Below are 57,155 nucleotides of genomic sequence, written 5' to 3' on the forward strand. Positions count from 1 at the left end.
ATCGGGACTTATACAAAGCCCGTCATCTTATTGAAAACTTTTTTGCCAAACTCAAGCAGTACCGAGCGCTCGCAACACGCTACGACAAACGCGCTACAAACTTTTTAGGTGCAATTTATCTGGCTGCTTCTGTCATTTGGCTCAATTGATGACACGCCCTAGGTTTCGTTGCTCAACCCAACCTACGCAGATTAAGGCTTTAGAGGTTGTTTGAAAAGTCTAATTTATTACTAGCCCTGGCGACTAGAAGTCGCGGCTATACAAATAAAACCCACCGACCTGGGTTAAAAACCCTACTTTTTTGTTAGTCCACGGAGGAAGACGAAAGTTTGTGTAGTAGCGAATTTTATTCGCCCAATACTTTTCAAACATCCTCTTAGGCGCTAACCCAAGCGTATTGATCTATAAAGTCAGGGTTCTCAGGTTTGAATCACGAATGAACCTTATCCTGTCAATGTCATATATTGCAATACGCTTGGGTTAAGGAGAATCGTAGGTTGGGTTGAACATTCGTGTTACCCAACAAATAAAAATGGCTATGATGGCGATCAAATAAACCTCATAGCTGAATGGCACTAAGAAAAGCAAAAACGCTTAATCCTGATTGAAATCTGTCAAAACCTCGTTCTGAAATTAGCTGTGTTAGTGGATTTAGACTCATTCCTTATTTGAAAGCAGAAGTATTATTAATTCGCCTCAACTCGGCAAAAACAATTACCTCAAATGCAATGTCTACGACAGGCTGTTCGGTGATGTCTCAATTTGACTTATGCTCACGATTCATTCTTGTGGTTCAGTCTGGAAAAGCCAGACCAGTCATTGGGTCACGGATATATAACCCTAATGTGAGACTACGCATCACTTCATCCCAAATCGGTATTAACGGCTCTGCTTGATCTGCCCAATAATCGAATGTAATCAAGCACTGAACGTTTGACCCCAAACCAATGCAAGTCCGCGAAAAAGCTTCCCGTGGTTCTTCCTGAGTGTCAATGAACTTCATTTCTGTCCAGACAATCCTAGCGGTTTGGCGCTTGACGGTAAAAATTTCTCCCTTAGCAATGACGTTGCGGCTATCGTTTTCCATGACTTTCTTCAAGGTGGATTTTAGCGGAAACTGGCTCCAGTCATTGGGTGGCAGGCGATTGAAAGATACTTCTAGGCAGCAATCATCGTTGGGCGGTTTTCTATCGAGGAACTTGAAGGATTTTTCTTGTGGTTCAAAAACCCAATTCTGGGGAACATTGAAGCGAACAGCGCCTCGATCTGCTACAAAAATCTTATAGCCTGATGGAGATTCCCAGCGATGATCAGGTTTGAGTTCAAGCGTTTCCTTAATCCACTGGAGATTGCTTTTTTTACGCTTTGCCATATGTGTTTTTGTTCTCTCTGCTGAAGAGGGTGTACGCCGTCGTAGACATCACCCACTTTGTTAATGTTATCAAATTGCTTGAGATCATGGCGCTATGTAACGCGCAATTAACCTGTGCATACACACCTAAATATCTCTACAGTCCGCTCCAAAAAAGCGTTATGCTGCTGGGTTATTCTCCGTCAATTTTGACTCAGAACAACAACTTATCGTAAAAAGTTTAGTGCATCTGGTTGCTTTAGATGATCGACTTCCCCTATTCTCTGCATCCAGTCTCGTTTAAGTTGGGTACGTTCCATAGTTGTGCCAAACTCATCAATCCAAACATCTGAAGCAACTTCCTGTAAGAAAATCTGCCACTCAGTACGGACACCTTCAGCACGTAATACCCGATCAACAAATTCTTCGACAATAGCAAAGCCTGCTTGACTTGGTTCCTTTAAGAGAGTCTTAAGTTCTTTTTCACAGTTGTTAACTGCTTCAGCTTGAGCTTTAGAGAGATTATTTGCAATTTTCTCAGCCGGGGTAGATGTATGTATTCCTGCTGTTTTTATATCTATAGGACTCCTACTTGATTTTTGAACAAAATTAGGTATTGTAGGGTGTGTTAGAACGAAGTTCGTAACGCACCATTATCAAGGGTTTGGTGCGTTACGCTGTCGCTAACACACCCTACATATCTTTTCATAAATCAAACCGGATTCCTATATATACCATTTATCTAGCAAACTTCCTTCAAGTCTGTAGGTTGTTCTATTAGGAGTTAAAACATCTAGATGCCTTCTAATTCTATGTTGAACCAGTCCACGATATTGAAGATCGAAGGTTGCAAGCGTCTGAAAACCAAGTCTTAGTCCAGCTAAATTCTCTGGAATCTTCTCTGCTAACTGCTTTAAAAATTCACTACCATTACCTTCCCCAATGTTTTCCAATTTGCCATGCTTCTTCAGAACTACTACTACACCAGACTTTGCTTCTTCTAAAGATTCTTTTAATGCACTATCCAAAGAAAGAAACTGTTTTGAGAGATGAGTACGCACCTCATGCAAGCATATAGCATAAGCAGTCATGTATGCCCCAGCAGCATCTCCTTTTTGCTGAATCTCTTCCAATTCAGGAATTCCTGTTTTTGAGCGACAGGCTGCGATCGCAGAATCAACAGCTACCTTAAAGTTTTTATCGTCGGTATCTCGTTTAGAGATCATTGATGAAGTTAGACGTTCAAGTTCTCTGGTCAAATCATTCCAAAACTTCTCAAAAAGTTCAAGGAATTTTGGAAACCAATCATCTCTTGATGCTTGCCTCCAAGCATCCTTAGCTTTTTCTAACTCAACAGCAACAGTTCTTTGAAGCTGAATCAGCCTGTCTTGACATGCAGAAGCATATTGTCGATCTAATATTTCAACCTTCTGTCCTAGATAATGTAAGACTCGATCTAATATTTCAGTTTGTGCTTGTTCTGAGTCAGCACAGTCTGCAATTACAACATCTTGAACATCAATGTGTTTCTCAGAGATTGTCGCAGCTAAACTTTCACAATTTCTTCGATTATCGGAACTTACGTTGATATGGTTGAGTATCATGAAAGACCATTCTTTAATAGGAAGGTAAGTTAGGGCATCATTAGCCAGATCATAAAGTTCAACGTCCTCTATTACCCAGATATCACCAGTGGATTTGGGCATTCGGACAAATAAAACTAAGTCTATGTCCTGCCCTAATGTTTTTATCATTCGCTCTTCGTCACCAATCCCAGTGTCTCCTAAACCGGGCATATCAACTAAAGCGATTTGTCCGATATCTACATTTGGGAAAGAACAGACGATTTTTACCTCCCGAACTGCCAAATAATTGAAGTAGATACGTCGTCTGTCTAAGGTATCTTGAGCTACGTACTCTCGGATTTCATGTCGTGGGACGCGACGTGGAGAAGGTTCTGACAAAACATCACGATATTTGTGAAGATTTTGGTGATATCTACAAAGATGATCATACTTAACCGCCGCCGCCTGTCTTTTTTCAATTAACTCTCCAGGAAGTTCTGGTAGTGGAATATCACCAAATTCTTGAATGGTTAAGGGATGGGAACCCAGCTTAAGTTGCCAATAGTAAGGCGCAATCACTTCATCTAGGAAAGAACGCTCAGAATGAAACCGTACTTCAGCATAAGTTTCTCCTACTTCTGAGTTGTGGTGAATGTTACTACGAACTCCTGTACAGTGTTGATCATCACCATCTGGAATTTCCGCCGTTGATAACCCAGTCAAACTTTGCAGAAGTCGGCTTTTACCTTGTCTGGCTCGTCCTACCACCCCAATGTTAAGGGTATTACGGGAAAATCGAGACTTGAGACTGTTAAGAGCAGCTAACTCAGTATCAATACTTCTCTGAATGGCAAAACAATCAATTTCTCTGAGTTTTCCAATTGTGCTAGGATCACCAACCTTCTCAAGTAACTGGTCACGCTGCTTTTCAAGTTGACGTAAAGCAGCTGAAAGAGTTTTGAGGTTAATTTCTACGGTTTCAATTTTTAAAGCTAATGGACGGCGCTTTTGAATGATCTGAGCGATTTGGATAGCTCTCGGTGTTGCAGAACTGTCAATTTGCATAGTTGATGACATAGCTTATTGTCCTTTAGTAAACTTAATTCGAGAAGTATTGAGTACTTCTATAGGACTCATATTTGATTTTTGAACAAAATTAGGTATTGTAGGGTGTGTTAGAACGAAGTTCGTAACGCACCATTATCAAGGGTTTGGTGCCGTACTCTCCTTGCTAACACACCTACGTATCTTTTCAGAAATCAAACCGGATTCCTATATAACTGAGTATTCCCCAATAACACACATACTGTAACAGTCGCCCTACGAAGTATAGTCCTTGACTGTAACTAGTCATTACAGCACAGAAATATAGATAAAGTCGAATTTAGTTAGCAAAATGGCATTTGACTTACTCAAAATGAGCTTTTGCTTTCTCATTTGGGTGTTTTCCGCAAGTAAAATGAGCTTTTACTTTCTCAAACCCCAGTTTGCTTTCTCATTTCAGTAATTCGCGCATTTATGACAGCGATCGCGCTTATAGCAAAAACATTGCAGATTTGCCGGAATTCTCTCAGTCCGCTATATACGTAAATTTACTTATTTAAAATATTAAAAGTAGTGTATTACACCGTTAATCTTTGCTAGTGTGGAGGGCAAGAATGGAAATAGAATAGTAGCGACAAGTTAGGATGTGCGCTATTACTCAAAATTTTGTCAAGCTCAAATAATTGCGTAGATGCAAAGCAGCTTGTCATAGACATCGCCCAAAACATAGCGATCGCACCACCTCACACCCAAATCTGTGACAAAATAGTTTTGTTGCCCAACAACCAATGCGATGCCTCCGGCGGGCTGTTCGGCGTCGCCTACGAACTATAATTTATATCAATTATGCCTTATAGTCAGTTTACAACTATCAGTAAAGTTAAAGAAGCTTTCGGGTTAAAAACACAAGAAGGTGGACGATTTATTCCTGCCACTGAACCAATTGAAGCATCTGCTACACTGACGGCATATCTTGAAGAAAGTCTGCCGCTTGCTTCTTCAGCAAGTGAAAAAGCGCGTTCCGAAGGAATTATTTACCCAGTATTATTGGAAGTTAGACGGATATTAAATCGCCAAATTAGCTTATTTTCTGGGGAAGATTTTACAGTTGATGAGGCAGTTGGACTTAATGGAATGTGTGATTTCCTTTTGAGTCGTTCGCCGGAAGTACTAGAAATTGAAGCACCTGCAATTATAATTTTGGAAGCAAAAAAAGCTGATTTAAGAACAGGGTTTGGACAATGTATTGCAGAAATGGTTGCCGCCCAAAGATTCAACGCCGCCAAAAATCGTCCAGTTGCCGTAATATATGGTTCTATTAGCAGTGGTACACAATGGCGATTCTTGAAGCTAGAGGATAATATAGTCACCATCGACTTGATGGATTATCCTCTCCCACCCGTAGAACAAATTCTCGGATTTTTAGTTTGGATGGTTCAAAACAGTTGATAGATGCGTAGGCATTGGCGTAACCCGCCGGAGGCATCGCATCACAGTATGACATCACCTCACAGCCAAATCTGTGACAAAATAGTTTTGTTGCCCTACAGTCAATGCGATCGCCTACGACCTATGATTTCTACCATCAAGCGCCGCTACAGTTTGGATGAATATCGCGCGACCGCAGAAAAAGCCGAAGGACGCAGCGAATATCGAGATGGAGAAATCGTACCCATGTCCGGAGGAACGCTTAAACACAGCCGCATCGGTGGCAATATTTTTGCCTTTTTTAAGTTTTTGCTCCGCGATACTCAATTCGAGCCAATTAACAGCGATTTACGGCTGTGGGTTCCCGAATATCGACGTGGAGTATATCCAGATGTAATGATTTTTGACAGCGAACCGCAACTAAATGCTGAACGTTTAGATGAAGTCTTGAATCCCATTTTGATTGTTGAAGTTCTGTCTCCTTCCACCGCAGATTACGACCGACTCAGTAAATTTCGGATGTATCGATCAATTCCAAGTTTTAGCGAATATTTATTAGTTGAGCAGGATGAACCTTTTGTGGAACGCTACAGTAAACAAGCAGAAGGTTGGTTGCTCAGTGATTTTAGCGGCTTAGAAGTATCTATTTCTTTGGATTCAGTTGCGATCGCATTATCGATGGCGGAAATTTATCGCGGCGTTGTTTTTAAGTAAATCAGCTTTGTGACGATGTATGCTTTGGGATGGGTGCATAGGCGTAGACATCGCTAGTCCGATTCCAGTAGTTGAACAAGTTTATATGTGGCTGTGTGGGAATTAAGCAGCAATCAAATATGATATCTTTGATCTCAAAGATGCGATCATCATACTTATTAGCTCGTTTCATCTTCTAAAATATTTGATGGGATCATCCTCAATCCTATTACCTGATGAGTATATTGCTGTCCCCATTCAGGACGCTTTAATTTCGGAGGTTTTCCGGTTAGTGTTTCCTCTACTTTTGCAAATATACAAGCGAGAGTTGCAGGGTTCATTCGACCTTCACCAAAGTGAATAGTTGCATTTTCCATCTCCTTCCAAAGTAACTCATTTACTTGGTCTGCTTGTGATTCATCTAGTCCAATACCTATAAATGGTCGCCGTCCAAACATTTGCTCAAACTCAAAGTAGCCACGAATTGACCAATATGAGTCATAGAAGGGTACACAAGTTGCACGAAGCCATATCCACATAAAATGTGGGTCAGCAACATTAGGAGCTTCTCGGTGACAACGACGGCACAGTAAAACGAGATTGGATGGAGCATCCAAACCTCCAAGGGAATCAGGAACTATGTGACATCGCTCAAGGCGTGACTGATATCCACAACGCCAACACCGCTTATAAGCATCTGACCAATCAATAGCAAGACCACTCTCGTTTTCCTGCCTTGCCCAATAGCTGACAATATTTTGCTGGGAAGTTTCAATAGGTTTTCGTTTTTTCATCTAACTAAAATTTATTAAATTTAGCAATAGTATCAATAGTTATTTTGTACTATTTTAGATGAGATGGCAAATACCAATCTATATAATTAACATAATTAAATACTTTGGGTTCTATCGCGCCCCTTATGCTAAAGTGACTTACGCTATTATGAAACACCAACTTGGAAAACTGCAAAACCCTTTCTGCATAAGGATAACAGGTTTAAAAAAGCATGGATTTAATATTAGGAACCATAAAGGGAGCGATAGAGCCATACTTTCTGTGATTTAAACATTCTATTTTACTGCGGTGAGAATATAAGATAATATCTGAACTTACTTAAAATAGTCCTTATTTATATACATCTCCTCTCATGCCAATGGTGTAAACTTCAATTTCACCCAAATCAATATTAACTGTAAAAATAATTCTGGTTTTCCCAACACGCAGTCTATAAAATGCTTCCCAATCTCCCTTCATTTTTTATGTCAAGGTCTGTGAAGGGAATAATCCCCTGCTCCTCAACAAAAATCAGGAGTTTGTTGAGTTGCTCTTGACTTTTAGCAGTATCTTCAATATTTGCCTTTTCTAAAAACTTAGTAGCATTTTTACGGAATTTGATTGCCATATTTAACCCATTCTGTCATATCAACTGATTCCTCTTCTTCATAGTCTGATGGTGAACCAAAGATTTGATTCAGTTCTGCTTGTTCTTCATCACTCGCATAGGGGATAAGAACTTGACAGAGCAACATTGGCTCTTCTCGCAAAACTTCCCGTATGCTCTCTTTAATTAATGCTTTAAGTTCATGAATTTCCATTAGTCTTCTTCTTAAGAATACAAAAAATATATCATTTATAAGCTGCTAGAGTTGCTTGAAAACTGTGAATATTTTTGTATCACAGGTTGAAAGACAATTACTATATCTAATTCTTGGTCGGCAATTTCAGGCTGAAGCTGGATTTGCAGAATTCCATCATCACCAATATATGTTCTAATTTTAATACTTTCCATAACCTGACCTCCTAGCTTATATTGTCGCACCTGTAATGCTAATACTTTCAGTGTGCGATCGCCCGTGGTCGATTACCATTTAAGAATGCTTCTCTAACAACTTTTGAAACAAATTATTGTCTCGTTCCCAGTCTCCGACTGGGAATGCCTATATGATGCTCCGCCTCAAGACTTGCGGCAGAGCCGCAATTGAAGAGCATTTCCAGCCAGAGGCTGGAAACGAGATTTTAAAGGAGTTTGGGCTTAAGTTGGCACTAATGAGCATTGCTGTGCCCTTACGACAGATGTGGTTCAAATACATGAAAACTGCTGTAAACAAAGCGTATAAGCTACTTGGTTGAACCAAATCAATGTTTATTCAAACAATCACTCCACAAGCTTCACCATTTGGTTTACCACCAAGCGTGCTTTCCGTCGATAATCTGACTTGCGTGTTCCACCAGCCATCCCGTACTCATCACTATTTTTGCCATACCGAGATGCAACACTCAGCAGTATATGCTCAGAATAAGTATTCAACGCACGTTCTGTATCTTCTAATGTATTTTGCGTCTTATCCATCATTGTTCGTGCTTGATTATGAGCAGCTAACTTCTTACTTCTTCAACAAATTTATGAGAGTATCCTAGTTCTTCCGGCGTTTTGGTTGGAGACTGTGAGGATGTTTTTATCACAGGTTGAAAGACAATTATTACATCTAGTTCTTGGTTGGCAATTTCAGGCGGAAGCTGGATTTGCAAAATTCCATCATCACCAATATATGTTCTAATTTTAATACTTTCCATAATCTGACCTCCTAGCTTAGTATTGTCACATCTGTAATGCTAATATTCCCACCGCGCGATCACACTCATAATTATCTTAATTTTTTACTCCGACCAAATAATTGGAATCAAGTGTTGCTCAATTTCTTGGATGTAGGCTGTTAAACCTGTATAAATACCTCTTTCACACAGAAGTTTCAAACTTGTATCTTCCCAACACTGTCGTTCTCGTTCCATATCTTTGGCTGTTAGCTGCTCAACTACTACTTTTGGATTTCTAATTCGATCGGGTTCTTGGTATGAGGTAGAGCGTAGTCTGTGTGACTCTATGCAAGGGTCGAAATTCAATCGGGTCTTAATTTCTTCTAGAATTTGTTCTTCTTGATTAGACGGAATAAACCCGTTGAGAACCCATGCTTCACGTTTTGGGTTAGCTGTACCAATAACAATTTTTAGTTGGGGCTGTCGATTGATATGTTCTGAGCGTGCTTGCTCAATCCCTTCTCTACGCTCTGGTTGATTGTCTAAATCACGTATAAAGATAACGGCTTTAATCGGTCGTGTTTTTTGAAGAAAATCTACCAGCTTAAGAACCTTAGTAGATGCTGCTCCATCGGTTTTTAACGGTACACTCCTACTATCATGACCGAGATATCTTGGAGGTTTATATCTCAGTTGATCTTTTGCATCATCAATAATTTTTGTAACGTCGCTCCAACAGGAATATTCTGTTCCTGCCTGTAAGCCACTCCAGTTAAATATATGTCTTATTAGTCCAGGTTCTAACCAATCGATTTGCTCCGTCAAAATGCGCTCGGCTAATTTAGTAGCTGTTCGTGCATCTGCACCACTTTCCACTATTACAATGAACTCAATCACTGATTTCTCCTGCAACAACCCACTCTTCACCCTCAGCATCCCAAAACTCACCAGTTGTCAAAGTTTGTTTTGCCCATTCCACATCAGGATGTTCATCTAAACGCTTGGAGATTGTGAAGCCGGAATTACTGTTATTTAATATATGTACTTGAGAAGGAACAAGCTCATCAATAATATAAGGTGAGTGAGTAGAAAAAATAATTTGTAGATTTGGATTATATTGAATGATTTCCTTAAAAACAGTCATCAACTCACGTTGTGCTTTTGGATGAAGTCCCTGTTCTACATCATCTAGAAAAAATAAATTAGGTTGAGTGGGGTTCATTAACACAGTTAGTAAACCTAATGTTAGCATTGTCCCTTCACTAATTGCATGGGCTGGAATCCGCTTATCTGTATTCATATCTAATATCACTTCTTGCCCTGTCATGTCTTGATTTTCTTCATAGGAAATAGACTTACCATCAACTTCGATTAAACGTTTGCGAATAACTGGAACCTTTGCTCGCTTTATGCCAATTTTGCGAACATTTGGTACAATCCGACTCAACGTTTCCTCTATTAATTTAAATTTGTCTGGAGCCTCATTACGCAAAAAATCTAAAGTTGGTGCTAATCCAGAACCGTCGAACTCAACCCTCGGCGTAATTTTTTCGCTGTAAGCTGCTTTAGCAAGATTACTTGCAACTAACTTCAGGTAAACAGCATATTTCAGAGATTGAGGAATTGGATATGGAGAGTCACTTAAAGAACTTGACCATCCTTCCAAATCTCCTAGCTTTCCATCTATATTCCATGATGCTGTGGGATGCCAAGAATCATTGTTTTCCTGCTTCCAACTATAGGAAGCTTGCCAATTCTGCCGATTGTTATATCCCCAAAAACCACTTGCAGTAACAGAAAGATGTTTTTCCCCAATTGTTGTAATGAATTGAGGTGATCTTTCATACTGAAATATCTTTGCAAATGATGAATCTGCAAGCGTACTGAGATTATGTAGCGCTTGTAATACAGTTGTTTTCCCAGCGCTATTTTTTCCTACGAGTGCATGTAATCTAGAACCATCAAAATTAAGTTCCGTAGATTTATGACTTTTGAAATTATGAAGTATTACTTTTTCTAGCATTTGATTGCTAACATCCTTCCACAAATAATTGGATTGGACTCCTTAGTTAATTTTAATTTTTGTAGTAATCTGACGATAAAATTATAATTTCTGCATCACTTTAGTCACCAAAAATGATTTTTCTCCCCTAAATCATAGCAAATTATCTAAAATTAGTATGATTTATCAGTAAATTTAACTTTGTTTATAAACTATTTCCATTTTCAACTTCTCAATCTCCAACTTCAACTTATCATTCTCCATCCTCAACTTAGTATTCTCTTCCCTAATCAACTCAACTTCATTCCTCTTACTCAAAGCCTGATTAATTGCCAACTTCCGCATATCCAGTGAAAACCAACGCTGATAAGTTTGGGTATGAACTTGCACACTATGCCCCAAATTATCCGCTGCCGCTTTAATTGGGATTCCCAAAATATGGGCCCGAATTGCCCAAGCGTGACGTAAATCATACGGTTTAAAATCCAATCCTATCTTACGGAACCACCAACTAACTCGCTGTGTTAATGCCGTAATTTCCGCATGATTAGTGTTATCTTTTTTAGCGATCGCACTCCCCAACATCTCTAAATATTTAGGATTTTTCAAATCAAAATCATCAATCCATTGTCTATATAATGGTAATGCTTGTCTCTCACCAGTCTTAGAATCTTTATGGACTTTCCATGTCAAATCTAAATTTTCTTGACTCAACCACCAATCAATATCAGGATTAATAAAAAGTTCCCGTGGACGTAAACCAAAAACTGCTAACATTCCATACGTCCACCGCCAAAGCTGCCAGCTATCTTGAACATTTTGATTAACTTGATTACCTCTGCTATTCAGGTAATCTTCAAACTTAATAATTCCCTCATATATTTCCGTATCAGTCGGTATATTTCGGGAATTGTTCTCAGGCATTTTTGAATATTTAGATAAATCAATTTCGATATTGAATGTCAGGCAAAATGCAGATATAGCTCTGGCTGCATTATACTTAGCCCATTCTTTCTCGATTTGTTCAATTGAACTGATCAAATTTTCAGCGATCGCTAAATCTTTGGGATTCGTAAATCGTTTAGTTCGGGAAAAGTAATAAAAAAAAGTATGTTCGCTTTTGGTAGTTCTTTTGTGAGTTTTAAAATACTCTTCTTCAAATTGTTTGAGTAATTCTCCTATGGTTTGAAAATCTTTTTTAATTGCCTCGTTTCCTAAATATTTGTCATTCCATTCAAAGGTTTTACGCGCGATTAACTTCCCCAATTCATAAGCTTCTTCTTCAGCCGTCTTAAGTCCATCCAAGTTAGCAGGAATATTCAGACTCAGATTATATTGCTTTCTCCCAATACCATTGCGGTCTTTGTCTCCGGGTTTAATTGGTAACGTCGCCCGTAATTGCAGACTTCCATTCGATTCCCTAATTGTCACCTTTGCCTTTGCAGACTTCAAACGCAGATTAACTTTCTCTAATTCAAGTAGTACTTTCGTTCTCATGTGTTGTTTTTGCTGCTGTGCTTGCAGAGATGAGCAAAAAAACGGGCGATTTTTTAATCGCCTTGGCTCAGGACAACATTTAGATGATGCGTGATATTATGTCCGCTTGATTGCTTATAGCAGTTCCCGACCTGGTGAGGTATGTTTTCAAAGCTACTAACCTTGTTAAACAAGATTTGGGTATACCTCAGTTGCTTAGGAAACGCTATATTAAACCCGAAGAACCCCATCCGGTCAAAGCTATGCTTTGTCTCCCCTCTCCGCTTGCGGGGAGGGGTTGGGGGTAGGGTTCTTTTATTATCGGTAATCTGGCGGACATAATATGAGTCCTGAACCTAATTATGCTGTGTTTTTAGCCTATATTTAGTCTAAAAATAAATGTGCTATCAGCGAACAATGTTTATCGCTCACATTGCTTACTGCAAACATTAGGCTGTTGAAAAGAATTAAACCACAAAAAGGATTACTCCGGCCCTTATCACGGTTATGACGGCTTCGCCATCTTCGCACGCGACATGGACTTGGCACTCAACAGCCCAACCTGGGGATTAATTGGCGCTCCTTGGAATGAAAAAGCTAACGCTAAGAAGGCTGAAGCTGAAGCTAAGGCTAAGGCTAAGGCTGCCGTTTAGGGAAATGGGAGAGAGAGATAAGTAAGGATAACCTGGGGCTAAAACCCCAGGAGGGAGTTGTGAATCCAAAATTCAAAACTAAAAAATTAAAAATTTCTTTTGATTTTTGCATTTTGAATTTTGAATCATATTCCCACTTCCCATTCCCGCCTCAAATCCTCATTCCTCGATAAGTAAAGAATTCAGTAAGCTTGGAGATCCGGAAATGCCTCAGAATCCAGAAAAAATTCAAGACCACGTAGAGTTATTCCACCAACCGGAGTACAAACAGCTATTTCAAAACAAAAAGCAGTTTGAAAATGGTCACGAAGGCGAAGAAGTAGAACGGGTTGCAGAATGGACCAAAAGTTGGGATTATCGGGAAAAGAACTTCGCTCGTGAAGCTTTAACCGTTAACCCTGCTAAAGCTTGCCAACCATTGGGAGCAATCTTTGCTGCTGTTGGTTTTGAAGGCACTCTACCTTTTGTTCAAGGTTCTCAAGGTTGCGTTTCTTACTTCCGCAGCCACTTAACCCGTCACTACAAAGAACCATTCTCTGGTGTATCTTCTTCAATGACTGAAGATGCAGCCGTGTTTGGTGGTCTGCAAAACATGATTGACGGGTTGGCAAACTCTTACCAACTCTACAAGCCCAAGATGATTGCTGTCTGCACCACCTGTATGGCAGAAGTAATTGGTGATGACTTGCAGTCTTTCATCAACAATGCTAAGGAAGCTGGTTCAGTTCCTCAAGATTTCCCAGTACCCTACGCTCACACCCCTAGCTTTGTTGGCTCCCACATCACTGGTTACGACAACATGATGAAGGGAATTCTTTCTAACCTGACAGCAGGTCATAAGAAAGAAACCAGCAATGGTAAGATCAACTTCATCCCAGGTTTTGACACCTACGTAGGCAACAATCGCGAAATCAAGCGGATTGCTTCCTTGTTCGGTTTAGACTACACCCTTCTAGCTGACAACAGCGACTACCTGGATTCACCAAACACAGGTGAGTTCGATATGTATCCATCTGCTACAAAGCTAGAAGATGCAGCAGATTCAATTAATGCTATAGCTACAATTGCTCTGCAATCACACTCCACTCTCAAAACCCGCGAGTACATTGAAAAAGAGTGGAAGCAACCAACCGCAGTTTGCCGTCCTTGGGGTATTAAGGGTACTGATGAGTTATTGATGAAAATCAGCGAACTGAGTGGTTTACCCATTCCCGAAGAATTGGAAAATGAACGCGGTCGGGCAGTTGATGCCATGACTGACTCCCACTCATGGATTCACGGCAAGCGCTTCGCTATCTTCGGTGAACCAGATTTAGTATACTGCGTAGTTGGCTTTATGCTAGAAATGGGTGCTGAACCTGTGCATATCTTGGTTCACAACAGCAACGATGTATTTGAAGCAGAAATGAGAGAACTGCTTGCTTCTAGCCCCTTCGGTAGGAATGCAACTCTTTGGCCAGGTAAAGACTTGTGGCATATGCGTTCTCTAATGTTCACCGAACCTGTAGACTTCCTGGTCGGTAACAGCTACGGTAAGTACCTGTGGCGCGACACCAAGATTCCCCTTGTGAGAATCGGTTACCCGATCATGGATCGCCACCACTTACACCGCTACGCCACCATTGGTTACCAAGGTATAATCAACCTCCTCAACTGGACTGTAAATACCCTGTTTGAAGAAATCGATCGCAACACCAACATTCCTTCTAAGACAGATATTTCTTACGACTTGATTCGTTAGAAATTGCGTAGAAACACAACGTGTTAATTAAAGGGTAAAGAAGGGGAGTAGGGAGTAGGGAGTGGGTACAGACGCGATTAATCGCGTCTGTACGGGAATAGGGAAATATCCAAACCCAATGCCCCATGCCCAATCCCCAATGCCCAATCCCCAACTTCCCTTTTTCTTTCTAGCATTTACCTGAGGTATTAAATAGATGGAAACCATCAATCATACTCACGAACACACTCACGCTCACCCTAATTACCATCCACCTAACTATAAAAAACCAGGGAAGTTCAACAATCTTCTCAATCCGTTGCGCCGTCTAGTGGATGGGATTCAGGTTAAAAATAATCGCATCGCTCATCTAATTTGCCAAACAATTCCTTGTTGTTGTCCTTTTGAGCAACAAATTAAATTATTTGGGCGGTCTATTGATATCCCAGCATTGTGTAAACTCAATCCTTTATATGACGAATTTGTAGGATTGCGTTTTCGGGCTTTATCTTACCTCGCCGATGTATGTGGAGAGGATGTCACAAAATACATTTGTTAGTCATTGGTCATTAGTCATTAGTTGTTAGTTATTCAAAGGACAAATGATAAATGACAAAGGACAATTAACAATTCAGCACGAGAAGAGAGATGAAAATCACCCAAGGCAAAATCAACGAGCTGCTGACTGAGACAGGATGCGAGCATAATCAGCACAAACAAACGGAAAAGAAAAACAAGTCATGCGCTCAACAGGCACAACCTGGCGCGGCTCAAGGGGGCTGTGCCTTTGATGGTGCAATGATTGCTTTAGTGCCGATCGCAGATGCTGCTCATTTAGTCCACGGCCCGATAGCCTGTGCTGGTAATTCCTGGGGCAGTCGTGGTAGTCTTTCCTCTGGCCCTCAACTCTACAAAATGGGCTTTACCACTGACTTGGGTGAAAATGATGTCATCTTCGGTGGCGAAAAGAAACTCTACAAAGCGATTCTGGAACTCAAAGAGCGTTACCAACCCTCAGCAGTATTCGTCTACGCCACTTGTGTTACAGCCTTAATTGGCGATGATATCGATGCTGTCTGCAAAGCGGCATCTGAGAAAATTGGTACTCCTGTTATTCCCGTTATTGCCCCAGGATTCATTGGCAGTAAAAATCTGGGCAACCGTTTTGGCGGTGAAGCTTTATTGGAATATGTTGTCGGCACAGCAGAACCGGAACATACAACGCCCTATGATATTAACTTAATCGGTGAATACAACATCGCCGGGGAAATGTGGGGAGTAACACCACTGTTAGAAAAATTAGGCATCCGTATTTTGTCTAAAATTACGGGCGATGCTCGCTACAATGAAATTCGCTACGCCCACCGCGCCAAGCTCAACGTGATGATCTGCTCACGAGCGCTGGTCAACATGGCAAGAAAGATGGAGGAGCGTTACAACATCCCCTACATTGAAGAGTCTTTCTACGGCATCGATGATATGAATCGTTGTCTACGAAATATCGCTGCTAAATTAGGTGATCCTGATTTACAGGAGCGGACAGAAAAGCTAATTGCAGAAGAAACGGCTGCTTTAGATTTGGCACTAGCTCCTTATCGCGCTCGACTCAAAGGTAAGCGAGTTGTTTTGTATACTGGTGGTGTCAAGAGTTGGTCAATTATCTCGGCTGCTAGAGACTTGGGCATTGAAGTTGTTGCTACCAGTACTCGGAAAAGTACTGAGGAAGATAAAGCCAAAATCAAGAAGTTGCTCGGCAACGATGGCATTATGTTGGAGAAAGGCAACGCTAAGGAATTGCTACAGGTGGTTAAAGACACTCGCGCAGATATGCTGATTGCTGGTGGTCGTAACCAATACACCGCCTTGAAAGCTAGAATTCCTTTCCTGGATATCAACCAAGAACGTCACCATCCCTATGCAGGTTATGTGGGAATGATTGAGATGGCGCGGGAACTGTACGAAGCTCTGTATAGCCCGATTTGGGAACAAATACGCAAACCCGCTCCTTGGGACGAGGAGGTAGTTTAATGGTGGCTGTACTCTCGTTCCCAGCCTGAGGCTGGGAACGCATTCCTGAAGGCTCTGCCTTTTTTTTAAAGCAGATGAGGCAAAGCCTGACTGTCAGCATTCCCCGGCAGAGCCAGGGAACGAGAAACGAGAAAGTGTGCCCTGTGGAATGAGGAGATAGTTTAATGGCGATCGTCACCATTTCTAATAAATCACTGACGGTTAATCCTCTCAAGCAAAGTCAAGCTTTGGGTGCAACCTTAGCCTTTTTGGGATTGAAAGGGACCATGCCCTTATTCCACGGTTCTCAAGGTTGTACTGCTTTCGCTAAAGTTGTCCTAGTGCGGCATTTCCGGGAAGCGATTCCCCTGGCTACCACAGCGATGACGGAAGTCACTACCATTTTGGGTGGTGAAGAGAATGTGGAACAAGCAATTCTCACTCTGGTAGAAAAGGCTAATCCAGAAATTATTGGTTTATGTACCACTGGATTGACTGAAACTAGAGGAGATGACATGGAGGGTTTTCTTAAGGCAATCCGCGATCGCCATCCTGAATTGAATGATTTAGCGATCGTTTTTGCACCTACCCCAGATTTTAAAGGTGCGTTGGAAGATGGCTTTGCCGTTGCTGTCGAAAGCATAGTTAAGGAAATTCCTCAACCAGGGGGAATCAGAGCTGAACAAGTCACGGTTTTGGCTGGTTCTGCCTTCACACCAGGGGATGTACAAGAAATCAAAGAGATAGTCACCTCCTTCGGACTGGTGCCTATTTTTGTACCTGACCTTGGCGCTTCTCTAGATGGACACTTAGAGGATAATTATAGTGCAGTTACAGTCAGTGGGACTACCTTAAAACAGCTACGAGAAGTAGGTAGTTCTGCTTTTACCCTGGCATTGGGTGAAAGTATGCGGGGTGCTGCAAAGATTCTGGAAGAACGCTTTGGCACACCTTATGAGGTGTTTGGCGAACTGACTGGATTAGAACCAGTAGATGAATTTATCCAAGCATTGGCAATTCTGAGCAGTAACAGCGTACCGGAAAAATATCGCCGCCAACGCCGTCAGTTGCAAGATGCGATGTTGGACACTCACTTTTACTTCGGTGCAAAACGAGTTTCCCTAGCGCTAGAACCAGATTTGCTGTGGTCAATAGTGCATTTTTTGCAATCAATGGGAGCGCAAATTCATGCGGCGGTGACAACCACGCGATCGCACCTCTTAGAAAAGCTCCCGGTTAAAAACGTCACAATTGGCGACTTGGAAGACTTTGAAAGTTTAGCAGACGGTTCTGATTTGTTGATTGGTAACTCGAATGTCAGTGCGATCGCAAAACGGCTCTCAATTCCTCTTTATCGTCTGGGACTGCCCATTTATGACCGCTTAGGTAATGGTCAATTTACCAAAGTTGGTTATCGAGGCACGATGGAACTTGTGTATAGCATCGGCAACCTGTTTTTAGAGCAAGAAGAAGCGAGAGTTAAGCAGTTCCAAGAGTTAGGAATTGTAGGCGCTGAGTTTTGAATTCTTCTTCAAGAATTCAGGAGTCAGAATTCAGAATTCAGAATGCTTTTCAGAAAGAGTAAAACCTGTCACTAATTGTTTACCCTTAGCGTTTCCGTAGGGAAAACCACTAATACCAATTCTTTTTTCTTTCCTTTCTTTTTTCGTGTCCTTCTCTAACGAGACGCTACGCGTAGCTTGCTTCTTTGCAGGAGTACGCGCCTTTGCGGTTCGTTCCTCATATGCTTTGGCACATCCCCAAACAGAATTGGTATAAATATGCAGATTTATTTCTGCCAGTCAAACCCTAATTACTCCTGAATTCTGACGCCTCGGCGGAGCGTCTCCGGCTCCGCTCCTGACTCCTGAATTCCTTTTTCCCAATTCAAAATTCAAAACTTTAGAGAGGAGAATTACGATGAAGATTGCCTTTACGACAAGTGACGGAGTTCATATTAATACTCACTTTGGAGGGTCAGAGCGAATTGATGTTTATGAAATTTCAGATGAAGGATATCAATTTGTAGAAGCTCTCAAATTTAATTATGAAATCCAAGAAGAGAATAATGAGAGTAAACTGGCACCAAAAATTGAAGCATTAGCTGACTGCACAATTATTTATGTTGTGGCAATTGGTGGAAGTGCTGCGGCTCGTTTAATCAAGAAAGGTGTCACTCCAGTCAAGGCGCGCTCGGAAGAAGATGAAATTAGTAAAGTGCTAACTAAGCTAGTGAAAACCCTTAAAGGTAATCCCCCACCTTGGTTGCGTAAAGCTTTACAGCAAAAACCCACAAATTTTGCCGATGAAGTTGAAAATGAAGCAACGGTATGACCACAAATAATAGTGTTAATGGAACTGCTACAACTGAAGTCTTGAACTCGCCTTTTCTTAAGGTATTAATTAAACAAATCCGTGGTCAAGACAGTTATGGAGTTTATCGGAGTTGGTCGGATGAGTTAATTCTCAAACCCTTTATTGTCACCAAACAAAAGAAACGGGAAATCTCCATTGAGGGCGAAGTTGATCCGATAACTCAAGCTCGGATTATGGCATTTTTTCGAGCTGTAGCTGCTGGGATTGAACAGGAAACAGGTTTGATATCCCAAGTTGTGGTTGATTTGAGCCATGAAGGATTTGGCTGGGCGCTAGTTTTTTCTGGCCGTCTTTTGCTAACTGTGAAAACCTTGCGAGATGCTCAACGCTTTGGCTTTGACTCCCTGGATAAATTAGCAGAAGAGGGAGAAAACTACGTCAAAAAAGGCATTGATTTGGCGAAGCGCTTTCCGGAAGTTGGCAACCTTTAAGTAGTTAGGAGTTAAGTTAACTATTAACTGATAATTCATAATTTACAGTTACTAATTTATAACTCATAACTTCTAACTCCTGACTTGTAGAAAAGGAGTGGCTGATTGTGCAAGCAGAAGAAACGAGTATTGAGGAACTACAAGGACAAATCAGACGATTGAACAGCAAAGCAGGTCAAATGAAAATGGATCTGCATGATTTAGCTGAAGGTCTGCCAACAGATTACAAACAACTTATGGATGTTGCAGCTGCAACTTATGAAATCTATCGCCAGTTAGATGAAATTAAGCAACATCTGAAAAAATTGGAGAATGCGAAATGACTGGAACTATTGATGAATTCAAGAAACTTGTAGATGCCGAAGAATTTTTTCAATTTTTTAACCTGTCCTACGATCTACAAGTTGTAAATGTAAATCGTCTACATATTCTCAAAAAGTTTTCTCAATACCTGAAAGAAATTGATGATAATTCTCCTGACTTGAGTCAAGAAGAGAAATTAAATCAATATTCTTTGGCTTTGCAAAAAGCCTATCAGGTATTCATCGAATCAACAGCCCACGAACAAAAGCTGTTCAAAGTGTTTAACGACAAGCCGAAAAATGTAGTCACACTGACAGAAATCACTTCTGATTAGGAGGTATAAATTGGTTAACCTGATGCCTACCGAATTAGAACGCTATCGTCGCCAAATGATGCTTCCGAATTTTGGCGAAACAGCACAGAAGCGCCTCAAGTCAGCGACAGTTCTGGTTACAGGTGTGGGGGGATTAGGCGGTACGGCGGCGCTTTACCTAGCAGTAGCGGGCGTTGGGCGGCTAATCTTAGTCCGGGGTGGTGACTTGCGGCTAGATGATATGAATCGTCAGGTTCTCATGACTGATGATTGGGTAGGTAAGCCAAGGGTATTCAAAGCTAAAGAAACTCTGGACGCGATTAATCCTGATGTCCAAGTGGAAACTGTTCATGATTACATCACTCCGGAAAATGTAGATTCGTTAGTGCAGTCTGCTGATATGGCTCTTGATTGCGCCCACAATTTTACAGAGCGCAATTTGTTAAATGAAGCCTGTGTGCGCTGGCGTAAGCCAATGGTGGAAGCCGCAATGGACGGGATGGAAGCTTACCTGACGACGATTATTCCTGGTGTGACTCCTTGTTTGTCTTGTCTGTTTCCAGAAAAGCCTGATTGGGATCGGCGCGCCTTTTCAGTTCTAGGCGCTGTCTCTGGGACACTAGCTTGTTTAACGGCTTTGGAAGCTATCAAGCTAATTACCGGGTTTAGTCAGCCTTTATTATCGCAATTGCTGACAATTGACCTGAATCGGATGGAATTTGCTAAACGCCGTTCTCACCGCGATCGCTCTTGTCCAGTATGCGGTAATAATGCGCCTTGGAGACACGCGCAATCCAATTCGATGGAACCTACGGGTATTGCACAAAATAGTTGATTTTCGTCAGGAGTCATTGGTCATTAGTCATTAGTGAATAACAAAGGACAAAGGACAACTGACAAAGGACAACCCACACCTGAAATCAGAACAACTAATCGCTACAAATCAGGAGACCTGATGACCGTTACTTTATCAGAAAAAGCAGAATTTCATCTTCAGGCATTGCTCGGAGGTTCCGCACCCGACGCTAATGGCGCAACTAAAGGTATCCGCATCTCTGTAAAAGATGGTGGTTGCAGTGGCCATGAATATGCAATGGATATCACCAGCAAGCCCCAACCAGATGATTTGGTAACCCAGCAAGGCAAAGTACTGGTTTACCTTGATGCCAAAAGTGCGCCGTTATTAGAAGAAATTGTGGTTGACTTCGTTGAGGGAGTGATGGAAAGCGGTTTTAAGTTCACCAACCCCAATGCAACTGATAAATGCGGTGGTTGTGGAAAGTCCCTCAAAGCAGGCGACAGTAAGCCTACTGGTGTACCTTGCAGCTAACATCATTTCGTTAGCTCTAAGTCTGATTGTAGACACTTCCCATAGACGCGGTAAGCGAAGCCATGCCGCAGGCTTATCGCACTGCCTTGAGGTCGCTTCTTGTTGGCGTTGCATCCCTTAAGCCTATGAGAAACTACGCTTTAGCTAGTTTCTCCCTAACAATAAGGGAAGCAAAAAATAGGATAGGTTGCTCAAAAAGTTCGGAAATTAGACTAACTGTATAACGTTTGAGGAGAATCGCAAAATGGCTTCCTATCAAGTTAGATTAATCAGCAAAAAAGAAGACATCGACACCACAATTGAAGTTGATGAAGAGACTACCATTTTAGATGCAGCAGAAGAAAATGGTATTGAGTTGCCAGCCTCTTGTCAAGCAGGTTCTTGCTCTAGCTGTGTTGGCAAAGTTGTTGAAGGTGAAATTAATCAAGAAGATCAAAACTTCCTAGATGACGAGCAGATTTCTAAAGGATTCGCTCTACTTTGTGTCACTTATCCTCGTTCTAATTGCACAATTAAGACACATCAAGAAGCGTATCTCGTCTAAAGTATTACTTTGGTTGCTGCTTTTGGCGACCAAATAAAAAATGAAGGATGAAGAATGAAAATATACTTCATTCTTCCCTTCACAATTCCTAATTTATCACCTCAATGTTTACCCGCTTTAGTGTGACTGCCTGTTCATTAGAATTATTGAAAACGGGAGAACGAGGAATCGTCACTTTCGGCAAAAATCAGGATGAAACAATCTTGAAAAAACTGAGATTAATGGGCGTAACACCAGGAATTAGTATCACTTTAGAACAACACTTTCCCTCATTAATTATTAAAGTAGAAAATACATCTTTAGCACTAGATATAGAAAGTATTCGCGCTATTTATGTCCGCATTATTGATACAGCGTTTTGCCATCCCCATCACTAAGCACTTCTCAAAGCCACAATCGGGTCGAGTTTAGCAGCGCGACGTGCGGGAACTACGCCAAAGAATAAACCAATACCAGCAGAGACACTAACTGCCATACTAATCGCTACAGGAGAAAGACTTGCTTCTAAAGGAGTCAAGGCTCCCACTAATAGGATGCCACTAACACCAACCGCAGTCCCAACTAAACCGCCAGCTGCGGAAACAATCACTGCTTCAATGATGAACTGTAGCAAAATATCTTGCTCAGTTGCGCCGATCGCTTTTCTCAATCCGATTTCTTGAGTGCGTTCGGTGACGGAGACAAGCATAATATTCATGATGCCAATGCCGCCGACAAATAGCGATATTCCGGCGATCGCTGCTAACATAATTGTCAATGCGCCTGTAATTTGACCGACAGTTTGCAAAGCATCCTTTTGAGAGCGAAGAGTAAAGTCATCTTCACCATTAACTTTGTGCCGTAGACGTAGCAAATTAGTAATTTGAAATTCTGCTGCATCCACGCTCTCGGAATCACGAGCGGCAGCGACGAGATAATCTAAGGAAATACCATAGGGAGAATTCTTTCCCACAAGTCGGTTTGCTGAAGTCGTAATCGGTATTAAAGCAGCTTCATCATAATCTGCTCCCACGCTGGAACCTTTGGCTGTTAATGTCCCAATCACTTGAAAGCTGGTATTTCCAATTCGCAATTGCTGACCTACAGCGTTACTATTACCAAATAGTTTTTCTGCCAAGTCTGCACCTAACACAACAACTTGGTTACTTCGCTTGATGTCTACCTCAGAGAAAAACCTGCCTCTAGCAGTTTCAAAATCCCGCACCGACAGGAAACTGGGAGTTGTGCCAATTATGTTGACATTGGTGTTTTTGTTGCGGTATGTAACTACCTGTCTTCCATTTAATTCTGGCGCAACTCCTACTACTGTTGGTACCTGAGAGGCGATCGCATCGGCATCTTGCAATACCAGAGTTTTGGGCACTTCAAAGGAGATACGCTGAGTTTCTCGATTACCTGGAATCACAAACAGCACATTTGGCCCTAATGACTCCAACTGTTTATTCACGTACTTTTGCCCACTTTCGCCAATACCAATCATGCCAATTACTGAGGCGTTACCAATAACTATACCCAGCATGGTGAGGGCACTACGCAGCTTATTTGATAGCAGGGTTTTACCCGCCATTTGGACACTTTCTAAAAAATTCATGTCTTAATAATTACGAATTATTCTTTTGTTCTTTTGCCTTTTCGATTTTGTAGTCTTTGGGTGGATTCACAAAAATGCGATCGCCTTCTTTAACTCCCTCTAAAATCTGAGTTTGCTCTTGAATTTGCGCCCCAACTGTAACTTCGCGGAATTGGGGTTTATTCTTTGCATCTGGTACAAGTACGCCAGTTTTACCCTTTTCGGTGACGATTGACACTGTTGGTAATACTAAGGCATTATTGACGCGATCGCCCAAAAAAGTCAGATCCACATTTAAGCCAGAACGCAGTTTATCTATGCCAGTATCGAGAGCAACCCGCACCTGGAAGGATGTCACACCTTGTTCCACCACTGCTTCTGGAGCAATCAGGCGCACATGACCTTTAAAAACTTGATCGGGATAGGCATCGGCGACAATTTCCACCTGCTGTCCCGGTTTAATTCTGCTAAGATCCGCTTCGGGAACTTGAGCTAATATTTCTAAACCGCGTGCTACAGCGACAATTGAACTGGAGGTTGCTGACGCACTAGTAGAAGCAGAAGTTGTGGGTGTGACAAACGCACCTGGTTCGGCATACTTTTGCGTCACAATTCCCGAAAGAGGAGCGCGAATAAGTGTATCTTCCAACTGCACTTGCACACCCTTCAATTGAGCCTCAGCAGCTGCAACAGCTGCTTGACGCTGGACAATTTCTTCAGAACGGGTGCCATCTTCCAAGAGTACCAATGCTGCCCGTGCTTCATTCACAGCTGCTTGGCGTTGATCGATTTCCTCAGTCCGTGTGCCACTTTGGACTAACGAAAATCGTTTTTTAATTTCTTCTAAACTGGCTTTAGCACTTTTGTCTTCGCTGATGGCTTGATCGAGTAATTGTTTTTTCTCTGCTCCCTGTTGATATAAGTATTGATAACGCTTTACCTGTTCACTGGTATAATTCACCTTTGCTTGAGCGGCATCCACTTGGGATTGAGATTGGGCAATTTCTTGGGGACGATTACCAGCACGGGCTGCGGCAAACTGGGCTTGAGCTTGTGCTAATCGCGCCCTAGCTTGAGCAATTTCTTGAGGACGACTACCAGCAACGGCTTCGGCTAGTTGTGCTTGACTTTGGGCTAAGTTAGCACGGTACTGGCTCCTTTGGGCTTCAATGCTGGCACTATCCATGCGGGCGAGAATTTGCCCTTGTTGAATGCGATCGCCTTGTTCCACATATAATTGCGACAGCACTCCGGGGTTCTTCGGACTAATATTTACGCTCTGAACTGGCACGACTTTGCCACTAGCTGTAATCCGTAAAGTCACGTTTTGCGCTGCCACTGGCACAGTTAATTGAGCAATGTCTTCTTTTGTCCCTTGATTTACCAGGGTGTAGGCTGTGACTGTACCAACAACCAAGGCACCCCCTGCTATCAGCCCCATCAGCCAGCGTAATGGATACTTAACTTTGCCAACAACAGGAATTTCTATGTACGTAGCCATATCTATAAGCCTATGAATATTGCTTTGCGCGAGTAGTCCTCAGTTAGAGGGCAAGTGCAGGAATAAGGTTTTTTTCAAACTTTTGGATTAAATCTTTATTAGTAAACTAACAACTAGACGCCTAATTAGCTTCATAGTTGCTTAATCTTCCTTCATAATAAGCATGAAATATCTGTATGTCTTCACCTAAATGGGTGACTTTAGCCACTGGTGTACTGTACCGGGAGTTTGCCTACTTATAACAATTGGCTCCCCTACGGTTATTGAGAATGGTTCAAGTAATTATTGCTGAAATTGGGTTAATAACCAAGCACCAACTTGACTTTGATTTATTTGACGAGTTCGCCATCTGCGAGTTGTTTTTCAAGAATAAATATTTCGCTATTAACTAGTGTAAAACTAGTACATCCCGGCGAAAACTTTCCACCACACCTGACTGTACTTGATTCGTAATCAGGGAAACAAATTTGTCAAGGTCGAATGGTTTAAGTAGATATTCTTCAAACTCTACCTCTGGAATTTGGTCATGAGTACCTTTGGTAGATGTTGAAGTCACAATGATTGGAATATGCTTGCCATTGTCTGCTTCCATAGCACTCAATGTATTTAGCAATGTATAAATACTTTCACCTAAGAACCTAATTTCACAGACGAGGATGTTGGGCGTAAAACAACTCAGGATTTCTAAAGCTTCTTTTATAGAATCAGCAGTGATCACATCTGCGCTTAGGTCTTTGAGTAATAACGCGTACAAATCTCTACTATCGCGATCGTTGTCTACAACGAGTACTTGTACACCTTTGAGTATCCCAACTGTCAAGCAAAAGTCATTGATTAAATTCATAATAAGACCTGCGATTAGGGCTTTAAGTGCAAAGTGGGCTAAAAAATCCGTAGTCTTAAGCAGACGAGACCACCGGATAGGTCAAATAAAAAGTGCAGAGAACCACTAGATGGCTACAATTACTTGGTTCTGTTGCTGTACTATGAGTGGGTGTTGCTTGAGTTCTCAGAAGAAATCATTCAGTTGGATTTTTCTCAATTCCTAGTGCCTTAAAGCTCTGTGTTAACTCCTGCCAGAGTCCCTCAATCTTCTCGTAGGACTCTTGGGGAGAAAGTTTTCCTCTACTCTGTAGATTGCAGATGTAACAGACCCTTTGAGAAAATTCCTGAAGATTAGCATTAAATACAACATTCTGGGGTATGAATTTACCCAGGTATCGATAGCGCTGATAGAGGAAATTATTTTTATCAACCTGATTGTAGTCATCCATATAAAAACCCTGATAGCGAAAATCCAGATTTTTGACAGTACGTTGGCGGATTCCCCTTAGGAATAAGAATTAAATAACATCCAATTTATGTCCCTGGCTTACCTCATCCTCAATCCCTCTCCTTATAAAGGAGAGGGATCGTGAGCCAGGATGAAGTTTTGCATTTTATTTAATCCACGTTCCTTAGATATAGTACATAAGTTGATTTCAAAGGCGCTAAATAACCAAGTTGTAGAATCAAAAGTAGGAAAGAATCACTTGAATGGTTCTATTCTTGTACTATAAACCTGGTGTTGTTTGATTTGGTGAGTGAGTTGATTAACTACGACACAAAATGTAGTCAAAATCATTTTTGCAATCCAAACCTCTTTGAGCAATTAACTAAAATAATTATTGCCATTCCCTATCCTCAAGTTCCTTTATCGGCAACAATAAGGTGGCTTCAATTTCCTGCCTGATAGCAGCCGTCACTTCCGAATTGCTATGCAGGCAATCGAGTAGTAGCTGATTGGCATCGTAGTAGCGTTGCAGCACTTGCTGTTGTTCAGGGCTAAACTGCCACTCATGGTTAATATTGCGATAATTAATCACCGTTATCTTTAATTGTTCAGCCCAAGCTGAATAGTTCGTCTGTCCCCATTGCCCAAACCGTTCTTCACTTTGACGATAATTTGGCAATTGGTCAGAGAGTTGTTGCAAGGATTTATAGAGTCCAACATCCAGAACAATGCCCAGAATGTTGCTCATAGCTTCTCCACACGCGTGGATGTGGGCAAAGTTTTGGTTCCCATCAATTGCACACTCTAGCAGCAGGTCATCTAATGCGACATCCAGAAACATCCCTTGGTCGAGGCTGCTGGCTAGGGCAAAGTGAGAAGCTATGTGAGGAGTCCGACTCAAGGCAAGGTAAAATGCTCGAATTGTCGCATGTTTTGTTTGGGTGGGAATAGTGCGAGATTTTTGGCTGGCCCACGTCAAAAATTCTTGTAAATAAGGGTCTTGAGCAACCAGTGTATCAATCTGTTGCTTCATCAATAGCACCAGCTCGTCTGCACTCCTGAGCATGGTAGCCGTTAACAAGAAGATTTCGCGCCAGTGCGGGTCAGTGATATGAGTGACCAGTCCTCCCAGTGCTTGCTCAAATGCCTGTAGATTATGGCTGGCAACGATTTTTCTCGCAGTTAAATATTCTTGAAACGCCAGATAGGAGAAGGAGAAAATTCCCCGCGCCCGTTCTGCCAGTAGCCCATGTTGAGCCTCGATTGCCTTCAGCGCCGCTTCACTTTCTATTTGCAATTCCTCTGCATCCATTGGTACGTCGGTCAGATTCTGAATATAGTCACCAATATATTGCTCAATGATGCGTTGCTCAAAAAAGTACTGACCTTGCTCAAATGTCGCTGCCGCAATCTGACTTAATAACTTGAGCTTTTGTGGTAATAAAAACCCTCGGTAAACGTCATCTCGTTCAATGCCTCTGGCTTCATCCCATTTGCCCAACACAAGGTCTAGACCTTGTTTATAAAAGTCAGTCCGCTTAGTCGGAAATTTTTCTTGACCGTGAAACACCCAGCAGGCAAGATGCAGAAATAGGGGTGTGACGACGAGTTGGCGAAATTCCCAATTTTCATCTAACTCCAATTTCTGAATAAACTGAACGGACTGGGCCAGACCATCTTGAGTGTTGGTTTTGGTAAAGACCACAAACCATTTTTGAGCGAAGGCTCGGATTTGTTGTAAGGTAAATGGGGCAATCTCAACATCGGTAAAGCCTCGGAGTCTGAACTTTTGAACTGCTGTTCGACAGGTGGCCACCAACTGATTTTTGTGATACTTCTCTGAAAATCTCCGAATTTCGCTTAAGACAGCATTGCTTTGTTGGTTAAGAACTTCATCCATGCCATCAAGCAACAGTAACACTCTGCCTGCACTAAGCAAGGTTTCGATGACTGATGGCTCGGAAATTTTAGATGTGTGAAACTCCTGGCGGATGTACTTTAATAGGCTGAACTCGTTGGTGAGTTTAGACTCTTGGGCAAAGTTTCTTAGTGTGATGAAGATAGGAACTTGATTCGCCGCAAATGCGCCTTGGTTACACTGAATGGCGAGATGTTGCAAAAAGGTGGTTTTACCTACCCCTGGTTTGCCTAGCACCCTGAGCTTGGAGTATGTTTCAACTGCCTGTGTACCAGGTATCTGGTTCTGGTGAGCCTCACCTAAGCCAAAACGGTCAAATTCTTTGGGATCAATGTTTTGCAGCTTAGTGATTTCTAAGTACTGAAGACTTGCAATCTCCTCCAAAATATTCACATCTATATATATATTATCGATCGCAACGGGACGGCTGATATCCAATAACTGCAAAATCCCACACTGATCTTGAATTTTCTCGAAGCGTTGCGATCGCACTTTTTGCACCAATGTATCAATATCCTGGACAGAGGGCTGGGTAAATTCTTCTCCTTCATCGAATTCTGCCGGAGGATTGGTAGCAATCTCTCGCCAATTCAATGACAACACTGAACAAATTTCAATAAAAGTATGACGCTCAACCGGACGACCACTGAAAAACCGCCAAATTGGTTGTCTAGTCTTGAGGTTAACTTCTGCTGCTAGATTGTCTTGTGTCCAGCCCTTGCGAGCAAATGCTCTTTTGGCCTCTTGAATGCCAGTGAGTGATACCTGGAGCGATCGCTTGACCATAGGACAAAAACCCTGCTCCTCAAATCATGAACTTAGACTTTTATTAATCTCTGTAATTTTATTGCTTTTTCTGCGATCGCATCATTTTATACATTTAAAATTGTACAAGTTGGCAGAGTATACTCTCATTTTTTTAACCTTTTGTAACGAAATCAAACTTTATCCGATTATCTTATACATATCAAGCTTTGGCAAGACTTCAAAAAGTTTTGGTAATATAGCTTCTGCTTCATCCTGAAAAATCGTTAGGATATCAGGCTGACATTGCTTCACTAATGCAATGATGTCTCTGGCTTCTTCCTGATATAAGTCTTCGACGTAGCCACTTCTAGAAAGTTGTGCCTCTTTTTCACTATCAAAAGGGCCAAAGTAATAAGTACAACGCGGAACAGTAGTGTTAATTTCTACCCACCAGGCAAACTCTGACTGATTAGATTGAAATAAATTCATGAGGGATACCAATGATTAATTAAACTTGATTAAAGAAATTTTGGATCACAGATTAAAGTACAGTTCGATATCAAGACATTCTTCATTTTTGCGGGTGTCATTTCCTGAACTGGCATTTCCTGATAGCAGTAGCTACAACGCCAGTAAACTGCTCCCGAACGGACGTGACGGAGTAAAGAATTTGAACAGCAAATACAAGTATATTTTCCCTTCATAGATTAACTGATTTCTGTAGATATAACGCGATGTGCAACTTATTCTTGAAACCCCTCTCCAAACCTCTCCCCGAAGCGGAGAGAGGCTTTGATTCTTGCTCCCCTTCCCTGCTAGCGAAGGGGCTGGGGGTTAGGTTTGAAAGAAAGTCGCACACGGCGTGATATATGATCTTGGCTGCAACCACTAATCAAATTCTCTTGACTCGTTAATAAATGTTTCATTTTCAAAGCCTAAATTGTTAAAACAGACCTAACCTCCCACTATCAGATTGGCAGCCTTAATTGCATCCTCTAAGGTGTCAACAGAACCAGCGTTAACGGCAGTATCAGTAATATCAGCCATTTATTTCACTTGGTTGTGTGTAATTTGCTAATTATTTTTAGTATGACATGCTAGTGTTAGAAATCATGTTTGAGCAAGCGTTTGAGTAGCGTATAAGTTGTATAATCTGAGCTAGAAAAATTAAATAATTATAATACAGCAGAATTTAGCAGTTGGAAATGGGGAGTTTGGAGTCAATGGAAAATTATTGTCAGCGACAATCCAAAATTCTTTATCCGGTTTGGGGTACATTGCGGAAGCGATAACACACTTTAAACTATCTTCTAATTATTTGCGCCTACCTACTTACAGCAGATTGCAACAAGCGTGAGATACAGATTATTAGACCTCTTCCAAAAGTCCCTAACACCCCACCCCCAACCCCTCCCCGCTTGCGGGGAGGGGAGCGTTTGCTTTACTCAAATGCGGGGTGGGGTTCTTAATTTTTGATTTATGCAAAAAGTCTATTGTCAGGGCACAACATTGTTGTGCCCCTACCTGTGTACCTCATTTACCTGAAAAACGCTGTATTAGCCCTGCAATTGATTGCAAGGCTAATATGGTACAGATTTTAATTATTTCACTTTTTCAAAACTACATGGAAGGAATTTAAATAGCCCGTAATGGTTTTAGCTAATGTCTTCTGCTGTTTTTTTGTAGTTATTGCCATTACTTGATACAATCGTCCTTCAGCAACATACATTCTACTTTTAGTGATTTTACCTCCAGAATTGATGTACTCAATTTCTTTGCCAGGATGATTATTGGAACTACGAATATTTCGTTGACTAATTAAATGACTTTTCGTAGTCTTTAAAGCCATATCCCGGGCATTATTAAGTACAACTTGGGGGTCAGCCATTTGACCGTAACTATAAGGAAAATCATTGTAAGCAACTAGATATGCTACTTGCTGTTTTGGTGGTTGAGCGATAAATATTTCTAAGTTAATTTTCCCCATGTAAGTTTTTTGGGATTGGGTATTTCTGTTGGGGCTTCCCGGCATCAAAATAGTAAAGCGCCCATCTGGAGCGGTGAATAATTTCCATTTTGGCTGCGCGGGTTGAGAAACGGTTGGTTTGACAACAGCCGCCGGAGGTTTGGGTTGACGCGCTTCCACCAGAACACTTCCACCACAGACAAAAGTAGCGGCGATTAATGGCAGCAGATTTTTAATTGTCATATTTTTGACTTTTTGAGATGCTGATCTCACTGATGATGCTAGCTGTTATAACCTAACAGCACATAAAGCAGCACCAATTAGCCCCACTTGGGAGTTGAGGATAATATACACGGGGATATCTTCGAGCAGGGGGCGCATCCTACCTTTTTGGGTGAAATTTAATAAGAAACCACTGTTTTGGATTAACGGCACGATTTTGGGTGCAATTCCACCAGCGATGTATAAGCCACCGTAAGGTAGGAGTTTCAGGGCAAGATTCCCGGCTTCTGCACCATAAGCCTCTATAAATAATTGTAAAGTTTGTTCACAGAGGCGATCGCGTTTTTGGAGTGCAGCTGTACCAATGACAGCACCGGGATCAACACTTTTCTCTTCCTGTCCCGCTTCTTGTTCCCAAGTTCTGACGATTTGGGCAATATCTGGTGATTCGGTGGCAAATTTGCGATCGCGCAAAAATTGGTAAATTGCCACAATTCCCATTCCAGAAACTACCCGTTCTACAGAAACGCGCTGGATATCATGTTTCTTCAGCAGGTGTTTCAACAACTGAAACTCTAACTCGGTCCGGGGAGCAAAGTCAGCGTGTCCACCTTCTGAGGGAAAGACTTGATAGTAGTTTCCCTGTTTAATTAAAAATCCTTGTCCTAAACCAGTACCAGCACCAATAATTCCAATAGGGGCTTCGGGTTGAGATTTGCCAACTTGCAACGTCAGCAAGTCTTGTTTTTCTAAACCTAAAATGCCATAGCCAACGGCGGCGAAGTCGTTAATCAAAGAAATTTGCCCAATACCCAATTCTTGTTCTAGACGTTCGCTATCCAAGAACCAAGCCAAATTGGTTAGCTTGGCAGTATTTTGGACAACAGGCCCTGCGATCGCAAAACAAGCCTTTTGTGGTATTGGTGTATTAGCTTTAACCAAAAACTCCTGCACAATCGGTACTAAATCGGGAAAATCGCCACTGTGGAAACTTTCCTGATAAATAGTATGTAAACTTGTTGAGTCTGATGTTTCAACCAATCGCAGAATAGTTTTCGTACCGCCGATGTCCCCTGCTAGTAAAAAAGTCATAAAACTTATTCGTGAATTAATTACTTTTTTTGTAGGATATACCCAACGTAGCAGAAGCCATGATTGAAAATCCCTATTAGAGATTTAAGCAAATCGAATAACTTCTTCTATGTGGGTTAAATGGGAAGTATCTCCCGTTAGTTCTAATAACCATTCTGGTTCCTGGCGTACCACTTTTACAAGCGAACATAAAGAAGCTTTAACTTCTGTTTTGGCAATTTCCCCCACTAGCCCCATTGCTGCCCCCAACACAGATGCGCCATGTGCTACTAGCAGGATATCCTCTGGGAAGAACTCAGTAGCTAAACATCTGGCAGTTTGCCCAGAACGTTCTCGCGCTTTTTCGTGAGTTTCAGGATATTTGGCGGCGATGCGCGAAGTATAGCTGGTGTCAATTCTGGGGAATAGCTGTACTAATGCTGGAGTTGAGAGTCTTTCGGGTTCTTCTGTCATCCAAGCTGGATTTAGCCATTCACTCAAACCTGTTTCCAATTTTATCGGTAAATTCAGAACTTCTGCAACTGCGTTTGCCGTTTGTATGGTTCGCAGGAAGGGAGAAGCAAAAATATGGCCAATATTTTCTCTTTTCAATCGTTTAGCTAACTGTTGTGCCTGCACCATACCATCGTCAGACAAGGATGGATCATAGCGTCGTTCGGCGGTGAGAAACCAATCAGGGTTTACGAAGTCGATGCGGTTAGCGTGTCTTGCTATCCAGACTATTTGACTCATGAGTTTAATTATTCCGGTGAATAGAATTCGCCGCTAAACAAATATAGATATCTGCAAGGATGGCTAGAAATATTAATATATTATGACAAAAATCGTAATAATTTTTAATAATATAAATGATTAGGAAAAGTTATCACTATAAATTAGTTATAACAGTTCTCGTTTGGATGCAGCACATGATAGGGTCAAATTGAATTTATACGCAAGATTTGGTTGCTATTTTTCTGAAATTCGTAAGGTACTTGCTTGATTTCCACTGAATAATTTCGTTCTTGTAATTCACTCATAACTGGTTTCAGGTGAGGAGATGCTTCACCGGATATTTTTAATAGTGGAAAAATGCGTACCTCTTTGGCAACTCGACACATCTCCAAAACTGATGCCAGATGAAATTCTTCTGAAAGCTGATCGGAATAAGTAAATAACAAATGGGAACATAAAGCTAAGTCAAACTGATGAGTTTCAAAAGGCAAGACAGGTAATTCATCTGTTAGATAACGGTTTTCATTGATTCCCAAAGGTAAATCTGCCAAAAATTTACGCATTGCCCCCATGCGAATTTTACCCATCTGTTCAGGCGACTGGATATTCTGCCAAACATAATATTCTTGGTTGGCTTTAACACCATCTATAACTATTTGATAAATATCCTGAATGCGGTTATCAATTTCATCTGCTGTGAATTGATAAATCGGATCGCAAGAAATAACCTTGTATCCTTGAGCAGTCATTTCTACATTGAAACTAGCAGGGCCACCAGCACAATCGAGTATAGTTAACCTTAGTTCTTCAGGAGTTAAGTTAAACATCTTAACGTATTCGTCCATCGAACGTCCCCAAGGAATGATGTTTTTAAGTTTAAAACTCATTAGTGTGTTATCCTACAACTTCAGCCATCCAAATAGTTGCCCTAGATTTAATTGAAAGCCGCTAACTAAATCTGGAACTGGTAATATTTCTTGTTCTTCTTGTAAAAGTTCTGGTTGCTGCTTTGGTGGATAAACTAAAACAGAACGCTCATCTGGATCAATCAACCAACCGAAACGACTACCATATTTTAAACAATGCAAAAGATTTCCGGTTACTTTAGTCTGGCTTTGATCTGGCGAAAGAATCTCAATAGTCTAGTCTGCATGTGTCTTGAAGATATTCGCTACATCCCCACGTTCATCTATGGGAATCCGTTCCCAAGCTAACACAGCTACATCTGGCACAATTGAACGTCCGCCAAATGTACAGCGCAATTCTGGAAATGCAAGGGCAATTTTTCGACTTTCAACTACTTCATTTATACCTGTGACTAACTTACCCTGTAATTTGCGGTGTTTTCCTTGAGGCATTGGCTTTTGAATAATTTGACCATTGATGTATTCTGAGCTAGGTTTTGTTTCTGGTAGTTTCAAAACTCTTCTAAAGTTAAGGGTTTAATTGGTGATTTTACCATCTGCTTGTACCTCGCAAAATTTTCATTTAATTAATCACCCTAAATAAGCCTTTTTAACTCGCTCATCACTAATTAATTCTGATGCTGCACCTGTTAAAGTTATAGAACCAGCTTCTAGAACATAGCCGCGATCGGCAATTTGCAGCGCCAGATTAGCGTTTTGTTCAACTAACAGAATAGTCACTCCTGTAGCCCGAAGATTTTCAATAATAGAGAAGATTTCCCGAACGATGGCAGGTGCTAAACCTAAGCTAGGCTCATCTAAAAGTAATAGTTGTGGTTTACTCATTACAGCCCGAGCGATCGCTAACATTTGTTGTTCACCACCGCTAAGGGTTCCTGCTAGCTGATTGCGTCTTTGTGACAAGCGTGGAAATAGATCAAATTGGCGCTGAATATCTGTTTTCACCTCGGCTTGATTGGAGCGAATATAAGCACCTAAAAGCAAATTATCAAACACTGTTTGCCGCGCTAATACTCTGCGTCCTTCAGGACAATGGGCGATACCAAGTTTTACAACCTCGTGAGCTTGGCGGCGGGTAATATGATGTCCATTATAGATAATCACGCCACTTTTAGGATTAACTATTTTAGATATAGCGTGGAGTGTGGTAGTTTTTCCAGCGCCATTCGCGCCAATTAGAGTAACTACCTCACCTTTTTGAATAATTAAATTAATCTTTTTCAGAGCTTGAATACCGCCATAATTAACATCAAGTTCCTGAACTTCTAGAATTGTATAGTTGGGTCTACTATCGGCGTTCATTGGCGGTTTAAATCTACAAATATTGAATGAATGTTGATTCAAAACCTAACATACATCAATCATACGTTTCCTAAAACAGTGCGATGCCGGATAGCCCGTTGTAGATATTGCTTCAACTTAAAAACCAACGCCAGAATACTGTAATCTTTGTGGTAGACCATTAATTACTGATAAGGATATCAAGCATCCTGTGGCAAAAGCAGCAGATATTGGTAGCAAGCGACTAATTAATTTAGCTCCCGATGCATGGGTACAATGGGTGACACAGCGTCCTGAAGTCGTGGCGAAAGAAATTATCGGCTCTGAATTTCACTGGATTAGCCGCGAAACAGATGTTTTGGTGAAAGCATACAGTACTACTCACGGAGATTTTATAGTACTAAATGAACTACAACTGCGTTACACAACACAGATGCCTCTACGGATGAGAGCCGATGCTGCCTTGGCACAAGAACGCTACCGATTGCCAACTTACCCAGTACTGATCAACATTTTGCCGCCCCCATCCAGCTTAACTATTGTCAATAGTTACGAGCAGGAATTTTTAGGATTACGTGCCATCCAAGATTATCGCGTGATTAATTTGTGGGAAATCGATGCTGAAATAGTGTTTGAGCAACCACTACCATCGTTGTTACCGTTTGTGCCAATCCTGCGAGGAGGGGGAGAGGTATCAGTATCAGTTGTGCAACGCGCATTACAGGCGCTACGAGCAGATGCACAGTTGAACCAGTTAGAATCGTTGCTGGCATTTTTTGCTAGCTTTGTGTTAGACACGCCTTTAGTGCAACAAATCATGAGGTGGGATATGGCAGTATTGCGAGAATCGCCTTGGTATCAGGAAATTCTCACTGAAGGTGAGGAACGTGGTCTTCAGCAAGGTGTACGACGGCAGTTAATACGAGTATTGCGACGACGCTTTGGCGAAATTCCCCAAGAGGTAGAAGCAAAGCTTGAGGGCGAAAGTGTGGAGCAATTAGAAACTTTAATGGATAGCGCGATCGCTGTGAGTTCTTTAGAAGAATTTATCACAATTATATCTGCCTAAATTATTCAAATCTTCAAAGGAATTGGATATGCGATCGCTCAATCCAAAGACTGATTACCCTCTAGCGGGACTTAAAACTGCACTGAAACTGTCCCCAAAACTGTAAACGGTGCGGCGGGATACACACTGTCTATACTATCGGCACTTTCAAAGTAGTAAACATCAAATAAGTTCTTGATATTCAGCCCAACTCGCCAGTTGTCACGGCGGTAATAAATGGCTGCATCGGTTCGCACATAGCTAGGCAACGTAAATGTATTCTCCAAGTCTCCCTGTCTGTCGCCCACAAAAGTGACTCCACCCCCAAATCCCAACCCTTTCCAACCTCCAGTTTGAACTTCATAGGTTGTCCATAAACTGGAACTGTTTCGGGCAACATTACTCGGTTCATTCCCCTTGTACTCTGGTCTGGTATCTTCAGTGATTTCTGGAGAAATATAGGCATAATTGGCAATGATTTTCCATCCTGGCAAGATTTCACCAGCGACATCTAGTTCAATCCCTCGACTGCGTTGTTCACCAATCTGAAGGCTAAATCCCGGATTAGCTGGATCGGATACGACAATATTTTGCTTAGTAATTTGGTAAGCTGCTAGCGTTGCAGACAGTCTGCCATCGAAAAATTCACTCTTGACCCCGACTTCAAATGATTCACCCTTAGTTGGCTCAAATGGAGTATTATCGGCATTTATGGAGAAAGGTCTAGAGGGTAGAAATGAGCGGCTATAGCTGGCGTATATTTATGAATAAATACGAAATGTAGATTAGAGGAATTGGATGAGTCTTATCTACCCCAATACAGAACTAATCATCGCCAAACAGACTTTTTTCCCAACAAACACTGACTCGGAGAGATAGCAAACTTACGTTTAAAAGCAACACTAAAGTGTGTGGCATTGGAGTAACCAGTCATAATTGCCACTTCTAGCACAGTGCGATCGCCTTCTCTGAGCCAGCGTTTTGCTCGCTCCATACGTTTGTCTATCAAGTAACCAAATACGGTAGTACCAAAGAGTCGCTGAAAACCACGTTGGAGGGTGCGTAGGCATAGCCCGCCGCAGGCATCGCTTGCTCCCACCTGTTGTGCTAATTCTAGTAATGATGGTGGATTTTCTAGACGGGAGAGTAAAATTTCTCTTGCCTGATATATTCGCTCGATAGTTCCGGCTCTAAATCGCGGTTGCGGTTGCATTCTACCTTGAGCCGTGATGATCGGAGCTAACTGCAACGTGATCATTTCCAGTGCTTTCACCTGCAAATACATCCGCTTCATTACCCCTGTGTAAGAACAGTTGACAATTTGCTCTACTACCCCTTGTACTGTAGGTGTGATTTGAGGATAAAGTAATGTCTGCCAGTCATTACCCTTTGCCAGCAAGCACAACTCTGGGATAATTTCGCCATCCTTTGTAGGGAAAAAGTTCTCAATAACTCTGGCTGCATATTGATTCCAACGCCCACAAACCTCTGGGACTTTTGGGACTCAAATATCATTCCTCGTTGAACACCACTACCAGAAATCAGCGTATGTCCTTTATCAAGCTGTCCTCCGTATTCATCCGTTTCGATACCTGAGAGGAAAACGCAAAATTGCAGGGGATGATCGCAATCGAGGGTTTTAACCTGGACATTCTCATGATATCCATAGTCAAAAATCGACAGCCAGAGATGTGGATGCACTTCCGTACTTCGCACATAACCTGTACCCAGTTTCTTAGGTACTTGAGAAAGAAATTCATTTGATTCTGGGTTTTCCTGACTGTTCATTTCAGCTTCTGCCCATAGTTCACCGCACTCTTTCTCCGTCAGGGTAATAGTCATGATTAGTAGTAATAATAAAAATTATCAACAATTATAGGTTAGTATGGCGATCGCAAAGCTTACGGTCGGTATCGCTCATAGCAGTTTTCAGTGACCACACAAGCCACGCGACGCCGAATAGCCAGCCGTAGGCATCGCCCAAATTTTTTCATAACTCATTCTTAATATCTGGCGATCGCACAAACCCATCACTAGCTGTTACCAACATTGCGGACGAATAAAGCAGCTAAAAGCTTACTTGATAAATATTCTTTAGATGTAATACTACACTTCAAGTTACGATAAATCTCACTTCTTGAGAGCATCTACACCCCGATGGCAAAACCTGCTGATGTCAGCACCAAAAAATTAATCAGTCTCGCCCCCGACAACTGGGTAAGATGGGTAACACAGATTCCTAATCTCGTTGCTGAGGAAATTCTCACCAGTGAATTTCAGTGGATTAGCCGAGAAAGTGATGTATTAATCCGTGTCACAAGTCCCCAACACGGAGAATTTCTGCTTCTCAACGAGTTGCAATTACGCTATCAATCCAAAATGCCACGTCGGATGCGTGCATACGCTGCACTTGCGGAAGAAAAATATAACTTACCAACATACCCCGTTCTCATCAATATTCTTAAAACTGGTAACAACGAAATACCCACAAGCTTTACATCAAATATTGCTGGATTACGGGCAATACAAGATTATCGGGTAATTAACCTGTGGGAAGTTGATGTGAATATTGCTTTTCAACAACCTTTACCATCCTTACTACCGTTTGTACCCATTCTCAAAGGTGGTGAAAATGAATCTACTATTAGAGAAGCATTGCAAATTCTCCGTGCTGATGAACAACTAAACCAACTGGAAACGGTCTTAGCCTTTTTTGCTACATTTGTTTTAGAAACTGCACTCGTTCAAGAAATCATGAGGTGGGATATGGCTGTGTTACATGAGTCGCCTTGGTATCAAGAAATTTTACGCGAAGGAGAAGCACGCGGAGAAGCACGCGGAGAACTGCGAGGAATACTTTCTAGTATTGAAATTAATTTAGAGTTAAAATTTGGCAACACTGGATTACAGTTAATGCCACAAATCACGGAAATTAATGATATAGAGCGTTTGAAGATAATTTTACGGAACGTTGTAACAGCAAATAATATTGAGGAATTACAACAGGTTTTGTAATTTAAGCAGATAGTTAGATATCATTCATTTCCCAAATATGCTTCAATTACAGCCGGGTCATTTCTGACAACTGCTGGTTCACCCAATGCGATTAATTGTCCAAAATCTAAAACGGCAATGCGATCGCACAAACCCATAACCAATGGTACATGGTGTTCAATGAGGATGATCGTCAAATTGAAGCGATCGCGCAGGCTGCGAATAAATGCACTCAATTGCTGCCTTTCGTTGGGGTTCATCCCCGCCGCCGGTTCGTCGAGAAGTAAGATTTGCGGTTTTAATGCTAAAGCGCGGGCAATTTCTAGCCGACGCTGATCGCCGTAAGCAAAGTTTTTGGCTTTTTCGTCAGCGCGATCGCTCAATCCCACCAAATCTAATAAATCTAAAGCTTTTTGCTTAGTTTTCAATTCTTCACTAGGCGCTGGTGGTAATCCCAAAATTCCTGTAATCATATTACTTTTAGTGTGTAAATGTCGGGCAATGATCACATTTTCTAATGCCGATAATTCCCCAAACAAGCGGATATTTTGGAAGGTACGGGCGATACCTAAAGCAGCAATTTGATGAGGACGCAGTTGGAAAATTTCTGTACCTTGATAAATTAATTGGCCGCTAGAAGGTGGAATGAAGGCAGTAATCAAATTAAACAGTGTTGTTTTGCCAGCACCATTTGGGCCAATCAGTCCAAAAATCTCATGTTTCTTTACACTAAAAGATACATTATTTACCGCTACTAGACCACCAAAACGGCGAGTCAATGCTCTTGCTTCTAAGACAATACTGCTGTTAGCTGCTGGAATACTGTATGACATTTTTGCATATTATTATGAATATAGGACTTATATCATGTCCGCTTGATTACTTATTAAACCCCAAGAACCCCACACGCCAGATGCTCCACTTGGGGAGACCCCTCTGAGCGCTGGCTCCCCTTAATCCCCTCTCCGCTTGCGGGGAGGGGAGACAAAGCGTAGCTTTGGCGGGGTGCAATGACTATGAGAATCATAACTAATTAGCCGGACATGATATTACGCAATAACTCTCTGAAACTGTAACCGTTCACAGGATCTGAAACGCCACAGTCACGTCGCTTCTCTAACGAGACGCTGCGCGAACGCTCCGAATTCAAAATTCACGCATTCAAAATTCAAACATTTTTAATCCCCATAAATAAATTTAGTTGCTCTGCAATATGGACCGGAGCTTTCGGAGTCTCCGGCTTTGCGCCGAATTTAAAATGCTGAAGTTTCAACTGTTCTTCATAACGCCGAGTATGCGTCGGGCAAAGGGCTGCTAATTCGTCTAATTGTCAATGGCACAGCGAATAACAATCCTTTTCTCACCAGTATCCATTTCGCTTTCTGGTGTCTCGTCCTGGGAAACCAGTCCTAGCTCCTCTGGAAATGCGATCGCTTCTATATTCTCAACTCTATTCGAGTCTTCAAATCTAGCTAGTAATTTTTCTTCTGTTTGAATTACCTCTACACAAAGGAAACAGCTCCAGTATCGATCACCCAAAGTGAGTAAGAGCAAAATCTATTTGATGTCTACGTCTCCAAAAGGGACTCTCAAGCCAGCGCTACTCCTCTAAGTATTGGTAGCGCAGCATATGGAGATATTGGAAAAAGGCGCGTTCTGTTACCATTCGGTAAGCTAGCTGGGCTTCTTTGCACCCTCTGAGATAATCAGCGATAGCATTGCCAGCATAATAGCCACTCCCTAGTGCAGAACCAATGCCGTAAGAAGAAATCGGATCATAGGCAAAGGCTGCATCACCCACAGCCAACCAACCTTTTTACTTTCTAAATTTCGGTGCGTCCTTTTTGTTCAGAAATGAGAAAAATAGGGAGAAACTAAGTACATAAATAGATATGTTTTCAATAAAACCGCGTAATCCTACTCATTCCAGTTAACCAGCACCCCATCTACGCAAGCAATCCCTCACTGCCCAAACTTAGCCAGCACCTTTTTAATCACTATCTGCAAAGCCAGATGATCATTCCAGCATGACTACAAGTACTCGAAGCCTGGGTTTTGTCTTAAAATCTCACCCATCTTGAGCCTTGCTAGTCGTTCAGGACGGAATGCAGACCGCGCAGCCGCTTCACTTAAGGGACTTCCAAATAAAAAAATATCCCATCGCTTTTAGGGCAGGGGGCAGGGAGATCTTAGCTGGGGGAGAGAAAATCGTTAAGATTTAAGTGAGATTGGATAATTTATTTCTTGGAAGTCCCTAAACATTTTTCAGAATTTGGCACAGACGCGGCGGAACCTTCACCCTCATGATCCGCTTTCACTTCTTCTCTACGAGACGCTTTGCGAACACGCGAAACTGAGTGTACATGAGGGACGACATTATAAGAAGTTAAGTCCGTTTGTTGCCTGTCATCAAGAAGCTTTAGATAAATTCCTGGATTAATTCTGGAAATACGATCAAAAATTATTAGCTTATCGAGATTCTCGCAGTGAGGATAAAGCAAGAGAACTAAAACCCATTTTTGACTGTAGCGTTTCAGATCCTGTGAACGATTACCTGAAACTTTTATTCCTTTGCGTCCTTTGCGGTTCGTTTTTTGATTATTTTGCGTCTTGGGAAAATCTCTGGAGTAATTAGCCCTTGGGGGAAAAAGATTGTACCTATTACTATTAGTAAACCAAAAATAATTAATCTCCCATCGCGCAAAAATTGTGCTAACCAATTAGGTAAACCACCAGTATCAGCTAGGCTTCGCAGAATCTCTGGTAAGGCTGTAAATACCATACCTCCGACTACCGGTCCTAAAAAAGTTCTTGAACCACCAATCAAAACAAAAGTTAAATATATAATACTGGCATCAAAAGTCCCTTGACGAGCATTCCAGGTATTAAGGAAGTGGGCGCTAATTGCACCTACAACTCCTGCAAGTATAGCCCCTAGTGTAAATGCCAAAACTTTGTAATAAGTGGGATCAATTCCCATTGCACCCGCAGCTAATTCATCTTCACGGATAGCGATAAAAGCCCTTCCGACGCGGATGCGTTCTAAACGATAAAGCAGCACCATACTAATTAATAGTAAGGGTAAAGCAATCCATAAATATTCAATTTGTGTTTGGAAAGGTTGAGGAATACCAAAAATTCCGACAGCACCGCCTGTAATATCCAAATTTAGGGAGATGACGCGCAGAACTTCCACAAAAGCGATAGTAGCGATCGCTAAATAAATTCCTCGCAACCGTAACGCTGGAATTCCCACTATTACACCCAATAAACCAGAAATTATACCTGCAATTAACATCTCCAAAAACAACAATGGAAGGGGATATAAACTACTGCTAGATGTCAAAACTTTTGTGGATAAAATTGCTGCAATATACCCACCTAAAGCATAAAATCCTGGACTAGCTAAAGATAATTGTCCTGTCATTAGCGGTAAGTAAAGCGATAACCCTAGTAACGCCCCTAATACCATAGAGACAATTAGAGAACCGTAAGTAGCAAAAAAATCAGCCATTTTAAAACATTTTGATTAAGCTTAATCAAACTATCGCTTTTCTTTACTATTAAGCTGTTAATATTTGCTCTGCTGTCAGCGCCAGTTCAGGAAAAGTTAGTGATACAATCCGTTCTGAACCTCTAAACTGTGTGCGTTGGTATTTTGCCTCAGCATCTAATAGAAAAACAAACACAGCCGGAACTTTTGGATTTCCCAAATACTCTCTTAGCCCAATTGCTAAATAATCGACAATCCAATATTCTGTAATACCTAAGCGTTGATATTCATCTAATTTATCAATGTAGTCATCTTCCCAATTAGTTGATGTCACCTCTATAGCTAATTGGATGGGTTCTTCAAGTGCAGAATAAGTAGAGCGATTTGAGCGCCATGTATCTTTATCTATGACACTTACATCAGGCTTGCGCCCTTGCTCTATGCCATTGGCAGTTATAGTTTTAAAGACTGCTGTGTTTTTTACTACATAATTCAGATTTAGACGTTTAATTTCATCTTTGAAAGAGTCAGCCGTAAAGTCAGCGACATCATCATGATTTCTGGTTGCACGCACTTCTACAATTTCTCCATCTACAAGTTCATATAAACCTTCCTCTGGACACTGTTCCAAAAATTGATCAAAAGTTAATTTTGGTTTGGTGTATGTTTTCATGGCGCTACGTCTCCTTATCCTTAAACTTTCTGAATAAACCGCCGTCCCAGTAAACCTTGGGGTCTAACTAATAGCATGATAAACAAAATTCCAAAAGCTACTGCGTCTTTATATCCAGAGTATTCGGCGGGTACAAATGCCTCTACTAATCCAATTACTAAGCCTCCCAGCACTGCACCGGGAATACTACCTAAACCACCTAAGACAATTACCGCTAAACCTCGCAATCCAAAAGCAATGCCGAAATATGGCCCTGCAATACTAACACTAGAGGCAACTAAAGTTCCTGCTAATCCTGCTAAAAAACTGCTGATGAAGAATGTTAAAATGATAAAGCGATCGCTATTAATTCCTAACAAACTCGCTGTAGTTGGATCTTCTGCGATCGCCTGCATTGCCTTACCATATTTAGTTCGATTGATAAAATAGGTAAGAATTGACACAATCACCACTGATACAGTAAAAATTACCACCTGAACACTACGAATCGGAATTGGGTTTTCTGGACTCCCAAAGTTAATCGCAGGGGGCAAATTACCGTAAGTATTTGCGGGATATGTGTAACTTTCTGCGCCTACTAAATACTGAATTAAATTCACAATTACTACTGCTACCCCTAAGCTGGAAACAACAGTTAGTAAAGGGTCTGACCCTTGACGCCGCAAAGGTTGAAAAGCAATCCGTTCCATTACTACCCCTACCAATCCCGCCAAGGTACTTCCTAAAATCAAGGCTATAGCAAATGGTAATTTTATCGGCAAGGCTGCATTAGCTAGCAAGCCGTTAAATCCAAAGCTACCACCCATGAGTGCATAAGTGAAATATGCACCCAAGGTAAAAATCGCGCCATGAGCTAAATTAATGATACCCAAAATGGAATAAACTAAGGTATATCCTAAGGCAAAAATTGCATAGACACTGCCGATGGATAACCCATTTAATAATTGCTGCAAAAACTGATTGATATTCATCTAGCAACTATTTTATAAATGTGAATTTACCCTGACTTCCGTCTTTCGCCATCTTGATTTGGGCTACATAAAAATCTTTTTGAACAACTTCACCTATAGGGGTAAAACTAATTTCACCCAATGGTGTGTTGTATGTCCCGACAAGTATTTGTTTGTTTAATTCTGTCCGCAATTCTGGTAGCTGTAATTTGTTGACTTTGCTCTTTTTATCTAAAGCTTGAAGTGCTTCGACATAAACCTGCACTGCTGCAAAAGCTTGGGCACTAAACTGGGGTGGTTCTTTCTTGTATTCTTCACTATAAGCTTTACGAAATGCCGCGTTAATTTCACCTGGATGTTCTGGACTGTAGGCTTGAGCAATCAACACGCCATCGCAAAGTGCTTTACAAACTGGCAATATATTCGATGTATTTAGACCATTTCCACCGACAATTAAGCCTTTATAACCTAATTCTCGCAATTGTCGGATTAAATTACCACCATCAGCAGCCAAACCAGAAATAATCACCAAATCTGGTTTGAGATTAATCGCATTGGTAGCTTGGCTTTGAAAATCTGTATCACTGGTTTGGAACTTTTGTAGTGTTACCAATTCCAGCCCTTGATCCTTAACTGTTTGCTGAAAAATTTCCGTTTCTGATTTGCTATATGAATCATTTTGAGCATAAAAAACTGCGACTTTTTTAAGTTGGGGGTTCAGCTTAAGTGCAGCTTTCACCGAATTAGGCGCAACGATGGAAACTGGTGCAGAAACACGAGCAACATAATCACCAATTTCGGGAATGTTTTTAGCAGTATTCGATGGTCCAATAATTGGTACTTTTGCACGATCGCCAATGGGGTCAGCACTAAAAGCTTGCTGTGATAAAGTTGGGCCCACAATCCCAACAACTTTATCTTTGTTAATTAAAGTTTGAAAAGCGTTAATTGCCCCTGCTTCATCACCGCTAGTATCTTGAAACACCAATTTAATTGGAGTCCCGTTGACACCACCTTTACGATTAAAATACTTCTCGGCAAGTTTGATTCCAGCAACTTGTTCTTGACCTAGTAATGCCACGTTGCTAGTTTGAGCAACGGCAATACCGATGGGAATAGCAACCGACGATCTACCCGTTGTCGCTGGAGTATCAGTTGCAGTATTATTTGTGGTACTATTTGGACTATTATTTGCAGAAGTCACAGTCTTAGTGCCACCACCACAGCCTGTTAGTAGCAAAGCGCAAGTTGATAATAATGCTGTTGTCCGAGCGATCGCGTTGTTCATCGTTAAATAATCATGTAGTTATTAGATATTCGGCAAAAGCTAGTAGTAAAGTTCATAATCTGCAAACCAAATAACGCAGATTTACACTCTTGCACGAATTCTATTAAATCATTCTTATTTCACCATGCAAAGACAAATATTCAAAGTGTTTAGAAATACAAATTATTATAGTTAGTAATGATTTTATCATGTCCCGGTTCTATTTGGGAATGTGCTATGAAGTCGCTTTGTAAGTTCAGTTGAGTACTAAGTAGGCACTCTTAAGCCTTTTCTTTACTATCAGCTAATTTCTTAGGTTCATAATGGCGGCAACCGTTACATGGTCCATCGGGATTGACAGCACAGCGAATGTAACCAGATCGGGCATTAAATTTGCAGCTGATATCGCCAATCAGATAACCCACCCCTTCTAAATAATAGCGATCGCCTTCAACCGATCTGACGTTTTGCCCCCCCTGCACCGATGTAAAATTCATGGCTGCTTGTCTGAGCCGTAAGCGCGCTCGCAAATGGGTTTTGTGGATTACCCAGAGGGAAATCAGGGACGGTAAAAAACCAACGGCAATCACTAAAAGTGTCTTTAACACCTTCTTTTTACCTCTTCTGTGCGCTGATTGATTGTCCCTGATGTTGCACTCTGGTTTTACCGGAGTGCAAATCTTAGGGCAGCTTTGCCTATTTGCCACCAATTGTGGCTGCAATTAGCAATGGCAGTGTGATATCTATAGCAATTTTGAGGAAAAATTTCCTTCTGCCACTTCAATCAGCATAACTGTTACAACCTCAAGGGTGAGCTGCCGTTGAATGTTGATAATTTTAAGATTTGTTGACTAATACCTTTTTGAACAGGCATTTGGTGTCAGCCTTGGCTCCACTCTTGTTTTTTTTGTGTCGCTGCAATGCTAATCTTTTTTTGGTTTGCTGACGAAGTTGCTCTGCTAGCAGTGCGGCTTCCCTTTCGGCTCGGAATAAATCAACTTTTCGCGTCGTCAAAATAAATGATTCGTCTGGCTTTCGTTTCACCCAAGGGACGCTAACTGCAAAATACTGACAAATATGTTTACCTAACTTCTTTATCAAAAGTGGGTAACGTTTTTGAGTATTAAGTGTGTTAGCGATCGCTTTTAACTCTAATATTGCTGCTTCTAACTCACCCGCCATCTGATTGATGCGTTTGACTTGCGCTATCAAACGCTCCCGTTCACTAATAATTTTTTTCTCTTGGGGTTGCAGTGGCACTATTGCAGTAGTTACAGATGTTGGCTGCAACAGCAAAATAGGCTTTTTGTCCGTGTCTGGGATTTTTTTCATACCATCTCAAGCAAGGCTAGCTGACTTGTAAGGCATTTTAGCAGCAAAATAGTATATTTGTACTAAATAAAAATATATTAAACAAGAATTCAGAATCAATACTTAGGTAAGTATTAGCGAAGGGGGAGCAATAATCAAAGCCTTTCTCTCTGTGGTTAAGGTATAGACACAAGTCATCGAATTACCCAAAACAAAAACCTCACCCTGTCCTAACAGACATCCCTCTCCTTAATAAGGAGAGGGACAGGTTTTGCGTAGCAGAACCAGGGTGAGGTTTCTTTGGGCTATTCGATAAATTGTAAATTGTGTTAAGAGAGACTTCTGTTTACACAGTAGCTCCCTGTGGGGTAAAGGTTTGGAACGGGGTTCTAAGAATAAATTGCATATTGCGTTACAGTTTCTAACAAAACTTACGCAAACAATAGCTGAAAAGAAAGATTTTTAGGTAGGGGCAATTCATGAATTGCCCTTAGAGCGTGTACTTTTGTGTAAGTCCTATCTAAAAAGAAAGGTGGTCTAAATTCTTGCCGAAACAACCCAAGACAAGGGTGTGCTTGGCTGTTAGGCAAGTTGTTACAATTTCAGCAACCATCACTACGGATGGAGAAGCCATCGTTAGGAAAATGACGGTTTCGTTCTTAAAATCCAAATTTTCCCCTTAAAATCAAAATTTATGCATTAAAGGCACGATTTTTTCCTTAAAATCACGACTTTTTTCTTAAAATCACGACTTTTTCCTTAAAATCACGACTTTTTCCTTAAAGTCATGATTTTTTTCTTAAAGTCATGATTTTTTTCTTAAAGTCATGATTTTTTTCTTAAAATCACGATTTTTTTCTTAAAATCACGATTTTTTTCTTAAATAGAACCTACGCATTGAGAGAAAATACCAAACATGCGTCAATACGCTTGGGTTAGAGCCAAAAACCAAAACCAGCGTAGGTTGGGTTGAGGAACGAAACCCAACATTTTGCAGGGTTTGTTGGGTTTCACTTCGTTCAACCCAACCTACAATTATCCTTAACTGAACTGTATTGAAACATGCGTGATGAAAAAAACCGGAACACACCTAACCCCCTAACCCCCTTCCCGAAGCGGGAAGGGGGAAAAATTCAAAGCCTCTCTCCTTTTAGGAGAGAGGTTTGGAGAAAGGTCAAAATTGTACTTCACGCTTGTCGAAAACCGCTATATTCACGCCAACTTACTTATTTACCATCAAAGTAATTTTAGTTTGCAGTTTTTCTCGTAATTCTTGCGCCTGTTGATAAATTGCTACACGCCCTTTACTGGAGTGAGTTTTCAACCCTACTTCTTCCAAAGGCTGAATAAAGTAGCGCAGGCGAGTTCTCATTGCCCAAATTCCCATTGAGGGAAACAGAATTAAGACAAGCATCAAAGGCGAGAAAGGCAAGAATGGTAATTTGACTAGTCGTTGCAATTTGGGGAAATTAACAGTCCAAGGATGTAAAGATTCACTACCGATGCAAACTACTGGGAGAATGGGAGTTTGATAGCGATCGCTCAACTTAATAAAACTTACATCAAACTTTTCTAGTTGATAGCGTTTTTTCCAACCTTTCAGAGGGCCGCGGATACCTTCGGGTGCATATAAGAGAATTTTACCTTGAGCGTTTGCCGTAGGCGTTGGCGCTGCGATCGCTGTCTCAAAATCATCTAATTCGGCTCGGACACCACCTAAAACCTGCGGCCATTTAGGTGGTAGCCACCAAATCACCCAAGGATGCTCAAATAATGCTGGACTTGCTACAGGTTGGACTTTCCATTCTCTAGCTTCACTTAATAAATAACCCAAGGTCAAAAAATCCCAAGGAAAACACATCCCGGCGTGATTCATTGCCACAATCAATGGCCCTGTTGGCGGCAAGTTTTCGACTTGTTGCAATTCTCCCCGAAAATAGTATTTAACGATGGGGCCGAGAATTTCTTCGCCAAAAGCTTGTTGATATTTGGGATCAAATTCACCAACTTCTTTTCCGGGTAAACGAAAACCAAGACGCAACCAGCGACTCAGCAGCGCCAGATAAAATCCGCCTGGAATTAAAAATAATCCATATTCTGGCCAATTCCAACCATCTGGATCGGTTTGATAGTGCTGCCAATGGCGGTTAAATAAAATTAGCCAGCCTGGAGGATACCAAAGACAAAACCAATCAAACCAGCTAAATATATAGCCTTTGCCTGGTGCATTTTCCAGTTGAGTCTTTAAGAGGTTTTCGGAGTGTTTATTAATCAAAATAGTGATATAAATTAGGCAAAAATTTTATTTAAATCTGATTGTAGCTTTACAGCTTTACCATTGGCATCTTACCTGAGAAGTAAAATTAGCTACATATTATTTTAATAAACATTTCAGATAGTGTTGTCAGAATTAACAATAATTTGGAAACACTTATAAATGCAAAGTATTAGATAAAACTTATATAGCGGTTCCCAAGTGCATTAAGTACATATTAAAACCTCACCCCCAACCCCTCTCCTTACTAAGGAGAGGGGAGATAAAGCACATTGGTGTCAACTTAAGCTAAAAGTCTTTTCAAATCTCGTTTCCAGCAAGAGGCTGGAAATGCTGCTCAATTGCGGCTCTGCCGCCAGCAAGGGAGGCGGAGCCTCTAGAACGGCATTTCCAGTCGGAGACTCTTGACGAGACAATCTAAAAGCTGGTTCTAGGCAGATTTTCACGCTAAGTTGACACCAGTGTAACCCCTCTCCTTAATAAGGAGAGGGGAGATAAAGCACAGCTTTATCGGGGTGAGGTTAAGCTGTACAATGTAATGCACCAGCCATAAACTTTTGGCGATGCGTGATCGCTGCTGAGAATCATCAAATTGCCTTGAATAATACTATTGTGGCATCACATACCAGACAAAATTTAATGTTTATTTTATAAATACTAGGACTTACGCACTGTACAAATTAATTATGGGATGCATTTACGAGAATAGGTTGTTTCAGGGTTTTATTGATCATTTTTTGATGTGAAATAGATCCGCTCTGTCGGAGCAATTCATGAATTACCCCGACTACAGATGTAGTTTTTAAAACATCCATATTTGGTATTTCCTGTCAATGCATAAGTCCGAGATACTTTTTACAGTGAACATTAAGCAATAAAGACTGATATAGGACTCCTACTTGATTTTTGAACAAAATTCAGTACACCTTTATTCCTTCTTCCCAGTTAAGAGTTCCCTCTCTCTACGAGCGATTCAGGAATCAAATCAGATTCCTATAACTGATATCGGTATTCTGCCAAAAGATGAAATTGATAACAACTGATGATTATTTAAATTCTTCCTCAAGCTGGAGCCAAATGGCGAGACATCTGTCCTAATCTTCCTATTATGGAACTAGGAAAGCCACTAAAAATTTCAGATTTAATCCGTGAACTTCGGCAGCAACTCGAGCTCTCTCAGGAAAAGTTCGCAGCCAAGTTGGGAGTTTCCCTGCGAACAGTCAATCGTTGGGAGAACGAATCTACAGTGCCTTCACAGATGGCACTAAAGCTAATTGAAGAAATGTTACAGAAAATGGGGAAACCAGGTAAAAGACTACTGAACGAGTATCTTCCAAAAGCGGAGCAACGGGAGGACTCTTAAGATGAAGGTGAAAGTACCCAAAAAAATTTTGATGATGCGTTCTCGGTTAGTAAGCTATGGTGTGATGATTCTGGCAGTCATAGCGGCGCTGCTGCTGACGCGACTGTTGTTGCCAGTCTTCGATCCGAGCGTATTTCCATTATTTTATGCTGCCGTGGCAGTCAGCGCCTGGTATGGCGGCATGAGACTTGGAGTGCTAGCGATCGCCTTATCTATGACAACTGCCTTTTACTTTTTGATTGAGCCAGTCTACTCGTTCAATATTGTTAACCTGAACGTCTTGGTACGATTAACCACATTCTCACTAGTATCTTTCTTAATTACTGCACTCTCTTCAGAGTTACGAACAGCTAGACGCAAGGCAGAGACAAGCCTGAAGTTGTTGCAAAATAGCGAAATGCGGTTTAGCCGACTGGCAGAATCCAACATCATTGGGGTGATTGTAACTGATATGAAGAATGGCTCGATCATGGAAGCCAATGATGCTTTTCTAAAGATGGTCGGCTATACGCGAGAAAATTTGTCCGCTAACCAAATGAACTGGCGCGAGATTACTCCACCTGAGCATCTTCTTTTGAGTGAGGGTTCAGTGGAAGAATTGAAAACCACCGGAGTATGTAAACCCTTTGAGAAAGAATACATTCGTAAAGATGGCGATCGCATTCCCGTTTTGCTCGGTTCTGTCCTTGTGGGAGATACTCAAGAAACAGTGATTGGCTTCGTTGTTGATTTGAGCGAACGCAAAGAAGCACAAGCGGCATTACAGCAAGCCAATGATCGGAATACACGCACTCTGGAAAACATGAGTGATGCATTTATTACTCTAGACCGGGACTGGCGAATCATTTACCAAAATGCCGAAGCAGAGCGAATTAACGGCAAACCCCGGACAGAAATCATAGGTAAATCGCACTGGGAAGAGTGGCCTCTATTACTAGGTACGAATTTAGAGCGCCAGTATCATCGGGCGATCGCCGAACAGATTCCCGTCCACTTCGAGCATCACTACTACTTCCCGTCAAAATGTGACGTGTGGCTGGAGATTCACGCTTATCCTTGTGAAGATGGTCTTGACATTTTCTTCCGTGACATCAGCAAACGCAAGCAAGCAGAGAAGGCAGTGCAAGCAAGTGAGGAACGCCTCAGAAGTTTTGTGAAAGCGAATGTAGTTGGCATTCTCTTTGGTGATGTGAATGGTGCGATCACTGAAGCCAATGACGAGTTCTTGCGAATTGTCGGCTATACCCAGGAAGATATCCAAGCAGGTAGATTAAGCTGGGCTGATATCACGCCTCCTGAGTATCAATATTTAGATGAACTGGCTATTGCCGAGGCAACAGCGAAGGGAACTTGTACTCCTTATGAAAAGGAATGTATTCGCCAGGATGGTTCCATTGTCCCGGTTGTAGTTGGCTACTCCCTGTTAGGAGAATCTCGGCAGAACTCAGTTGCATTCATTCTCGATATTAGTGATCTTAGACAAGCTAAAAAAGCGCTGAGTCAGAGTCAAGAGCAATTTCAAGCTTTTATGGACAATATTCCAGCCGCAGCCTGGATTACGAATGCCGACGGACGTGTACTTTACCTCAGTCCAACTTATCTAAGCACATTCGATGTAGCAACAAAAAAAGCGATTAATAAAAATATTTTTGACCTATACCCAGCCGAAATCGCTCAACCTTTGCTGGATAACATTAGAATAGTTGCACAGACGAATCAGGTTCTTGAAACCATCGAATCTGCCCCACGCACAGATGGCACGCTGGGGGAATTTTTGGTATATAAGTTTCCCATTGCCGATGCATCTGGGCAACGCCTGGTAGGAGGGGTTGCAGTTGACATCACCGAACGCGAACGCGCCCTTCGTGAACGCCAGCTTGCTGAACTTGCCTTACAAGAGCGCAGTGAACGACTCAAACTGCTCTCTGAAACAACCAGCGATTTGCTTTCAACCGAGCGCCCCTTGGATTTAATGAATAGCTTGTTTAGCAAACTCTCGGCGCAGATGGATTTGCATTTTTACTTTCACTATCTAATTGATACACACGAAAATAAGCAGAAACTTCGGTTAGTAGCTTGGAACGGCATTACTGATGAAGTATTTCAAGCAATTGAATACCTGGAATTTAATCAAGGGATGTGCGGACTAATAGCGCAAGAACGCCATCAGATTGTCGTCAATGATGTGCTGCACTCTACCCATCCAAATGCTGAAATCATGCAGGGTTTGGGAATTACAGCCTATGCCGGTCAACCGTTAATTGCTCAGGGAAAGTTTCTTGGTGTCCTTTCCTTTGCCAGTCGCACCCGTACCCACTTCACTTCTGGGGAAATTGCTCTATTACAAGCAACCTCCGATCAGGTGGCGGTTGCTCTGGAACGCGCCGAGTTAATGGCTTCGTTACAGCAGCAAAAAGAGCAATTAATCCAAGCTAACCGGATCAAAGATGAATTTTTGGCGGTTCTTTCCCACGAACTTCGTACGCCGCTAAACCCGATTCTGGGATGGGCGAAGTTATTGCAAACTAAAAAGTATGATGAAGCAACCACCACTCGCGCTCTTGAAACCATTGAACGCAATGCCAAGCTTCAAACGCAACTAATTGAAGATTTGCTGGATGTCTCTCGCATTTTGCAAGGTAAACTCAGCCTAAATATTACTCCTGTGAATCTGGAAAGTGCGATCGCCGCAGCAATAGAAACTGTACGTCTAGCGGCTGAAGCCAAATCGATCAATTTGCGATTTACTATTTTAGATTTTAGATTAGAAAATTCTCACAGAAATTTAGAATCTATCGATTTTAATCAGCAATCTGACAATCTCAAATCCCAAATTTCAAATCCTAAATTCCTAGTAACAGGTGATTTAGGTCGCTTGCAGCAAGTTATCTGGAATCTAGTTTCCAATGCGATTAAGTTTACGCCCGAAGGTGGACAGGTAGAAATCAGTTTAGAGTCTGTTGGTTCTCAGGCTGAACTTCGAGTCAGTGATACAGGTAAGGGAATTAACCCAGATTTTTTACCATTCGTCTTTGACTACTTCCGACAAGCTGATGGTGCAACTACCAGGAAATTCGGCGGACTGGGTTTAGGATTAGCTATTGTTCGTCACATCGTAGAGCTACATGGCGGCACAGTTAAGGCAGAAAGTTTGGGTGAAGAACAGGGAGCAACCTTTACAGTCATGCTACCACTGATCAAGATTCATCTAAATAGCCAGCAAATTGATAGACAACCTGATGATTCGCCTGATTTAAATGGGCTGAAAATTCTGCTTGTGGATGATGAGCGGGATACGCGAGAGTTAATTGCTTTTATTTTGGAGCAGTCTGGCGCGGTAGTAACCCAGGCCGCATCGGCTGTGGAAGCACTACAAGTTATGCCTGAGTTCCAGCCAAATCTGCTGTTAAGCGACATTGGAATGCCGGAAATAGACGGTTATATGCTGATACGTCAGATCAGAGCTATGTTACCAGAACTTGGAGGGCAAATTCCCGCGATCGCCCTGACAGCTTACGCATCTGAGGTTGATTATCAACAGGCAATTGCCGCCGGATTTGGGCAGCATATCACCAAACCTGTGGAGCCAGCTAAATTACTTCGAGCGATCGCTAACCTGATTTCTCCTTGTAGCGATCTGAAAACTAACTTACAACCCTTGGAAGCTCGAAAAAGACATAATTAACTCAGAGACGAATGGCACGCTTGAAAAGCCAAAATACTTGTGCTTTAAGCAATGAAAAATAACTAATTTTGAGAATTTACTTCAATTTTGCTTAACCAAATCACTAAGTCATCTGCATGAACTTCTATCTCATTTCCTAAAGTTTTGACATACAGAAGTCCATCACTAATGATTAAATCTCTGATTGGATACCATGTATCTCTTGTCTGGATTAAAAGATCCAATGGAATTCCTAGTTGTAAAGCATTCTTGCGATATTTCCACCAAGTTTGCCATAAAACTACAGATTTCGTACATTGCAACTTATAGTTTTTAGGTATTTGGGAGTATTGATACCGATAGAAACCACGACTATCTATGTTTCCTTTAAGGAGATAATTGCATTCTGGTAAAGTCTGATTCAGTAATTCCCAATGGGATGAGTGGGACAAAATCAAGAATTCAGTTGATGTGGTATTTAGTTGGGCAGTGGCAATTACGCCTTCAGCTTTTGTTGCCAGATTGCTAATGTTATGAACTGTTTGTGCTGTTAAAAAACGATTTGCCAATAAAATATCTTTTTTCTCGATAGAGTTGTTTACAAATTCTCGAACTAAATCTATATTAGATAACATAAAATTATTTTTACTAAATCAACTAGTGTTGTAATTTTTATCACACTCTGTAGATTAGTAACTACACTGCTTTTGTCCGTAAATCCGGATAGTTTTTTAAATCGCCATAAATCTTGCTCTTTTATTCTTTGAAATTGCGAAATCCGTTGGAAGTTTATTGAAAGTCGGCCAGAAACTCTATCCCCTTGTGGGTGGAAAGGGATAGCCGCCCGCCGACTTCCGGCATTGGGCATTGGGCATTGGTGATTCTTTCCCATGCCCAAAACTCCACCCCCTTGTAGTCATGTGTTGCAAATATTTTTTAAAATGGTATAATACAACTCAAAATTATGAAATTCAGATTTCATCTGGATATATTCGGGAGCATCTCAGTTTTGCAAATATACCAGATGAGAAACAAGATTCTTGCTCCTTCTTCTTACCAAGGAGAGGGTTGGGGTGAGGTTTTACAAGGCTTTTTACACTCATTGAGATGCTCCCGATATATTCTATCTTTACCTTTACGCAAATTTAATTTTCGGACGGGTCTAAGTCTAATGGAACTAAAGCAATTTGGGATTACATTTTTGAGTGTTTGTATTGCGGCTTTTTCAGGAATGAAAGCAGCAGAGGCGGCATCGTTTTCAGTAATTGCTGATGGTCTTAATAATCCACGGGGTCTAACTTTTGGCCCTGACGGGAGTCTCTACGTCACAGAAGCAGGAACAGGCGGAAGTGGAGCTTGTGTTCCTTCACCGAGCGTTGAAAACCAATCTTTATGTTATGGCACAACTGGTGCAGTGACAAAAATTGGAAATGGTACTCAAAAACGTATACTTACAGGACTTCCTTCTTTAGCACTACCAGATGGTACTGATACTTCTGGCCCTCAAGATATCAAATTTGATGCTACTGGCAAGCCTTATATTGCGGTTGGATATGGTTCAAATCCGACATTTCGCACCAGATTAGGTAACACTGACTTAGGAAAAATCATCACTGCTAATTTCAAGACAAATTCCTGGAGTAGTGTTGCTGATTTAGCTAATTATGAACTTGCAAATAATCCTGATAAAGGCGATGTAATTAGCAATCCCTTCTCTCTTCTTTTAGATGGAAATAATATTGTTGCAGTTGATGCGGGTGCTAATGACTTATTTAGTCTAGGAACTGATGGAAGTAATTTGAATGCGATCGCCACAATTCCCCGGCAGACATTAACTAATCCAGTTTTTCCCTCTGGTGTATCGTCATCGCCATTTGAAATCCAACCAGTACCCACAAATGTCGCCAAAGGCCCAGATGGTGCTTATTATATTAGCCAATTAACTGGTTTTCCTTTTCCAGAAGGTAAAGCAAATATCTATCGAATTGGTTCTGATGGTCAACCAACAGTCTATACTGATGGCTTTACTCAACTTACTGACTTAGCTTTTGATCCTGAGGGTAATTTATATGCTTTGCAGTACGCTAATCAGTCACTCTGGAAAGGTAATCTAGATGGTTCTGTGATTAAAATAGCGACCGATGGAACTCGCACAACTATTCTTAGTGGCAATGGACTAGAGTCTCCTACTGCTTTGACTATTGGTGCTGATGGTGATATTTATGTGACAAACCGAGGCGATCGCCCTGGACTTGGACAAGTTCTCAAAATTGAGAATCCCAAGTCTGTTCCTGAATCTACTTCTACTTTGAGCTTATTAGCGCTTCTTGGCACTGCGAGCATTACTTTGTTGCGGAATGGTAAAGCCAAACGACTTAAGGGACTTCCAGAAAATAAATTATTTCCTAATTGAAGAAGAATTCAGAATCAAGATGCTCGCGGACTTGCTAAGGCTGCGCTATCCGCGAGTCGTATTTTTGAGCGCAATGCCTACCCCATAACATCAGCGACACGCACTTAACATCAAGGCAGAATTCTTTTTACATCAGAATAGGCAAGTATTTTTTCATCTACACTCACCAAAGGAACATCATAAACTCTTGCTGTTGAAACTATAATTCTATCGGCTGGATCTTTATGAAAATTACCTGCAAGTGAGTAGGAATCAATGGCAATTTGGGGAGTGATTGATAAAACAAGTACTCCTTCTTGTGCCAAAGCAATATTAAACCATTCTTGAATCGAACAGGGAATAATTAACTTATTTTGGGTAACAAGTCTGCTAATCTCTAACAAACTTATGGAGCAAACACCTAGACCATGAGGTCTTTCCCTATTTATTGCTTCACGGTGGGGAGGGGTTAACCTTGAATCATTGTGATTCCACCAAACCCAAATATGAGTATCAAGAATAATCACAAATCATTCACTTCAAAATTATGATTCATTTCCCAATCATCAGGAGAAATAACGGGTTCATTAGGATCTGCCAAATAAGCATAGGGTTGCATTTTTACAAGAGGATTAATGGCAAATTTGCCTTGATTCTCGGAAGAATAGCTAATTTGCCCAAATTTTTCTTGAATACTTTGCTTCAAAATAGAAGAAGCTAGTTCTTCAACAGAGATTCCTTTTA

General features: G+C 41.4%; 61 protein-coding genes and 3 pseudogenes (1 of these 64 running past the window's edge). 23 read left to right on the forward strand and 41 right to left on the reverse strand.

All coding sequences use genetic code 11. The annotated features are described in order from the left end of the window. Positions 1-149 (forward strand): transposase (locus V7K36_RS09665; RefSeq protein ID WP_335115341.1); only part of this gene is annotated, 149 nt, incomplete at its 5' end. A 644-nt stretch (positions 150-793) separates the two neighbouring features. Here V7K36_RS09665 and V7K36_RS09670 read toward each other — a convergent pair. Both V7K36_RS09670 and V7K36_RS09675 read right to left on the reverse strand, forming a co-directional pair. Next, the gene (locus tag V7K36_RS09670) at positions 794-1,372 is read right to left on the reverse strand and encodes a hypothetical protein (RefSeq protein WP_335115213.1); all 579 of its coding nucleotides are present in this window, start codon (positions 1,370-1,372) and stop codon (positions 794-796) included. 704 nt (positions 1,373-2,076) lie between these two features. Beyond that, positions 2,077-3,993: a hypothetical protein gene (locus V7K36_RS09675; RefSeq protein ID WP_335115215.1), complete on the reverse strand. Its 1,917-nt coding sequence runs from the start codon at positions 3,991-3,993 to the stop codon at positions 2,077-2,079. Between the two features lie 633 nt (positions 3,994-4,626). On the opposite strand from V7K36_RS09675, the gene V7K36_RS09680 reads away from it, so the two are divergent. The 3 genes from V7K36_RS09680 (at position 4,627) to V7K36_RS09690 (ending at position 6,102) form a co-directional block, all read left to right on the forward strand. Continuing rightward, positions 4,627-4,794, forward strand: a complete 168-nt coding sequence (locus tag V7K36_RS09680) for a hypothetical protein (RefSeq protein WP_335115217.1) — start codon at positions 4,627-4,629, stop codon at positions 4,792-4,794. Between the two features lie 12 nt (positions 4,795-4,806). Next, a complete protein-coding gene (locus V7K36_RS09685; RefSeq protein ID WP_335094740.1) occupies positions 4,807-5,409 on the forward strand; it encodes a hypothetical protein in 603 nt (200 codons plus the stop codon). Positions 5,410-5,532: 123 nt separating this feature from the next. Then, complete coding sequence (locus V7K36_RS09690; RefSeq protein WP_335115343.1) at positions 5,533-6,102, forward strand: Uma2 family endonuclease; 570 nt, start codon at positions 5,533-5,535, stop codon at positions 6,100-6,102. 1 nt (position 6,103) lies between these two features. Here V7K36_RS09690 and V7K36_RS09695 read toward each other — a convergent pair whose 3' ends face one another. The 5 genes from V7K36_RS09695 to V7K36_RS09715 form a co-directional block, all read right to left on the reverse strand. After that, positions 6,104-6,274, reverse strand: coding sequence for a hypothetical protein (locus tag V7K36_RS09695; protein WP_335115219.1), 171 nt, complete (start codon positions 6,272-6,274; stop codon positions 6,104-6,106). Next, complete coding sequence (locus tag V7K36_RS09700) at positions 6,261-6,875, reverse strand: HNH endonuclease (protein ID WP_335115221.1); 615 nt, start codon at positions 6,873-6,875, stop codon at positions 6,261-6,263. The genes V7K36_RS09695 and V7K36_RS09700 overlap by 14 nt, the downstream gene beginning before the upstream one ends. Before the next feature lie 431 nt (positions 6,876-7,306). After that, positions 7,307-7,483, reverse strand: coding sequence for a hypothetical protein (locus V7K36_RS09705; RefSeq protein WP_335115223.1), 177 nt, complete (start codon positions 7,481-7,483; stop codon positions 7,307-7,309). Next, a complete protein-coding gene (locus V7K36_RS09710; protein WP_335115225.1) occupies positions 7,464-7,676 on the reverse strand; it encodes a hypothetical protein in 213 nt (70 codons plus the stop codon). The genes V7K36_RS09705 and V7K36_RS09710 overlap by 20 nt, the downstream gene beginning before the upstream one ends. 35 nt (positions 7,677-7,711) lie before the next feature. Beyond that, positions 7,712-7,870, reverse strand: coding sequence for a hypothetical protein (locus V7K36_RS09715; protein WP_335115227.1), 159 nt, complete (start codon positions 7,868-7,870; stop codon positions 7,712-7,714). Positions 7,871-7,986: 116 nt separating this feature from the next. Between V7K36_RS09715 and V7K36_RS09720 the strand changes: the two genes are divergently transcribed. Then, entirely contained in the window at positions 7,987-8,211 is a 225-nt protein-coding gene (locus tag V7K36_RS09720) for a hypothetical protein (protein WP_335115229.1), read from the forward strand. 25 nt (positions 8,212-8,236) lie between these two features. Here the strand turns inward: V7K36_RS09720 and V7K36_RS09725 are convergent, their stop codons facing one another. The 5 genes and pseudogenes from V7K36_RS09725 to V7K36_RS09745 form a co-directional block, all read right to left on the reverse strand. Then, positions 8,237-8,434 carry a hypothetical protein gene (locus tag V7K36_RS09725; protein ID WP_335115231.1) on the reverse strand — a complete coding sequence of 66 codons (198 nt, stop codon included), beginning with the start codon at positions 8,432-8,434 and terminating at the stop codon, positions 8,237-8,239. Positions 8,435-8,457: 23 nt separating this feature from the next. After that, positions 8,458-8,655, reverse strand: coding sequence for a hypothetical protein (locus tag V7K36_RS09730; protein WP_335115233.1), 198 nt, complete (start codon positions 8,653-8,655; stop codon positions 8,458-8,460). Between the two features lie 84 nt (positions 8,656-8,739). Beyond that, on the reverse strand, positions 8,740-9,513 hold the full coding sequence (locus tag V7K36_RS09735; protein WP_335115235.1) for a hypothetical protein: 774 nt from the start codon (positions 9,511-9,513) through the stop codon (positions 8,740-8,742). After that, positions 9,506-10,639, reverse strand: a complete 1,134-nt coding sequence (locus V7K36_RS09740; protein ID WP_335115236.1) for an AAA family ATPase — start codon at positions 10,637-10,639, stop codon at positions 9,506-9,508. Before V7K36_RS09740 ends, V7K36_RS09735 begins: the two co-directional genes overlap by 8 nt. A 174-nt stretch (positions 10,640-10,813) precedes the next feature. Then, positions 10,814-12,157: pseudogene (locus tag V7K36_RS09745) on the reverse strand (site-specific integrase); the annotation flags it as partial. A 410-nt stretch (positions 12,158-12,567) separates the two neighbouring features. Between V7K36_RS09745 and V7K36_RS09750 the strand changes: the two are divergent. The 13 genes and pseudogenes from V7K36_RS09750 to V7K36_RS09810 all read left to right on the forward strand — a co-directional run. After that, positions 12,568-12,747: pseudogene (locus tag V7K36_RS09750) on the forward strand (hypothetical protein); the annotation flags it as partial. A gap of 205 nt (positions 12,748-12,952) precedes the next feature. Beyond that, positions 12,953-14,488: a nitrogenase molybdenum-iron protein subunit beta gene (nifK, locus tag V7K36_RS09755; RefSeq protein ID WP_335115240.1), complete on the forward strand. Its 1,536-nt coding sequence runs from the start codon at positions 12,953-12,955 to the stop codon at positions 14,486-14,488. Between the two features lie 196 nt (positions 14,489-14,684). Continuing rightward, positions 14,685-15,026, forward strand: a complete 342-nt coding sequence (locus tag V7K36_RS09760) for a Mo-dependent nitrogenase C-terminal domain-containing protein (RefSeq protein ID WP_334827849.1) — start codon at positions 14,685-14,687, stop codon at positions 15,024-15,026. Positions 15,027-15,115: 89 nt separating this feature from the next. Continuing rightward, complete coding sequence (gene nifE, locus V7K36_RS09765) at positions 15,116-16,495, forward strand: nitrogenase iron-molybdenum cofactor biosynthesis protein NifE (RefSeq protein WP_334940292.1); 1,380 nt, start codon at positions 15,116-15,118, stop codon at positions 16,493-16,495. A 164-nt stretch (positions 16,496-16,659) separates the two neighbouring features. Beyond that, positions 16,660-17,997 carry a nitrogenase iron-molybdenum cofactor biosynthesis protein NifN gene (nifN, locus tag V7K36_RS09770; protein WP_335115242.1) on the forward strand — a complete coding sequence of 446 codons (1,338 nt, stop codon included), beginning with the start codon at positions 16,660-16,662 and terminating at the stop codon, positions 17,995-17,997. A 397-nt stretch (positions 17,998-18,394) separates the two neighbouring features. Beyond that, entirely contained in the window at positions 18,395-18,808 is a 414-nt protein-coding gene (gene nifX / locus V7K36_RS09775; protein ID WP_335115244.1) for a nitrogen fixation protein NifX, read from the forward strand. Continuing rightward, positions 18,805-19,281: a NifX-associated nitrogen fixation protein gene (locus V7K36_RS09780; RefSeq protein WP_104908602.1), complete on the forward strand. Its 477-nt coding sequence runs from the start codon at positions 18,805-18,807 to the stop codon at positions 19,279-19,281. The genes nifX and V7K36_RS09780 overlap by 4 nt, the downstream gene beginning before the upstream one ends. 107 nt (positions 19,282-19,388) lie before the next feature. Then, the gene (locus V7K36_RS09785; protein WP_335115247.1) at positions 19,389-19,604 is read left to right on the forward strand and encodes a CCE_0567 family metalloprotein; all 216 of its coding nucleotides are present in this window, start codon (positions 19,389-19,391) and stop codon (positions 19,602-19,604) included. Next, complete coding sequence (gene nifW, locus V7K36_RS09790) at positions 19,601-19,918, forward strand: nitrogenase-stabilizing/protective protein NifW (RefSeq protein ID WP_335115250.1); 318 nt, start codon at positions 19,601-19,603, stop codon at positions 19,916-19,918. The genes V7K36_RS09785 and nifW overlap by 4 nt, the downstream gene beginning before the upstream one ends. Before the next feature lie 10 nt (positions 19,919-19,928). Continuing rightward, entirely contained in the window at positions 19,929-20,732 is an 804-nt protein-coding gene (locus tag V7K36_RS09795; protein WP_334827837.1) for a HesA/MoeB/ThiF family protein, read from the forward strand. A 120-nt stretch (positions 20,733-20,852) separates the two neighbouring features. Beyond that, on the forward strand, positions 20,853-21,227 hold the full coding sequence (locus V7K36_RS09800; RefSeq protein WP_335115345.1) for an iron-sulfur cluster assembly accessory protein: 375 nt from the start codon (positions 20,853-20,855) through the stop codon (positions 21,225-21,227). A gap of 244 nt (positions 21,228-21,471) precedes the next feature. Then, the gene (locus V7K36_RS09805) at positions 21,472-21,771 is read left to right on the forward strand and encodes a 2Fe-2S iron-sulfur cluster-binding protein (RefSeq protein ID WP_334827834.1); all 300 of its coding nucleotides are present in this window, start codon (positions 21,472-21,474) and stop codon (positions 21,769-21,771) included. A 104-nt stretch (positions 21,772-21,875) separates the two neighbouring features. After that, positions 21,876-22,148 carry a FeoA family protein gene (locus tag V7K36_RS09810; RefSeq protein ID WP_335115252.1) on the forward strand — a complete coding sequence of 91 codons (273 nt, stop codon included), beginning with the start codon at positions 21,876-21,878 and terminating at the stop codon, positions 22,146-22,148. Here V7K36_RS09810 and V7K36_RS09815 read toward each other — a convergent pair. The 12 genes and pseudogenes from V7K36_RS09815 to V7K36_RS09870 all read right to left on the reverse strand — a co-directional run bounded on the left by V7K36_RS09815 (position 22,145) and on the right by V7K36_RS09870 (position 35,002). Then, positions 22,145-23,362, reverse strand: coding sequence for an ABC transporter permease (locus V7K36_RS09815; RefSeq protein ID WP_335115254.1), 1,218 nt, complete (start codon positions 23,360-23,362; stop codon positions 22,145-22,147). The two genes, V7K36_RS09810 and V7K36_RS09815, sit on opposite strands and share 4 nt — an antisense overlap. Positions 23,363-23,372: 10 nt before the next feature. Further along, positions 23,373-24,842 (reverse strand): efflux RND transporter periplasmic adaptor subunit, encoded by a 1,470-nt coding sequence (locus V7K36_RS09820; protein ID WP_335115256.1) that lies wholly within the window; start codon positions 24,840-24,842, stop codon positions 23,373-23,375. Between the two features lie 388 nt (positions 24,843-25,230). Continuing rightward, positions 25,231-25,686: a response regulator gene (locus V7K36_RS09825; protein ID WP_335115258.1), complete on the reverse strand. Its 456-nt coding sequence runs from the start codon at positions 25,684-25,686 to the stop codon at positions 25,231-25,233. Between the two features lie 175 nt (positions 25,687-25,861). Continuing rightward, positions 25,862-26,116, reverse strand: a complete 255-nt coding sequence (locus tag V7K36_RS09830) for a DUF7219 family protein (protein ID WP_335115260.1) — start codon at positions 26,114-26,116, stop codon at positions 25,862-25,864. 390 nt (positions 26,117-26,506) lie between these two features. Continuing rightward, positions 26,507-28,819 (reverse strand): NACHT domain-containing protein, encoded by a 2,313-nt coding sequence (locus tag V7K36_RS09835; RefSeq protein ID WP_335115262.1) that lies wholly within the window; start codon positions 28,817-28,819, stop codon positions 26,507-26,509. Between the two features lie 159 nt (positions 28,820-28,978). Beyond that, positions 28,979-29,269: a DUF1816 domain-containing protein gene (locus V7K36_RS09840; RefSeq protein WP_335115264.1), complete on the reverse strand. Its 291-nt coding sequence runs from the start codon at positions 29,267-29,269 to the stop codon at positions 28,979-28,981. A gap of 1,117 nt (positions 29,270-30,386) precedes the next feature. Next, on the reverse strand, positions 30,387-30,989 hold the full coding sequence (locus V7K36_RS09845; protein ID WP_335115266.1) for a hypothetical protein: 603 nt from the start codon (positions 30,987-30,989) through the stop codon (positions 30,387-30,389). Positions 30,990-31,034: 45 nt separating this feature from the next. After that, complete coding sequence (locus V7K36_RS09850; RefSeq protein WP_335115268.1) at positions 31,035-32,060, reverse strand: glucokinase; 1,026 nt, start codon at positions 32,058-32,060, stop codon at positions 31,035-31,037. Positions 32,061-32,144: 84 nt separating this feature from the next. Further along, complete coding sequence (locus tag V7K36_RS09855) at positions 32,145-32,792, reverse strand: histidine phosphatase family protein (RefSeq protein WP_335115270.1); 648 nt, start codon at positions 32,790-32,792, stop codon at positions 32,145-32,147. Between the two features lie 185 nt (positions 32,793-32,977). Next, positions 32,978-33,661 (reverse strand): SAM-dependent methyltransferase, encoded by a 684-nt coding sequence (locus tag V7K36_RS09860; protein WP_335115272.1) that lies wholly within the window; start codon positions 33,659-33,661, stop codon positions 32,978-32,980. A 12-nt stretch (positions 33,662-33,673) separates the two neighbouring features. Beyond that, a pseudogene (locus tag V7K36_RS09865) lies at positions 33,674-34,236 on the reverse strand (Uma2 family endonuclease). A gap of 34 nt (positions 34,237-34,270) precedes the next feature. Next, positions 34,271-35,002 carry an ABC transporter ATP-binding protein gene (locus V7K36_RS09870; RefSeq protein ID WP_335115274.1) on the reverse strand — a complete coding sequence of 244 codons (732 nt, stop codon included), beginning with the start codon at positions 35,000-35,002 and terminating at the stop codon, positions 34,271-34,273. 190 nt (positions 35,003-35,192) lie between these two features. On the opposite strand from V7K36_RS09870, the gene V7K36_RS09875 reads away from it, so the two are divergent. Next, positions 35,193-36,050: an Rpn family recombination-promoting nuclease/putative transposase gene (locus tag V7K36_RS09875; RefSeq protein WP_335115276.1), complete on the forward strand. Its 858-nt coding sequence runs from the start codon at positions 35,193-35,195 to the stop codon at positions 36,048-36,050. Between the two features lie 71 nt (positions 36,051-36,121). Here V7K36_RS09875 and V7K36_RS09880 read toward each other — a convergent pair whose 3' ends face one another. From V7K36_RS09880 to V7K36_RS09890, 3 genes are all read right to left on the reverse strand, one after another. Next, on the reverse strand, positions 36,122-36,790 hold the full coding sequence (locus tag V7K36_RS09880; protein ID WP_335115347.1) for a TonB-dependent receptor: 669 nt from the start codon (positions 36,788-36,790) through the stop codon (positions 36,122-36,124). A 68-nt stretch (positions 36,791-36,858) separates the two neighbouring features. After that, positions 36,859-37,428, reverse strand: a complete 570-nt coding sequence (locus tag V7K36_RS09885; RefSeq protein ID WP_335115278.1) for a helix-turn-helix transcriptional regulator — start codon at positions 37,426-37,428, stop codon at positions 36,859-36,861. Next, positions 37,359-37,871 (reverse strand): hypothetical protein, encoded by a 513-nt coding sequence (locus V7K36_RS09890; protein ID WP_335115280.1) that lies wholly within the window; start codon positions 37,869-37,871, stop codon positions 37,359-37,361. Before V7K36_RS09890 ends, V7K36_RS09885 begins: the two co-directional genes overlap by 70 nt. Positions 37,872-38,186: 315 nt before the next feature. On the opposite strand from V7K36_RS09890, the gene V7K36_RS09895 reads away from it, so the two are divergent. Beyond that, positions 38,187-39,044: an Rpn family recombination-promoting nuclease/putative transposase gene (locus V7K36_RS09895; RefSeq protein ID WP_335115282.1), complete on the forward strand. Its 858-nt coding sequence runs from the start codon at positions 38,187-38,189 to the stop codon at positions 39,042-39,044. Between the two features lie 20 nt (positions 39,045-39,064). Here V7K36_RS09895 and V7K36_RS09900 read toward each other — a convergent pair whose 3' ends face one another. The 11 genes from V7K36_RS09900 to V7K36_RS09950 all read right to left on the reverse strand — a co-directional run bounded on the left by V7K36_RS09900 (position 39,065) and on the right by V7K36_RS09950 (position 49,438). After that, positions 39,065-39,856 carry an ABC transporter ATP-binding protein gene (locus tag V7K36_RS09900; protein WP_335115284.1) on the reverse strand — a complete coding sequence of 264 codons (792 nt, stop codon included), beginning with the start codon at positions 39,854-39,856 and terminating at the stop codon, positions 39,065-39,067. Between the two features lie 490 nt (positions 39,857-40,346). After that, positions 40,347-40,562 carry a hypothetical protein gene (locus tag V7K36_RS09905; protein WP_335115286.1) on the reverse strand — a complete coding sequence of 72 codons (216 nt, stop codon included), beginning with the start codon at positions 40,560-40,562 and terminating at the stop codon, positions 40,347-40,349. 61 nt (positions 40,563-40,623) lie between these two features. Beyond that, positions 40,624-40,824, reverse strand: a complete 201-nt coding sequence (locus V7K36_RS09910) for a hypothetical protein (protein ID WP_335115288.1) — start codon at positions 40,822-40,824, stop codon at positions 40,624-40,626. 762 nt (positions 40,825-41,586) lie between these two features. After that, positions 41,587-42,537 carry a branched-chain amino acid ABC transporter permease gene (locus tag V7K36_RS09915; RefSeq protein ID WP_335115290.1) on the reverse strand — a complete coding sequence of 317 codons (951 nt, stop codon included), beginning with the start codon at positions 42,535-42,537 and terminating at the stop codon, positions 41,587-41,589. A 49-nt stretch (positions 42,538-42,586) separates the two neighbouring features. Further along, complete coding sequence (locus V7K36_RS09920; protein WP_335115292.1) at positions 42,587-43,189, reverse strand: Uma2 family endonuclease; 603 nt, start codon at positions 43,187-43,189, stop codon at positions 42,587-42,589. A gap of 20 nt (positions 43,190-43,209) precedes the next feature. Next, positions 43,210-44,160, reverse strand: coding sequence for a branched-chain amino acid ABC transporter permease (locus V7K36_RS09925; protein ID WP_335115294.1), 951 nt, complete (start codon positions 44,158-44,160; stop codon positions 43,210-43,212). 7 nt (positions 44,161-44,167) lie between these two features. Continuing rightward, positions 44,168-45,427 (reverse strand): ABC transporter substrate-binding protein, encoded by a 1,260-nt coding sequence (locus V7K36_RS09930; protein WP_335115296.1) that lies wholly within the window; start codon positions 45,425-45,427, stop codon positions 44,168-44,170. A gap of 260 nt (positions 45,428-45,687) precedes the next feature. Beyond that, complete coding sequence (locus V7K36_RS09935) at positions 45,688-46,014, reverse strand: DUF6464 family protein (protein WP_334940345.1); 327 nt, start codon at positions 46,012-46,014, stop codon at positions 45,688-45,690. A gap of 229 nt (positions 46,015-46,243) precedes the next feature. Then, a complete protein-coding gene (locus tag V7K36_RS09940) occupies positions 46,244-46,738 on the reverse strand; it encodes a hypothetical protein (RefSeq protein WP_335115298.1) in 495 nt (164 codons plus the stop codon). Between the two features lie 1,201 nt (positions 46,739-47,939). Beyond that, positions 47,940-48,992, reverse strand: a complete 1,053-nt coding sequence (locus V7K36_RS09945; protein ID WP_335115300.1) for a 1-acyl-sn-glycerol-3-phosphate acyltransferase — start codon at positions 48,990-48,992, stop codon at positions 47,940-47,942. Positions 48,993-49,270: 278 nt separating this feature from the next. Continuing rightward, positions 49,271-49,438: a hypothetical protein gene (locus V7K36_RS09950; RefSeq protein ID WP_335115302.1), complete on the reverse strand. Its 168-nt coding sequence runs from the start codon at positions 49,436-49,438 to the stop codon at positions 49,271-49,273. A 662-nt stretch (positions 49,439-50,100) separates the two neighbouring features. On the opposite strand from V7K36_RS09950, the gene V7K36_RS09955 reads away from it, so the two are divergent. Together V7K36_RS09955 and V7K36_RS09960 are read left to right on the forward strand one after the other, a co-directional pair. Then, complete coding sequence (locus tag V7K36_RS09955; RefSeq protein WP_335115304.1) at positions 50,101-50,355, forward strand: helix-turn-helix domain-containing protein; 255 nt, start codon at positions 50,101-50,103, stop codon at positions 50,353-50,355. A 1-nt stretch (position 50,356) separates the two neighbouring features. Next, entirely contained in the window at positions 50,357-54,040 is a 3,684-nt protein-coding gene (locus V7K36_RS09960; RefSeq protein ID WP_335115306.1) for a PAS domain S-box protein, read from the forward strand. Positions 54,041-54,102: 62 nt separating this feature from the next. Here the strand turns inward: V7K36_RS09960 and V7K36_RS09965 are convergent, their stop codons facing one another. After that, on the reverse strand, positions 54,103-54,654 hold the full coding sequence (locus V7K36_RS09965; RefSeq protein ID WP_335115308.1) for a hypothetical protein: 552 nt from the start codon (positions 54,652-54,654) through the stop codon (positions 54,103-54,105). A gap of 536 nt (positions 54,655-55,190) precedes the next feature. Between V7K36_RS09965 and V7K36_RS09970 the strand changes: the two genes are divergently transcribed. Further along, positions 55,191-56,432: a ScyD/ScyE family protein gene (locus V7K36_RS09970; protein WP_335115310.1), complete on the forward strand. Its 1,242-nt coding sequence runs from the start codon at positions 55,191-55,193 to the stop codon at positions 56,430-56,432. A 110-nt stretch (positions 56,433-56,542) separates the two neighbouring features. Here the strand turns inward: V7K36_RS09970 and V7K36_RS09975 are convergent, their stop codons facing one another. Both V7K36_RS09975 and V7K36_RS09980 read right to left on the reverse strand, forming a co-directional pair. Continuing rightward, the gene (locus V7K36_RS09975; RefSeq protein ID WP_335115311.1) at positions 56,543-56,938 is read right to left on the reverse strand and encodes a type II toxin-antitoxin system VapC family toxin; all 396 of its coding nucleotides are present in this window, start codon (positions 56,936-56,938) and stop codon (positions 56,543-56,545) included. Continuing rightward, positions 56,935-57,155: the 3' portion of a hypothetical protein gene (locus V7K36_RS09980; protein ID WP_335115313.1), read on the reverse strand. It continues 64 nt past the right edge of the window; the window shows 221 of its 285 coding nt (coding positions 65-285); the start codon falls outside the window, past its right edge; the stop codon is at positions 56,935-56,937. Before V7K36_RS09980 ends, V7K36_RS09975 begins: the two co-directional genes overlap by 4 nt.

This window comes from Nostoc sp., from assembly GCF_036919555.1.
Lineage (GTDB): Bacteria > Cyanobacteriota > Cyanobacteriia > Cyanobacteriales > Nostocaceae > Nostoc.

Excerpts from the sequence above, each read along its gene's own strand:
- V7K36_RS09670 (WP_335115213.1), bottom strand. The coding sequence starts at position 1,372 with ATGGCAAAGCGTAAAAAAAGCAATCTCCAGTGGATTAAGGAAACGCTT.
- V7K36_RS09675 (WP_335115215.1), bottom strand. The coding sequence starts at position 3,993 with ATGTCATCAACTATGCAAATTGACAGTTCTGCAACACCGAGAGCTATC.
- V7K36_RS09685 (WP_335094740.1), top strand. The coding sequence starts at position 4,807 with ATGCCTTATAGTCAGTTTACAACTATCAGTAAAGTTAAAGAAGCTTTC.
- V7K36_RS09690 (WP_335115343.1), top strand. The coding sequence starts at position 5,533 with ATGATTTCTACCATCAAGCGCCGCTACAGTTTGGATGAATATCGCGCG.
- V7K36_RS09695 (WP_335115219.1), bottom strand. The coding sequence starts at position 6,274 with ATGAAACGAGCTAATAAGTATGATGATCGCATCTTTGAGATCAAAGAT.
- V7K36_RS09700 (WP_335115221.1), bottom strand. The coding sequence starts at position 6,875 with ATGAAAAAACGAAAACCTATTGAAACTTCCCAGCAAAATATTGTCAGC.
- V7K36_RS09705 (WP_335115223.1), bottom strand. The coding sequence starts at position 7,483 with ATGGCAATCAAATTCCGTAAAAATGCTACTAAGTTTTTAGAAAAGGCA.
- V7K36_RS09710 (WP_335115225.1), bottom strand. The coding sequence starts at position 7,676 with ATGGAAATTCATGAACTTAAAGCATTAATTAAAGAGAGCATACGGGAA.
- V7K36_RS09715 (WP_335115227.1), bottom strand. The coding sequence starts at position 7,870 with ATGGAAAGTATTAAAATTAGAACATATATTGGTGATGATGGAATTCTG.
- V7K36_RS09725 (WP_335115231.1), bottom strand. The coding sequence starts at position 8,434 with ATGATGGATAAGACGCAAAATACATTAGAAGATACAGAACGTGCGTTG.
- V7K36_RS09730 (WP_335115233.1), bottom strand. The coding sequence starts at position 8,655 with ATGGAAAGTATTAAAATTAGAACATATATTGGTGATGATGGAATTTTG.
- V7K36_RS09740 (WP_335115236.1), bottom strand. The coding sequence starts at position 10,639 with ATGCTAGAAAAAGTAATACTTCATAATTTCAAAAGTCATAAATCTACG.
- nifK (WP_335115240.1), top strand. The coding sequence starts at position 12,953 with ATGCCTCAGAATCCAGAAAAAATTCAAGACCACGTAGAGTTATTCCAC.
- V7K36_RS09760 (WP_334827849.1), top strand. The coding sequence starts at position 14,685 with ATGGAAACCATCAATCATACTCACGAACACACTCACGCTCACCCTAAT.
- nifE (WP_334940292.1), top strand. The coding sequence starts at position 15,116 with ATGAAAATCACCCAAGGCAAAATCAACGAGCTGCTGACTGAGACAGGA.
- nifN (WP_335115242.1), top strand. The coding sequence starts at position 16,660 with ATGGCGATCGTCACCATTTCTAATAAATCACTGACGGTTAATCCTCTC.
- nifX (WP_335115244.1), top strand. The coding sequence starts at position 18,395 with ATGAAGATTGCCTTTACGACAAGTGACGGAGTTCATATTAATACTCAC.
- V7K36_RS09780 (WP_104908602.1), top strand. The coding sequence starts at position 18,805 with ATGACCACAAATAATAGTGTTAATGGAACTGCTACAACTGAAGTCTTG.
- nifW (WP_335115250.1), top strand. The coding sequence starts at position 19,601 with ATGACTGGAACTATTGATGAATTCAAGAAACTTGTAGATGCCGAAGAA.
- V7K36_RS09800 (WP_335115345.1), top strand. The coding sequence starts at position 20,853 with ATGACCGTTACTTTATCAGAAAAAGCAGAATTTCATCTTCAGGCATTG.
- V7K36_RS09805 (WP_334827834.1), top strand. The coding sequence starts at position 21,472 with ATGGCTTCCTATCAAGTTAGATTAATCAGCAAAAAAGAAGACATCGAC.
- V7K36_RS09810 (WP_335115252.1), top strand. The coding sequence starts at position 21,876 with ATGTTTACCCGCTTTAGTGTGACTGCCTGTTCATTAGAATTATTGAAA.
- V7K36_RS09815 (WP_335115254.1), bottom strand. The coding sequence starts at position 23,362 with ATGAATTTTTTAGAAAGTGTCCAAATGGCGGGTAAAACCCTGCTATCA.
- V7K36_RS09820 (WP_335115256.1), bottom strand. The coding sequence starts at position 24,842 with ATGGCTACGTACATAGAAATTCCTGTTGTTGGCAAAGTTAAGTATCCA.
- V7K36_RS09825 (WP_335115258.1), bottom strand. The coding sequence starts at position 25,686 with ATGAATTTAATCAATGACTTTTGCTTGACAGTTGGGATACTCAAAGGT.
- V7K36_RS09830 (WP_335115260.1), bottom strand. The coding sequence starts at position 26,116 with ATGGATGACTACAATCAGGTTGATAAAAATAATTTCCTCTATCAGCGC.
- V7K36_RS09835 (WP_335115262.1), bottom strand. The coding sequence starts at position 28,819 with ATGGTCAAGCGATCGCTCCAGGTATCACTCACTGGCATTCAAGAGGCC.
- V7K36_RS09840 (WP_335115264.1), bottom strand. The coding sequence starts at position 29,269 with ATGAATTTATTTCAATCTAATCAGTCAGAGTTTGCCTGGTGGGTAGAA.
- V7K36_RS09845 (WP_335115266.1), bottom strand. The coding sequence starts at position 30,989 with ATGACAATTAAAAATCTGCTGCCATTAATCGCCGCTACTTTTGTCTGT.
- V7K36_RS09850 (WP_335115268.1), bottom strand. The coding sequence starts at position 32,060 with ATGACTTTTTTACTAGCAGGGGACATCGGCGGTACGAAAACTATTCTG.
- V7K36_RS09855 (WP_335115270.1), bottom strand. The coding sequence starts at position 32,792 with ATGAGTCAAATAGTCTGGATAGCAAGACACGCTAACCGCATCGACTTC.
- V7K36_RS09860 (WP_335115272.1), bottom strand. The coding sequence starts at position 33,661 with ATGAGTTTTAAACTTAAAAACATCATTCCTTGGGGACGTTCGATGGAC.
- V7K36_RS09870 (WP_335115274.1), bottom strand. The coding sequence starts at position 35,002 with ATGAACGCCGATAGTAGACCCAACTATACAATTCTAGAAGTTCAGGAA.
- V7K36_RS09890 (WP_335115280.1), bottom strand. The coding sequence starts at position 37,871 with ATGACTATTACCCTGACGGAGAAAGAGTGCGGTGAACTATGGGCAGAA.
- V7K36_RS09895 (WP_335115282.1), top strand. The coding sequence starts at position 38,187 with ATGGCAAAACCTGCTGATGTCAGCACCAAAAAATTAATCAGTCTCGCC.
- V7K36_RS09900 (WP_335115284.1), bottom strand. The coding sequence starts at position 39,856 with ATGTCATACAGTATTCCAGCAGCTAACAGCAGTATTGTCTTAGAAGCA.
- V7K36_RS09915 (WP_335115290.1), bottom strand. The coding sequence starts at position 42,537 with ATGGCTGATTTTTTTGCTACTTACGGTTCTCTAATTGTCTCTATGGTA.
- V7K36_RS09920 (WP_335115292.1), bottom strand. The coding sequence starts at position 43,189 with ATGAAAACATACACCAAACCAAAATTAACTTTTGATCAATTTTTGGAA.
- V7K36_RS09925 (WP_335115294.1), bottom strand. The coding sequence starts at position 44,160 with ATGAATATCAATCAGTTTTTGCAGCAATTATTAAATGGGTTATCCATC.
- V7K36_RS09930 (WP_335115296.1), bottom strand. The coding sequence starts at position 45,427 with ATGAACAACGCGATCGCTCGGACAACAGCATTATTATCAACTTGCGCT.
- V7K36_RS09940 (WP_335115298.1), bottom strand. The coding sequence starts at position 46,738 with ATGAAAAAAATCCCAGACACGGACAAAAAGCCTATTTTGCTGTTGCAG.
- V7K36_RS09955 (WP_335115304.1), top strand. The coding sequence starts at position 50,101 with ATGGAACTAGGAAAGCCACTAAAAATTTCAGATTTAATCCGTGAACTT.
- V7K36_RS09960 (WP_335115306.1), top strand. The coding sequence starts at position 50,357 with ATGAAGGTGAAAGTACCCAAAAAAATTTTGATGATGCGTTCTCGGTTA.
- V7K36_RS09965 (WP_335115308.1), bottom strand. The coding sequence starts at position 54,654 with ATGTTATCTAATATAGATTTAGTTCGAGAATTTGTAAACAACTCTATC.
- V7K36_RS09970 (WP_335115310.1), top strand. The coding sequence starts at position 55,191 with ATGGAACTAAAGCAATTTGGGATTACATTTTTGAGTGTTTGTATTGCG.